This is a genomic window from Pseudarthrobacter sp. NKDBFgelt, from assembly GCF_046097905.1.
Taxonomy (GTDB): Bacteria; Actinomycetota; Actinomycetes; order Actinomycetales; family Micrococcaceae; genus Arthrobacter; species Arthrobacter polychromogenes.
Genome location: NZ_JBJURL010000014.1, coordinates 1 through 56,086, shown reverse-complemented (window position 1 = coordinate 56,086; position 56,086 = coordinate 1). Strand labels below are relative to the sequence as shown.

Below are 56,086 nucleotides of genomic sequence, written 5' to 3'. Positions count from 1 at the left end.
TGCTGCTTTGCGCTGTACCGGCCATGCTGCTGGACGGGGTGAACGGGGCGCTTTCCAGCACGTCCGGTGGCGTGTTGGTGATGCTCTTCTTCGGAATCAGCCTCCTTGTAGGGCATTTCGTGGGCCGCAGCAATCCTTCCGGTGCCATTGGCATGTTCGTGGCAACCTACTTCGTCAAGGTGGTCGGTTTCGCCGTCGTCCTGTTCGTGGTGGGAGCTCCGCAGTGGCTTAACGGGCGCTGGTTTGTTGCCGGCGCCGTCACCGCGGTGGTGCTGTGGCAGGCGGCTGAGATCTACGGTTTCAGCAAAGCGCGCCTCCAGATCTACAACGATCCAGAAACCAAGGAAAACCCCGATGCGTGATCCGAAGAAGCCCAACGAAGGCCGCAACGGCAACGGTGGATCGACCGGTTCCGCCCCCGGTGTATCAGGCGACGGAACCAGCGGCGGATACAACGCCGGCATGGCCGTATTCAGCTACATCATTGGCGGAATCATCGTCTGGAGTTTGATAGGGTGGGGACTGGATTACGTGTGGGGAACGCGCTGGATTGTGCTCGCAGGCGCTCTGCTTGGAGCCGTCGGAGGTTTTTACCTTTCCCACATGCATGGCCTTACCAGTTCTCGAAACAACGCTGGGGAGCGCCATGCTGCCAGCGGGCCGTCCCAGGACGGCGACACTAATGCCAAATAATTTCACAGGGGGAACAGCAGGCCATCAGGCTGCCGATCCCCGCCCAACGCCCAATGATGGACACTGCAGAGAGGAAACGCGTTGATCGCGCTTGCGCTCCCGGCCCAAGATTCAGGAGAGTTCACTCCTCCTGGTATTAACGAAATGCATTTGCCGGCAATCCTGCCGTGGGGTGCCGCAGAAGGATTCTCCAAGCAGATGCTGCTGGTCCTCCTCTCTGTCGTCTTTATCGCCGTCTTCTTCGTGCTCGCTGCACGCAAGCAGCAGCTGGTACCCGGCAAGCTCCAGTTCGCCGGCGAGGCCGCCTACGGCTTCGTCCGCAACGGAATCGCCAAGGACATCATCGGCGGCAAGGACTTCATCAAGTACGTCCCGCTGCTGTTCAGCCTCTTCTTCTTCATCCTGGTTAACAACATCTACGGCGCCATCCCGTTCTTCCAGCTCCCCACGTTCTCCCACGTGGGCGGAGCCTATGTGCTGGCCGGTATCGTCTACTTCACCTGGATCGCCATCGGCGTCAAGAAGAACGGGCTCCGTTACTTCAAGCTGGCCACCGTGCCCTCAGGTGTTCCCTGGTACATCCTTCCGATCGTGATCCCGATCGAGATCATCTCCAACTTCCTGGTCCGGCCGGTCACCCACAGCCTCCGTCTGTTCGCCACCATGCTGGCAGGCCACCTCATCGTGATGATCGCAGGCTACGGCATCGAGTTCCTCGTCATGCAGGAGAACATCCTGCTGAAGGGATCCTCCCTCCTGGTCCTCGCCGGCGCGATCGCCATGTACATGCTTGAAGCCCTGATCATGGTCCTGCAGGCGTACGTCTTTACCCTGCTGACCGCGATCTACATCGAAGGCGCGCTTCACGCCGACAGCCACTAGGCACCAGCCGCACGGCATTGCGCCGCAAGGCACACAAAACTTCCCCTCGCGGGGATAGAGCAACCCAAACAACCTGCCACACGGGTGGCATCTTGAAAGGAAGAAAAATGGAAGGCAATCTCAACCTCGTAGGTTACGGTCTGTCCGCAATCGGCGGTGGTATCGGTGTTGGCCTCGTATTCGCTGCCTACATCAACGGCGTTGCACGTCAGCCGGAAGCACAGCGCGTCCTGCAGCCGATCGCATTCCTCGGCCTTGCGCTCACCGAAGCCCTCGCCATCCTCGGCCTGGTCTTCGCCTTCGTTCTCTAGTCCTTAGAGCGAAGCGAACTTACAGAACCGAGTAGAAAAGGACGGGTGAAATATGAATCAGCTGATCATCTCAGCCGCCACTGAGGGCGAAGTCAACCCCCTGGTTCCCAACGTCTGGGAAATGGGCGTTGTCCTCGTGGGCTTTGCCATCCTCATGTTCATCGTGGTCAAGTTCGTTGTCCCGATGTTCGAAAAGACCTTCGCCGAGCGTGCCGAGGCCATTGAAGGCGGCATTGCAAAGGCTGAAAAGGCCCAGGCTGAGGCTTCTGCTGCACTCGAAGAGTACAAGCAGCAGCTGACCGACGCCCGCACCGAAGCCAACCGCATCCGTGAGGAAGCCCGCGCCGAAGGTGCCCAGATCCTCGCGGATCTCAAGGAGAAGGCAGCTGCAGAGTCTGCCCGCATCACGGCCCAGGCCCACGCACAGATCGAATCCGAGCGCCAGGCGGCCGTTGTGTCCCTGCGCTCCGAGGTCGGCACCCTGGCCACCACCCTGGCCGGCCGGATCGTCGGCGAATCGCTCAACGACGACGAGCGTGCAGCTCGGGTCGTGGACCGCTTCCTGGCAGATCTGGAGACCCAGAACGCAGGTGCAGCTAAGTAATGGCAGGCGTATCGAGCGAATCGCTGGCAACAGCGCTGACAGCGTTGGAAGCCAAGCTTCCGACGGCGTCGCTGCAGCTGGCAAAGGAACTCTTCGGAATTCTGGGAATGGTGGACAGCTCGGCTGGCTTGCGCCGCGCCCTGACTGACCCGTCCCGCAACGGTGACGAAAAGTCGGCGCTGGTCAGGCAGCTGGTTGGCGGAAAAGTCTCCGCTGATGCTGCAGATATCGCGAGCGGACTGGCCAGCCTGCGCTGGGCAACTGCCCGTGACATCGGCGATGCACTCGAGACTCTTGCCGCAACGGTGGTCATTTCCGTTGCTGAAAACAAGTCGGCCGTTTCTGCCTCCGGAATCACTGGCCTGGAAGAACTGGAGAACGATCTGTTCTCCTTCAACCAGGCTGTTGCCTCCAGCCACGAGGTACAACGTGCTCTGTCCGAAACACAGGCCAGCGCCGCAGCCAAGTCGGCATTTGCCGAAAAGCTGATGCCCGGCGCCAGTGAGGAAGCCAAAGTCCTCATCCGGCAGGCCGTTACCCAGCCCCGCGGCATCAAGCCGACCCGGCTGGTGGAACGTTTCGCGGAGCTGGCGGCCAAGCGGCAGCAGCGCTGGATTGCAACGGTCAATGTGACCCGTCCCCTGACGCAGACGCAGCTTGCACGCCTTCAGGCGGGCTTGAACGCCATGTACGGGCGGGAACTGAAGATCAACCTCAACGTTGATCCGGCACTCATTGGCGGCATCCGCGTCCAGGTTGGTGACGAAGTGCTCGACGCTTCGGTACTCACCAGGCTGGGCGAGCTGCAACGCCAGCTGGCCGGCTAGCCGGACAAGCACAAACAAACTGATAGAAACCCCGGTCATCGGCAACGGTGATCACAAAACAGGAGAGCAGGGACTGCAGATGGCCGAATTGACCATCAACGCCGACGACGTCCGTAATGCGCTGAACGAGTTCGCGGCGTCCTACGAACCCGGAAACGCAGAACGCGTAGAGGTCGGCCGCGTATCTACCGCTGGTGACGGCATCGCCCGTGTTGAGGGCCTTCCCTCGGTCATGGCGAACGAGCTGCTTCGCTTTGAGGACGGCACGCTGGGCCTGGCCCAGAACCTCGACGTCCGCGAAATCGGCGTCATCATCCTCGGTGACTTCACCGGCATCGAAGAAGGCCAGGAAGTCCACCGCACCGGACAGGTTCTGTCCGTTCCCGTGGGCGACGCCTTCCTTGGCCGTGTTGTCGACCCGCTGGGCATGCCCATCGACGACCTCGGCGAGATCAAGGCCGAAACCACCCGCGCACTGGAGCTCCAGGCTCCCGGCGTGACGCAGCGCAAGTCTGTGCACGAGCCGATGCAGACCGGACTCAAGGCTATCGACGCCATGATCCCGATCGGCCGCGGCCAGCGCCAGCTCATCATTGGCGACCGCCAGACCGGCAAGTCGGCCATTGCGATCGACACCATCATCAACCAGAAGGCCAACTGGGCTTCTGGCGATGTGACCAAGCAGGTCCGCTGCATCTACGTGGCCATCGGTCAGAAGGCGTCCACCATCGCCGCCATCCGCCAGACCCTCGAGGACAACGGCGCACTGGAGTACACCACCATCGTGGCGTCTCCGGCATCCGACCCCGCAGGCTTCAAGTACCTGGCACCGTACGCCGGTTCGGCCATCGGCCAGCACTGGATGTACGGCGGCAAGCACGTCCTCATCGTGTTCGATGACCTCTCCAAGCAGGCCGAGGCCTACCGTGCGGTGTCCCTGCTGCTCCGCCGCCCGCCGGGCCGCGAAGCCTACCCGGGCGACGTGTTCTACCTGCACTCCCGCCTGCTGGAGCGTTGTGCAAAGCTGTCCGACGAACTGGGCGCCGGTTCCATGACGGGCCTGCCGCTGATCGAGACCAAGGCGAACGACGTGTCCGCCTACATCCCGACCAACGTCATCTCCATCACCGACGGCCAGATCTTCCTGCAGTCGGACCTCTTCAACGCCAACCAGCGCCCCGCTGTTGACGTGGGTGTGTCCGTGTCCCGCGTGGGCGGCGCCGCACAGGTGAAGTCCATGAAGAAGGTCTCCGGTACGTTGAAACTGGACCTCGCCCAGTACCGCGACATGCAGGCATTCGCCATGTTCGCCTCGGACCTGGACGCCGCATCGCGCCAGCAGCTGACCCGTGGCGCCCGCCTGATGGAGCTGCTCAAGCAGGGCCAGTACTCGCCGTTCCCGGTCGAGAACCAGGTCGTCTCCATCTGGGCCGGCACCAACGGCTACCTGGACGACGTTCCGGTTGAGGACATCAGCCGCTTCGAGTCCGAGTTCCTGGAGCACCTGGCGCACAAGTCCTCGATCCTCACCACGCTGGCGCAGACCAACGTGCTGGACGATGACACCGCGGCAGCTCTCAAGTCGGCAATCGTCGACTTCAAGAAGGGCTTCTTTGGCGAGGGTGACAACCACCTGGTCGGTGCGGGGCATGAGGAATATGCCGCCATCGACGAGGGCCAGGTTGACCAGGAAAAGATCGTCAAGCAGAAGCGCTAGTTCCATTGGCCGGGTGTGCCGGGTCCACAGGACCCGGCACACCCGGCCTACGGAACGCTAGGAAAGGATAAGTATGGGAGCCCAGATCCGGGTCTACCGCCAGAAGATCAGCTCGACCACGTCGATGCGCAAGATCTTCAAGGCGATGGAACTGATCGCTACCTCGCGCATCGGCAAGGCCCGTGCGCGCGTAGCAGCTTCACTGCCTTACGCGAACGCGATCACGCGCGCCGTTTCTGCTGTCGCAAGCCAAAGCGAAATCGACCACCCGCTGACCACTGAGCCGGAGCAGATCCGCCGTGCCGCCGTCCTGGTAATTACCGCGGACCGCGGACTGGCAGGTTCCTACTCGGCCAGCGTGCTCAAGCAGGCGGAAGGTCTCATCGAGCTGCTCCACGAAGAAGGCAAGGAAGTCAAGACTTACGTCGTTGGACGTAAGGCCCAGGCCTACTTCGATTTCCGGAACCGTGAATACGCACGGGTCTGGACCGGAGGGACAGATGCGCCTGAGTTCACCACCGCGCGCGAAATTGGCGAGGCACTGCTGGCCGAGTTCGCGACCGACTACGAAGAGGGCGGCGTGGACGAGATCCACGTGGTTTACACCCGCTTCAAGTCCATGGTCACCCAGGAGCCCACGGTCATCCGCCTGCTTCCCCTGGAAGTAGTGGAAGAGCAGGCTGCTTCTGAATCGGACCTGTTGCCGCTGTACGAGTTCGAGCCGGAAACCGAGCGCGTTCTTGACGCTCTGCTCCCGCGCTACATCGAGTCACGCATCTTCGCGGCGATGCTGCAGGCAGCAGCTTCCGAGCTTGCTGCACGCCAGCGGGCCATGAAGTCCGCCGGCGACAACGCCACGGACCTCATCAAGAAATACACGCGTCTGCGCAACACGGCCCGCCAGGCTGAAATTACGCAGGAGCTTTCCGAGATTGTTGCCGGCGCCGACGCCCTCGCGTCCTAGCCTGCAGCAAGCCGGATTCCGCTGGACCTGCACCACCACAGATAAACTTAAACCCACGCCATCTACTGAGTGAAGTGAGAGAGATGACTGCCACTGCTACCGAACACGTAGCCGCAACGTCCGGTGCCACCGGCCGCATTGCGCGCGTAATCGGCCCGGTTGTCGACGTCGAATTCCCGGCCGACGCAATCCCGTCCATCTACAATGCCCTCACCACCGAGATTACTCTCAACGGTGTAACCAAGACCATCACGTTCGAGACCGCCCTGCACCTGGGCGACAACCTCATTCGCGCCATCTCCCTGCAGGCTACCGACGGACTGGTCCGCGGCACCAACGTAGTGGACACCGGCGCCCCCATCTCCGTACCCGTTGGCGACGGCGTCAAGGGCCACATCTTCAACGTGCTGGGCCAGCCCCTGGACGTTGCAGAGTCGGAACTGGACATCAGCGAACGCTGGCCGATCCACCGCAAGGCACCGAACTTCGCCTCGCTCGAAGGCTCCACCGAGATGCTGGAAACCGGCATCAAGGTCATCGACCTCCTCACCCCGTACATCAAGGGTGGAAAGATCGGCCTCTTCGGCGGCGCCGGCGTGGGCAAGACCGTTCTGATCCAGGAAATGATCACCCGTGTGGCCCGCAACTTCGGTGGTACCTCGGTATTCGCCGGCGTTGGCGAGCGTACCCGTGAAGGTAACGACCTCTGGGTTGAAATGGAAGAGGCGGGCGTCCTCAAGGACACCGCCCTTGTGTTCGGCCAGATGGATGAACCGCCGGGAACGCGCCTCCGCGTGGCCCTGTCCGCGCTGACCATGGCGGAGTACTTCCGCGATGTGCAGAACCAGGACGTGCTGCTCTTCATCGACAACATCTTCCGCTTCACCCAGGCAGGTTCCGAGGTCTCCACCCTCCTCGGCCGCATGCCGTCCGCCGTGGGCTACCAGCCCAACCTGGCAGACGAGATGGGCCTCCTGCAGGAGCGCATCACGTCCACCAAGGGCCACTCCATCACCTCGATGCAGGCCATCTACGTTCCCGCAGATGACTACACCGACCCGGCTCCGGCAACGACCTTCGCACACCTCGACGCGACCACGGAACTTTCCCGTGAAATCGCCTCCCGTGGTCTGTACCCGGCCGTTGACCCGCTGACGTCAACGTCCCGCATCCTGGATCCCCAGTACATCGGCAAGGACCACTACAACACGGCTGTCCGCGTGAAGCAGATCCTGCAGAAGAACAAGGAACTCCAGGACATCATCGCCATCCTCGGTGTGGATGAACTCTCCGAAGAGGACAAGATCGTCGTGTCGCGTGCACGCCGCATCCAGCAGTTCCTGTCCCAGAACACCTACACCGCCAAGCAGTTCACCGGCGTCGAGGGCTCCACGGTATCCATCAAGGACACCGTTGAAGGCTTCACCGCGATCTGCGACGGCGACCTCGACCACATCGCGGAGCAGGCGTTCTTCAACGTCGGCGGCCTCGACGACGTCGAGCGCCAGTGGGCCAAGATCCAGGAACAGACCAAGTAATATGGCTGAGCTTGAGGTTGAGATTGTCGCAGCGGACCACTTCGTGTGGTCCGGAGCGGCCAAGATGGTCAAGGCCCGCACCAGCGAAGGTGAAATCGGAATCCTGCCCGGCCACTCGCCCCTGCTGGCGATCCTGGCCGAAGGTGAACTGGCGATCCAGCCGGTATCGGGAGACCGGATCGCGGTAGACGTCGACGGCGGGTTCTTCTCCGTGGACAACAACCGCGTGGTCATCGTTGCTGACAACGCCCAGCTGGGCGGCTCGGCTACCGCTGGGATCCGCTAGCATCACCTTGATGGACGCATCGAGTCTTCCGTTCATCGCCATGGCAATCGCTTTTGGATTGCTGATCTTTGCACTGTGCCTTTCGGGGGTGCGCCGCTTCAACCTGCGGCGTGCCCTCGGCACGGTGGACGCCTCCATTTGCATGGCTGGAAACAGCTGGCAGATGGGGGTTTGTCGTTATCAGGACAACGACCTCGAGTGGTTCCGCCTGATCTCGCTCAGCGTCCGGCCCAAACACAAGTTCAAGCGCCACAGCCTTGAACTGCTGGGCCGCCGCAAACCCACGGAGGCCGAGGCCGTGAAGGTCCAGCCCGACGTCGTGATCGTTGAACTGCGGTATGAAGGCAAGGACCTGCGCCTCGCCATGAAATTCGACGCCTACACCGGCCTCTCGTCCTGGCTGGAGGCCGGTCCGGTCATCGGCGTGGGCACCTGGCGCTAGCCGGCGTGGACTGGCTCTTCGAGGTCCGGCTCGTGGACGGGCCGGTCTTCTGGGTTTCCCTCATCCTGGGCCTCGCCGGGGCGCTGTACCTCCTGGTGCCCCCTTCCGGCACCCGCCCCCGGCACTGGCTCCTCCGGGTCCTGGCAGGCGCAGCCGCGGCATTCGCACTGGTCGCCGCCGTGCACTGGGCCCTCATTAACGTCTTCTCGGTCTTCACCGCGAACATCCCGGACGCTGTGCTGCTCTGGATAGTGGCCGCCGTCGCCGCCCTTACCCTCCTGGTCCTGAGGGTACCCCGCGGCACCTGGCGGAGCCGCGGAACCGGATTCGCCGCGGTCCTCCTGGTCGCGGCTCTCTCGGCGGTACAGATCAATGCCTACTATGGCCTCAACCGCACAGTCAGCGACCTCTTTGGCACGGCACTGGCGAGGGTCCCCGCGCTGGAGCGGGAGCTGATGCGCCAGCCTGGGGAGCCCGACGGCGCCACGCTCCAAGGCTGGACAGCGCAGGAGGAGATGCCGGCCGGGGGAGTGCTGCGCCGGTCCGTGATCCCGGGCGATGTTTCCGGAATGGATACCCGGGAAGCCTACATCTACCTCCCTCCCGCCTACTTTGCGCAGAACCGCCCAGCCCTTCCGGTGCTGGTGCTGGTCGCGGGACAGCCGGGCGGCCCGGCAGACTGGCTGACCGGTGGTGCACTGCAGTCCCACATGGACGCCTTCGCCGCCGCCCACGGGGGAGTGGCCCCCGTGGTGGTGGTGCCCGACCCCAACGGATCACAGTCCGCCAACACCATGTGCATGGACAGCCGGATAGCACGCGCGGACACCTATCTCTCCCAGGACGTCCCGCACTGGATAAAGTCCACGCTCACCGTCGACACAGACCACCGCAGGTGGGCGGCCGGAGGGTTCTCCTTCGGCGGCACCTGCGCACTGCAGCTGGGAACCAGGCATCCGGACCTTTTCCCCTCGGTTTTGTCCTTCTCCGGCGAGGCGGAGCCGGCGATTGCCAAGGAGCGCCCCAAGACCATCGAGGCGTCCTTCCCGGGGGACCCTGAGGCCTTCGTCCGGCAGACTCCCCTGGCCATCATGAAGGAGCAGCGCTTCGACGGCAGCGGACTCTACCTGACCGCCGGGCAGGACGACCCGGAATTCGTCGGGTACCTCCGTACCCTGGCCGCAGCGGCGGAGGATGCCGGCTTTACGGTGCGCGCCTACGAGGTGGAGCATACCGGCCACTCGTGGGATACCTCGTCGAAGCGTATTGCCGATGCCCTCGACTTCCTGGCCGAACGGTGGGGGCTGGACAGGTGACCGCTGAAAAGCAGGTGCGGACTGCCCGCCTTGCCTGGTCCACGGTGGTGCTGCCCGCCCTCAAGGACGGGGCGTCGGCCGTGAAGGCGGCACCCTTTACGCTGGTGGTGCTCGGCCTCTTCCTGGGCGCGGGCGCAGTGACCGGCAGCTTCGCTGCAGGCCCGCCCGAACAGCTGATGGGGCTTGCGGGTGTCAGCGGGCCGGGCCTCCGGGACGGCAACTGGTGGTCCCTCTTCACCAGCCTCTTCTTCGCCACAAATCCGCTGGCCTACCTTGTTGCCGCGTTGATGATCGTGATGTTCCTGGCACCCGCCGAGCGCAGGCTGGGAACGCGGGCGGCCATCGCATTGCTGCTGGGCGGCCAGTTCGCCGCCGTCACGCTGTTCCTGCTGGTGACCCAGGTTGCGGGATACGTGGGGGACGGGTGGCTGGACCGGATGGCCAACGACGTCCTGGTTGGCCCGTATGCCCCGCTGCTGACGGCGGGCCTGGCGGGAAGCGCGCGGCTGCCGGTCCTGTGGCAGCGCCGCCTGCGGACAGCCGTGCTGTCCATCTCGCTCCTGCTGGTTCTGTATGTGGGGCACGCTGAGACCGTGATCGGACTGCTGGGCGCCGTGCTGGGGCTGCTGGCCGGCTGGTGGATCCAGGGGGACCAGGGGCAGCTCCACCGGCACCGGTCAACCGGACGCGAAACCAGGAACCTCCTGGCCCTCACGGTCGCCGTTTTCGCCGTGGGGCCCATCCTGACCGGGATCGTTCGGGCGCCCACTGGCCCGCTGGCCCTGCTGCGCGACGTGCTCCTGAATCCGTTGCCGACGCTTGGCCAGCTGGCGTTCAGTTGCGGTGCCACGGTGGAGGCTTCCTGCCTGGAAGAGGGCCGGGCCGGTTTTGCCGGTCCCGTCGGGCTTGCCCTGGCCGTGGTCCCGGTAGCCCTGCTGCTGATCTGTGCGGACGGCATGCGCCGCGGCCGTCGCCTTGCCCTGAACATCGCCATCGCCATCCAGTTGGCTGTTACGGCGCTGGCCGCCGTCTACCTTGCCCTCTTCGCCCTGTTGCCCTCGAGGAGCCAGGGGCCCAATGCCGGGCCGATGGGCTCCGCGTTTTACCACGTGCTTCCTCTTGTGGTGGTGCCGCTGCTGATGGCGATGGTCCTGTGGTTTAACCGGCGGCAGTTCCGGGTGCAGACAACGCCGTCCGCCCGCCGGGTGCTTGCGGCGGTGGCGGGAGGAACGTGGCTTGCCCTGGCCGGCTCCTACGCACTGGCCTGGTTCTGGTCAGGAGGGCTGGAGCGCGACGGCGGTTTGCTGGGACTGCTGGCTGAGCTGGCCAGGCAGTACGTCCCCATCCCCATCCCGCAGCACTACCGCGGCGTTTTCGCTGACCGCAACGCCCTGGAGTCCGTGCTGTTTGCCTATTCCGGACCGGTGTTCTGGGTCATCGCGCTGGCGGCAGTGTGGTGGGTGCTGCTGGGCAAGGCCCACGGCACCGATTCCGGCGTGGAGGACAGGGACAGGGCCAGGTCGCTGCTGCACCAGGGCGGCGGCCCGCTCTCGTGGATGGCGCTGTGGGAACCCAACACCTATTGGTTCAGCTCCGACGGCAAGGGCGCCGTCGCCTTCCAGCAGCACGGCAGTGTTGCCCTCACCCTCGGCGGAGCCTTCGGACCGAAGGAAGCCCAACAGCGCGTCACCGGGGAGTTCCTGGCCTATTGCCGGAGCCACGCGCTGATTCCGGCGCTGTATTCGTGCGATGACACACTGTGGCCGGCGCTGCAGGAACAGGGGTTTGCCCGGGTGGCCGTTGCCCAGGAAACGCGGTTGCCGATCCGCGAGCTCGAGTTCAAAGGAAAGGAATGGCAGAACGTCCGGACAGCGCTGAACCGGGCCGCCAAGCTGGGCGTGCGTGCCGTGTGGGGGCCGTACCACTCGCTGCCGGCGGCGCTCCGGTCACGCTTGAGCGAGGTGTCCGAAGAGTGGGCAGCAGGAAAGTCTGTCCCCGAGATGGGCTTCACCCTGGGCGGTGTGGACGAGCTTGAGGACGAGGAGGTGCTGTGCTGCCTCGCCGTGGACGGCAACGGAACCGTCCACGGCGTCACCAGCTGGCTTCCCGTCTACGACGGCGGGCGGCTGGTCAGCCGGACGCTGGACGTCATGCGCCGTGGCGCCGAAGGATTTCCCGGGGTGATGGAGTTCCTCATCGCCTCCGCGGTCCTGGAGCTGCGCGGCTCCGTGGAGGTCATCTCCCTGTCCGGTTCCCCGCTGGCGCGGGTTCCCGTGGGTCAGGCAGTAGCGCCGGGAAGCGGTCCTGCCGGGGAGAACCCCGGCGGCGGGGAAGATGGGCAGCCGGGCCCGGAGAACCTGGTGAAAATCCTGGACCTGGTGGGCCACGCCCTCGAACCTGTCTACGGCTTCCGGTCCCTGGCGGCGTTCAAATCAAGGTTCAAGCCGGAGTACCGCGCACTCTACCTCTATTACCAGGACCCGCTGCACCTGCCGGCCATTGGCCGGGCACTGACCCGCGCCTACCTCCCCGGGCTTTCGCTTGCGCAGGGCGCGCGTTTGGTGCGAAGTTTAGGAAAGTGAATGCCGCAGCATTTACTGATGAATTTCTTCCCGCACGGGCGTCCGGATTCTCCTAACCTTTTGTCCAGCAGCTCCCGCTTCTGGAACTGAACATAAAAGTGGTCCCCGGCACAAATGCCGGGGACCACTTTTCGCTGCCGGCCGCAGGTGCGGCGGCGGGCGGAGACTAGACCAGCGTTACACCGGTAGCCTGCGGACCCTTTGCGCCCTGGCCGATTTCGAACTGAACGCGCTGGTTCTCGTCGAGGGTCTTGAAGCCGCCGGTCTGGATTTCGGAGTAGTGGACGAAGACGTCCCCATCCGAATCATCCGGGGTAATGAAGCCGAAGCCCTTTTCAGCGTTGAACCACTTGACGGTTCCCTGTGCCATTTATTTCTCCTCATTGTGGAACTTATTAAGATCGGCACACCTCGTGCCGGCCTTGGTCACTCCGCGAGAAGAATCCTGGTTAGCTGTTCCCGAAAAGGGAACGGGCGGTGCAGGAGCTTCGCGCTCGCAACATGTCTTGCGAGCATGAAAAAACACCTACACAAAGACTGAGATAAGAATTTCATGCCCGTTCCCGCAGGTCAACGGTTTTGGCTTCAAAACGGATAAATTTTGGGCGAAGAGGAGGTGAATGCGCACGTCAGGGGCATCTGCAACGGGCCATGAAGTGCCGGGCCACACCGTCAGAAAAGCCGGGATTCGCTGTCGTCAACACCGCGCATGGCGTCGTAGTCCAACGTGACGCAATCTATGCCCCGGTCATTGGCAAGGACCTTGGCCTGCGGCTTGATCTGCTGGGCTGCGAATATCCCGCGGACCGGGGCCAGCAGGGGATCACGGTTGAGCAACTCAAGGTAACGCGTGAGTTGCTCGACGCCGTCGATGTCGCCGCGCCGCTTCAGCTCAATGGCAACCGTGGCGCCCTCGGCGTCGCGCGCCAGGATATCCACCGGCCCGATGGCCGTGAAGTATTCACGGCGGATGAGGGAGTATCCCGTACCCAGCGTTTCAATCTGTTCCGCCAGGAGCCGCTGCAGGTCTGCCTCCACGCCATCCTTGATGAGCCCGGGGTCCACGCCGAGATCGTGGGACGATTCATCGAGCTTTTCATGGATGTTGATGATGAGCCGGTCATCGGTCTTGGCTGACTGCACTGTCCACTGCTCCATCACCCCCAGCTCAAGATCCACGTCCTCCGGGGAGGAGACCCTGAGGGTGGCCGGCGGGCTCATCCAGTTGAGCGGTTTGTAGGAACCGCCGTCTGAATGGACCAGGACGGAGCCATCGGCCTTCACCAGCAGGAGCCTGGTGGCAAGCGGGAGGTGGGCTTTGAGCCGGCCAACATAATCAACGGAGCATCGGGCTATCACAAGTCGCACGCCGTACAGACTACCGTCTGACGCGCACGCAGTTGGCAGGCGGTACCCACCGCACCGGGGTCTGGCCGCAGGAAACCGCACGGCGGCTGGGGCAGAATGGATGCATGCCGCGCTCCAACCGACCCCGCCGTCCAGTGTCCGGAAAGGGTTCCGTCTCCGGGAGGGCGGGCGCTGGAAAGAAGGGCAGCCGGGAGGCGCCCGAGCTTGACCTGGAACGGGCGCGTGCCGGCATTGCCCGGCGGGAAAGCGCCCCAGACGGCGAGTGGATGGTGCGCACCATGACCGCCAGGAATGCCGAAAAGACCTATATCTGCCCCGAGTGCTCCACTGCCGTGCCGCCCGGTGTGGCCCACCTGGTGGTCTGGAAGGACGACCACCTGTTCGGCGCTGCCGCCGGACTGGCCGAGCGCCGGCACTGGCACACCAACTGCTGGATGTCACGCAGTTACCGCTACCGCTGACAGGCGGGCAAAGATGCGCCCGCTGTCGCTAAGCTGGCAGGCATGACTTTTGATCCGGCGTCGTACGAATTCCGCCAGGGCCCAGGCCCCACTCCCATCCGTGCCTCCACCGTGCTGCCCGCCAAGCGCGAGCTGGTGAAGCTGGATACGGAAGACGGGCACACCCTGGTGGCCGAGCTGGCGCTGCCGGAATCCGGCCCCGTGAATGCCACGTTGATCACCCTGCACCCCCTTCCAACGCACGGCGGGTTCATGGACTCGCATGTCTACCGCAAGGCTTCCTACCGGCTGCCGGCGCTCGCCGGCATCGCCGTGCTGCGGTTCAACACCCGCGGAACCGCATCCCCGCACGGAACCAGCAGCGGGGCCTTCGACGAGGGGGTAGGGGAGCGCCATGACATGGAGGCCGCGGTCCGCTTCGCCGTCGAACGCGGCCTGCCCAACCGCTGGCTGGTCGGGTGGTCCTTCGGCACGGAACTCGCCCTGATGTACGGGGCCGTGGAGCCGGTGGCGTCCCAAGTCGAGGGGGCAGTCCTGCTCTCGCCGCCGCTGCACCGGGCCAAGGACAAGGACTTGTTGCAGTGGGCGGCATCCGGAAAGCCGCTCGCGGTCCTGGTGCCGGAGCACGATGACTTCCTCAAGCCTGCCGAGGCGGCCGAACGCTTCAGCCTGGTGCCGCAGGCCCGCGTGGTGGGCGTGGACGGTGCCAAACACCTGTGGGTGGGGGAGAAGTACGCTGCCCGGGTCCTCAATGAAATTGTGGATGAGGTCAGCGAAGCAGGATCAGGCGTTGCGGGACTGCCGCAGGAATGGGACGGGCCCGTCGCCATAGCCTCCGCCTAGGATCCTTGGTTCCGCCGCGGGTTCGGCCTCACAGCGGCGGCCCGGTGCTGCTCCAGCCGGCTTAGTGCTGGTCCTGGCGGACGATGTAGATCTCCCTGACCAGCAGCAGGACAGCAGCCGCCGTGGGAATGGCGATGAGGGCGCCGAGCACCCCCAGCAGGCTGCCGCCGGCGATGACGGAGATAACAGCCACGGCGCCGGGAACGGCCACGGCCTTCTGCATGATGCGCGGGGAGATGAAGTAGGCCTCGAACTGCAGGTAGGAGAAGTAGCAGATTCCGTAGATGGCCGCGGTCTGCCAGCCCTCCGTCAGCGAGACCAGCAGCACCACGACCCCGGCAATCATTCCGCCCACCAGCGGAATGAAGGCGAGCAGCGCCACCACGAAGGCCAGCAGCAGGGCGAAGGGTATTCCCACGATTGACATCACGATGAAGGCAAAGGTGGCGTTCAGGAGGGCAACCACCGCCTGCCCGATCACGTAGTTGCCCACCGATCGGGTGATTTCCTCGGACAGGGCCTCCACACGGTGCCGCCGGGACCGCGGCGCAAGCCGGTAGCCCCACTTCTTCATCGCGGGCAGGGCAGCAAGGAAGTACAGGCTCAGCACCAGGACGATCAGGGTGCCGAAAAGTCCGTTGGCCACGGTGGAACCAAAGCCGACAACGCCGCCAAAGATACCGCCCAATGCCGCGGGGTCGTTCACGAACTTGTCCAGCTCTTCCGTGACGCGGTCACGAACACCGAACTGGTCGTCCAGGCTGCGGAAGAACTCGGAATCGATGAAGTCCCGGATCCACACCGGCGCCTGCTCGACGATCTGCGTGACCTGTTCCACGATGGTGGGGATAAGGGTGGCGAAGAAGCCGACGACGGCGCTCACCAGTACCGTGACGGACACCAGGATCCCGGCGGGACGGGGGATTTTCCGGCCTTCCAGCCAGCTGACGACAGGTTCCAGGCCCAGCGCGATGAACAGTGCCGCAACGATCCACAGGAGCAGTTGGGTGGTGTTGGAGCCGATCCAGTAGACCAGCAGTGCAAGCCCAACGCCCACGGTTCCCATAAAGCCCAGATACAGGGGATGCTGTGGCGAAATCCGGGGGCCCGGACTGCCGAACTGGGGCTGCACCCCGCTGTCGCCTCCGCCGTCCCCGTCCTGCCGCGTGTACTCCGGCGGCATCTCGAATCGAAGCCGTGGCTGGGCGCCCGGCAAAGGCTGCCGCAGCCGCTGGGCCAGCATCCCCAGTGCAGCCGCGGCGGGCATCTTCCGGCGGGCAGTTCCAGGACGTTTTCCAGGACCGTTGGCGGCGGCTGCCGGCGGCTGCGTGCCCCCCGGGTTCTCTGGTGCCGCGGAGGATTCGTCCGTCGTGTCAGTCACTGGTTCTTGGGGCCTGTTCCGTACATGGCGCCGCGTGGGCGGGCCGGTGTGATGATCATCGCAAACACTATCAGCAGCCTTGTCAACAACAGCTGAAGGGCCTGCTCAGGGGCCCGCCGGCGATCCTGCGCGAAGCCCCGATCCGGGCCCGCGATAACAAAACGGATACTATTGAAACTAAACCCCCGCTGATGATAGGTGTTCCCTTGCGTTTAAAGACTGCAGTCGCACTCGTGCTGCTCGGCCTCCTGACACTTTTGGCCGGCATCGGCCAGAGGACCATCTGGGCCCCCTCCGAGACCTTTACGGCTTCCGCGCCGGCCGATGCTGCCGCTGCGCCGATCACCGTGATCGACCAGAACCTGCGGACCCTTCACGGCGGGACAGTCAAGATCGATATCGAGGGCGACGGCAACTTCATGCTGGCCGCCGGCCGTCCGGACGATGTGGACGCATGGGTTGGGCAGGCCGCACACAACACCGTTACCGGTGTGACCGAGGACGGAGAGTCGCTCCAGGTTGAGCACGCCGACGGCGAGGCCACTGCCCCCAACCCTGCCGGCTCTGACCTCTGGGTTTCCACCGAGAATGCCAGCGGGGAGCTTGAGTACTCCTGGACCCCGCCGGCTGACGGGGACTGGACCCTGCTGCTGGCCTCGGACGGAACGCAGCCCGCACCTGCCTCCATCTCCATGACGTTCCCGAACGACACCTCCACACCCTGGGCCGTTCCCCTGATGGTCCTTGGTTCCCTGCTGGTTCTTGCCGGGATCGTACTGGCCCTGCTCTCTGCTCGCAGGCGCAACGGTGAGGGCGGCGGAGAGGGCAGCGGCTTTGCCCGGCGCGCCCGCGCCCGCAGCGAGGCAAAGTCGTCGTCACGGGTGACCATGGCTGCTGCCGGCGCGGTTGCCGCTGCCGTGGTGGCCGGGACCGGCGTCGCCGCAAGTGCCACTTCTCCCGCGCCCGCGCCTTCCGCTGACGCGGCAACGGCATCGCCCGCGGCGCAGGAGGCAGATTCCCCCGTCCTGCTGGATGCACAGTTCCGCCGGATCCTGGAACAGGTCTCCAGCGCCGTTGACGCTGGAGATGCAGCCAAGGATGCCGCAAAGCTGTCCGACCGTGTGGGCGGGACCGAACTGGAAGTCCGCACCCAGAACTACAAGATCCGTTCACAGGTAGGCTCCTACGAGCCGCGCATGCCGGTGCGCTCCACCAAGCTCCTCACCACCGTGGTGACCAGCGACCGCGACTGGCCGCGGTCCGTGATGGCCGTGACCCAGGGTGAGGGCAATGTGGTGCCGCAGCTGCTGACGCTGGTCCAGGCCTCGCCGCGTGAGAACTACAAGCTCGTGGAAACCAACCCGCTGCAGCCCGGCACCACGTTCCCCACCATCAGCCGGGACGGCACCGAGACGCTGGCGCCCGCAGACAAGACGGGCCTGCTCTACAGCGGGGAAGAAGCCTTGTCCGGCCTGGCGGACCGCCTCACCTCCGAAGATTCGGCCTTCAAGGACAAGCTGGTGGAAGGGGAGTCCTCGCCGTACATCGCGGACACCCTGTCCTACCAGGCTGAAGTGGTGAAGTCCGGCGAGAACGGCAACTTCTCCTTCACCCACAAGGTGGTCCCCGAAAGCACTGTTGTCTTCCGCACGGCTGACGGCGGCGCGCTGGTCCTGGGACGGATTAACTTCGGCTTCGAGGGGACCCCCAAGGCCGCAGGCGACAAGCTCACCATCGGAGACGACGCAGCGGCACTGGCCGGCGGCAAGGAAACCACCACCGGCATGGTCCTGAGCTTTGCCGAGTCGGTGGCCGTGTACGTGCCGCCGGCAGGATCAACGGACCCGATGAAGCTTGTGGCGGCAACCCGCGGCCTGACGGGGGCCAGCTTCAAGTAATCCCCTTCCTGCAGTAGCCCCGGCAGCGGCCGGAGTGGCTAGAGTGGAAAGCATGAGTTCGCCAGCTTCCCGCCCAGTCCCTCCTGCCGCTGCCAACCTGCTTAACCTGCGCGGCGCCGTCGACCTTTCCAGCCTGAAGCAGCGCCCGGCCTCGCCAGCTTCACCGGCCGGGACCGGCACGCCGCAGGAAGGCGCCCAGCCGGGTGCCGCTCCCGGCGCCCAGGAACTGAAGGTCAACGTCACCGAGGGCAACTTCCAGCAGCTCGTGGAGCTGTCGGCGCAGGTGCCTGTGGTATTCGCTCTGTGGGCCTCCTACTCGCCGGAGTCGGCAGCCGTGCTTGAGGTCCTGGAGCGGGTGGTTGGTGGCTACGGCGGCCGGCTGGTCCTTGGCGCCGCGGACATCGAAGCGTTCCCGCAGCTTGCCCAGGCCTTCCAGGTGCAGGCTGTCCCCACCGCCGTGGCCGTCCTCAAGGGCCAGCCGGTGCCGCTCTTCCAGGGCAGCGCGGACGAGCAGCAGGTGCGCAGCCTTTTTGACGAACTGCTGAAAGTGGCCGCCGCGAACGGCGTGACCGGGAGCCTGGGTGCCGGTGCGGAGGAAGAGGACGCTCCGGCGCCGTTGCCGCCACTGCACCAGGCTGCGTTTGACGCCATCGAAGCGGGGGACTACGCTGCCGCGGCCGATGCCTACCGCCAGGCGCTGACCGAGATGCCTGCGGACCATGAGGCCAAGGCCGGACTGGCCCAGGTGGAGCTGATGGGGAGGCTGCAGCCGCTTTCCGCCCAGGACAGCGAAGCCCTGCGCACGCTCGCGGCCAATGAGCCGGACAACCTTGATGCCCAGCTTGGGGTGGCAGACCTTGATGTGGCGGGCGGCCATGTGGAGGATGCGTTGAGCCGGCTGGTCTCCTTCATTGGCCGGAACTTCGGCCCGGAGCGTGAGACTGCCCGCGTCCGGCTTCTGGAGCTGTTCGATGTGGTGGGCACCGCGGACGAGCGGGTTGCCAAGGCGCGCCAGGCCCTCGCGAGGGTGCTGTTCTAGTGCCGGCGCTCTTCCAGCCCCTGCGGCTCCGCTCGCTGGAGCTGCAGCACCGGGGCTGGGTGTCGCCGATGTGCCAGTACAGCTGCGACCCCGACGACGCCCCGGGAGTCCCGAACGACTGGCACCTGATGCATCTGGGGTCCTTCGCCACGGGGGGCGCGGCGCTGATACTGACCGAAGCCGCCGCCGTGAATGCGGAAGGCCGGATCAGCCCCCGCGACGCCGGCCTCTACAACGGTGAGCAGGCGGAAGCCTGGCAGCGGATCACGTCCTTTGTCCACCGGCACGGCGCCGCCAACGCCAAGATCGGCGTGCAGCTCGCCCACGCGGGCAGGAAAGCGTCCACCTACTGGCCATTTTCCGGCAAGCACGGCAGCGTTCCGGAGTCCGACGGCGGCTGGACCACCGTGGGCCCGTCGCCATTGGCTTTCGAAGGGTACGCGGACCCCGCGGCGATGAGTGTGGAGCAGATCAGCGGCGTGGTGCGCGACTTTGCCGACGCCGCTGTGCGGGCGGTGGACGCGGGCTTCGACACGATTGAGATCCACGGTGCCCACGGGTACCTCCTGCACCAGTTCCAGAGCCCGCTGATCAACACGCGGACCGATGCCTGGGGTGGCAACGAAACGGGCCGGAACCGGCTGATGCTGGCTGTTGTTGACGCCGTCCGCGCGGTCATTCCGGAGTCCATGCCGCTGCTCCTGAGGATCTCCGCCAGCGACTGGGCAGAAGGCGGCGTGGATCTGGCCGCTTCCGTGCGACTGGCACGGCAGGCCGCCGAACACGGTGTGGACCTCATCGACGTGTCCAGCGGGGGCGCCGTTGCCCACCAGCAGATCAAGGCCGGGCCCGGCTACCAGACCGGATTTTCGGCAGCCATCCGGAGGGAAGCCGGAGTGGCCACCGGCACCGTTGGCCTGCTGACCTCGGCAGGCCAGGCTGAACACGCCGTCGCCACAGGACAGGCTGACGGCGTCCTCATCGCGAGGGCAGCACTGCGGGACCCGCACTGGTGGCTGAGGGCCGCCTTTGAACTGGGCCATGACCTCGCGTGGCCGCCGCAATACGAGCGTGCCGTTCCGCGGCGCACCTTCTGATGGCCGGCCGGGACCGGCGCACTGCGCCTCACCCTGCGCCGGCGCCGGAGAGGGCGCCAGGCCTTGAACCGACACCGGCGCCGCGCAGCGGGGTCGAGCAGCAGTTGGAAGCCGCCATCCTGGAACTCCTGGCCGCCAGGGCCGCCACGTCCACCATCTGCCCGTCGGAGGCTGCCCGCGCTGTCGGCGGCGGGAAGTGGCGCGACCTCATGGAGCCCGCCCGCAGGGCGGCGCGGCGGCTGGTTGACGCAGGCGAAGTCCAGATCACCCAAGGCGGCTCTGTGGTGGATCCCTCCACCGCCAAGGGGCCCATCCGCATCCGGAAGGTGCGTTAGGGAGCCCCGGAACGATGTCGCCGGACAGCGTCCTACCGGAAGTGGTTCCTACGCCTTTCCCGCTACTCCTCAGGGAGGACCCCGCAGCGGGTACCCGAGGGCTAGTCTGGCTTCATGACTGCCCCGCAACCCGACCCGGCACTGCAACCCGATCAGGCCCCGCAACGCGAGCCGGCCCCGCAACCAGACCATGCACTGCATTCCGTGCCGGCTCTGCACCCCGGTGCGGCACCGCAGGTGCCGGCCTTGTCCATCCGCGGGCTTGCCAAGCGGTTCGGTGGGAAGATCGCCGTGGACGGCATCAGCATGGACGTGCCGGCCGGCTCCTTCTACGGCATTGTGGGACCCAACGGCGCCGGTAAGACCACCACGCTGTCAATGGCAACCGGCCTCCTGCGTCCGGACTTTGGGACAGCGGCAGTCCACGGCGTGGACGTTTGGCAGCGGCCGCTGGACGCGAAGAGGCTGATGGGCATCCTGCCGGACGGGGTGCGGCTGTTCGACCGGCTCACCGGCGAGCAGCTCATTACCTATGCGGGGCTGCTGAGGGGTATGGACCGGGAGACAGTGGCCACGCGCGTTGCGGACCTCCTCGCCGCCATGGATCTCCAGGAGGACGCCGGCACCCTGGTGGTGGACTACTCGGCGGGCATGACCAAGAAGATTGCGCTGGCCTCCGCCCTCATCCACGCGCCCCGGCTGCTGGTCCTGGACGAACCTTTCGAAGCGGTGGACCCGGTCTCCGCGGCCAACATCCGCTCCATCCTTGACAGCTACGTCGCTTCGGGCGGCACGGTCATCGTGTCCAGCCATGTCATGGACCTGGTGCAGCGCATGTGCGACCACGTGGCAGTGGTGGCCAACGGACGGCTGCTCGCCGCCGGAACCGTTGACGAGGTGCGTGCCGGGGCCTCGCTGGAGGACCGGTTCGTGCAGCTGGTGGGCGGCCGCAGCCACACGGAAGGACTGGAATGGTTGCGCACCTTCTAAGGCTCAAGCTGACACTGCTGCGCAACGGCCTGCGTCGCAGCCCGTGGCAACTGGTGGGGATGGCCATCGCCGGGCTCTACGCACTGGGGATGGTGGCAACGCTTGTGATGGCACTGGTGATGCTGCGTAACGCGCCTCTTGACCTTGCCCAGACCGCTGTGGTGCTCGGCGGATCCGCCGCCATCCTGGGCTGGGGCGTCGTGCCGGTGGTGGCCTCTGCCACGGACATGACCCTGGATCCCGCACGGTTCACTACGTTCGCGATCCCCATGAAGCAGATGCTGGCCGGGCTGGCCCTGGGCGGACTGATCGGCATTCCGGGGCTGGCCACTTCGCTGGTGGCGCTGTCCACGGTGGCCACGTGGTCCCATGGTGTCCTTCCTGCGCTCGCCGCGTTCGTGGGGGCAGTGCTGGGCGTACTGACCTGCGTGGTGCTCGCCAAAGTGGTGACCACGGCAACGGCAAGCCTGGCCGCATCGCGGCGGTTCAAGGACATCAGCGCCATAGCCTTCATGGTGCCGCTGGTATTGATGGGGCCCATTGTGGCAGGAATAGGCCAAGGCCTCTCAGCCTCCACCGGTTTCCTGCCCGGCTTTGCCAGGACGCTTTCCTGGACCCCGCTAGGCGCACCGTGGTCGCTGGGCGGTGACGTGGCCGCCGGGCAGCCGGGACAGGCAGCCTTAAAGCTGCTGGTATCCGTTGCAGCACTGGCCGCGCTCGCGTGGGCATGGAAATCGCTGCTGGAACGGGCGCTGGTCACTCCTCCCTACGCGGGCAGCGGCAGGCGCAAAGGCGGCAGGCTGGGACTGCTGGGAGTGCTGCCCGCCACTCCGGCCGGCGCGGTGATGGCGAGGTCCCTCACGTACTGGTTCCGGGATCCACGGTATTCGGGATCTCTGGTGGTGATCCCCCTGCTTCCCGTGGTGCTCGCCTTCCAGGGCAGCCAGACCGGGGACTTCACCAGCCTGGGCATCCTTGCCCCGCTCTCCGCGTTCATCCTCGCCTGGTCCATCTCTGCGGACGTGTCCTACGACAACACCGCCTTCGCCCTGCACCTTGCCACCGGCGTCAGGGGACTGGCGGACCGGCTGGGCCGCGCCCTTGCCTGCCTGGCGTTCGCCTTGCCGGTGGTACTGGTGTTCGCTCTGGGGTATTCCGCCCTGACAGGGGACTGGGCGGGCTTGCCCGGGCAGCTGGGCCTGAGCCTGGGCATCCTGTTCACCGGGCTGGGACTGGCATCGGTGGTCTCGGCCCGGTACACCGTGGCCGTTCCGCTGCCGGGCGACAGCCCGTTCAAGAAACCGCCCGGCAACGTGGGGCAGACCCTCGCGGTACAGTTCGGAGGGTTGCTGGTCCTGATGGTCCTGGTCCTGCCGCAGGTGGGCCTCCTGGTTGCGCAGGTGGTCACGGGCAACGGCCTCTTCGGCTGGATCAACCTCACCGCGGGGACGGTCCTGGGCCTGGTCCTGTTTGTCCTAGGCGTCAGGCTGGGCGGAAAATGGCTGGACAACCGCGGGCCCGAGCTGCTGGCCCAGGTGTCCGTCAACCGCTGAACAGCGTTCGGAAGGAATCAGCATGGAAGTCGTCATCCTCAACGGCAGCAAACAGATTGCCAAGCTTGCCGCCGATGCCGTCGAGGACCTCCTCCGGCGCAGACCTGATGCCGTCCTTGGCCTGGCGACTGGTTCGTCCCCGCTTCCGGTCTACGATGAGCTGGCTGCCCGCCATGAGCGGGACGGCCTGGACTTCAGCCGGGCCTCCGGTTTTGCCCTGGACGAATACGTGGGACTTCCGCCCGGACACCCCGAGTCCTACCGGGAAGTGGTCCGCCGGGAGTTCACCAACCGGGTCAACATCCGGCCGGAGAACGTCCACGGGCCGGACGGTGCCGCCGCGGACATCCCGGCTGCCTGCCGCGCCTACGAGGAGGCGATCGCCGCTGCAGGCGGGGTGGACCTGCAGTTCCTCGGGGTGGGAACGGACGGCCACATCGCGTTCAACGAACCGGGATCCTCCTTCGCTTCGAGGACCCGCATCAAGAGCCTCATCGAACAGACCCGCAGGGACAACGCCCGGTTCTTCTCCAGCCTGGCGGACGTCCCGCACCATGTCCTGACGCAGGGACTCGGGACCATCATGGAGGCGCGGCACGTCATCCTGCTGGCAACCGGTGCGCAGAAGGCCCAGGCTGTCCGCGAATTCGTTGAAGGTCCCGTCGCCGCCATCTGCCCGGCGTCGATCCTGCAGTTCCACCCGCACGCCACCGTCCTGCTGGACGAGGCCGCGGCGTCGGCCCTGAAACTGGCGGATTTCTACCGGCACACTTATGACAACAAGCCCGCCTGGCAGGGGATCTAGCCCGCACCGCCCGCTGCCAGCGCACGCCGCCGCAAAGTCCGACGGCGGCCGGCAGGGGACGCGCCGACGTCGAACGTCCGGCCGGTGGAACAGCTAAGATGGTTGGCATGACTAGCACGACGGACCCTCTCGAAAACGACCCGATGCGCGAGCTTTCCGGGGCTGGAACGTCCACAGCCACCATTGAGCGCGAGGAACTGCGCCAGGAAGTGGAGCCCGGGGACCGGGAGCGCTTTTCGCACTATGTGCGCAAGGAAAAGATCATGGAGTCCGCGCTGACCGGGGACCCTGTCATCGCGTTGTGCGGCAAGGTCTGGACGCCGGGACGGGATCCGCAGAAGTTCCCGGTCTGCCCGATGTGCAAAGAGGTCTACGACGGCCTCCGCCCGGGCAACGACGGCGGCAAGGGTCCCGGAGGGGACTCGGGCAACAACAAATAGTGACGGAGACGCTCTTTGGCGGCCCCACCCTGCCTCCGGCCTATCCGGAACGTGCAGCCTGGGGAACCGCCCCGAAACTCCGTGCCTGGCAGCAGGAAGCCCTGGACCTGTACCTGCGCAACAGCCCACGCGACTTCCTCGCCGTGGCAACGCCGGGCGCCGGCAAGACCACCTTCGCGCTGAGGGTGGCGTCCACCCTCATCGACTCCGGCGCCGTTAACAGGGTGACCATCGTGGCGCCCACCGACCACCTGAAGCGGCAGTGGGCGGATGCGGCGGCAAAGGTGGGCATCGCCATCGACCCGAACTTCAAGAACTCCGACGGCCAGCACGGCCGCGGCTTCATCGGCGTTGCCGTCACCTATGCACAGGTGGCCAGCAAGCCGCTGCTCCACCGCGCCAAGACGGAAGCTGCGCGCACGCTGGTGATCCTTGACGAGATCCACCACGGCGGCGAGGCACTGTCCTGGGGTGACGGGCTGCGCGAGGCCTTCGACCCCGCGGTCAGGCGGCTCTCGCTGACGGGAACGCCGTTCCGTTCCGACACCTCTCCCATTCCCTTCGTCGAGTACGCCGAGGACCGGGACGGGATCCGCCGCTCCAAGGCGGACTACACCTACGGGTACGGCAATGCGCTGCGCGACCACGTGGTCCGTCCGGTGATGTTCATGGCCTATTCCGGGCAGATGCGGTGGCGGACCAGTGCCGGCGAGGAGATGGCGGCGTCGCTGGGTGAGGCTGCGGTGACCAAGGACATCACGTCCCACGCCTGGCGTACCGCCCTGAACCCCGCAGGCGAGTGGATTCCGGCGGTGCTTGCGGGTGCGGACAGGCGGCTCAGCGAGGTGCGCCGCACCGTTCCCGACGCCGGCGGCCTGGTGATTGCCACGGATCACGAGGATGCCCGCGCGTATGCCGGACAGCTCAAGAGGATCACGGGGGAGTCGCCCACGGTCATCCTTTCCGATGACGCGAAGGCGTCGAGCAAGATCGAGGAATTCACCGCCAGCGAGAAACGCTGGATGGTGGCGGTCCGGATGGTGTCCGAGGGTGTGGACGTGCCGCGGCTTTCCGTCGGCGTGTATGCCACGTCAACCTCGACCCCCCTGTTTTTCGCCCAGGCGGTGGGTCGCTTCGTGCGTGCCCGCAAGCGGGGCGAAACGGCGTCGGTCTTCCTGCCCTCAGTGCCGCAGCTGATGGCCCTTGCCAACTCCATGGAGGCCGAACGGGACCACGCCCTGGACCGCCCGGAGAAGGAAGACGCGGACGGCCTGTTCAATCCCGAGGACTCGCTGATGGCCGAGGCCAACCGCGAGGACAAGGCATCGGACAGCCTCACCAAGGGCAAGTTCGAGGCCCTGGATTCGCAGGCGTCCTTTGACCGCGTGCTGTTCGACGGCGGCGAGTTCGGCACGGGCGGCGAGGTGGGGTCCGACGACGAGATGGACTTCCTGGGCATCCCCGGGCTGCTGGACGCGGAGCAGGTGGGCACGCTGCTGCGGCAGCGCCAGCACGAGCAGCTGAACCGCAAGAACCGGAAGGCACCCGCGGCGGCGGAAAGCCCGGCGCCGGCCATACCGGACCACCGGATGCTGATGGACCTCCGCAACGAGCTGGCCAAGAACGTGGCCGCCTGGTCTGCCCGCACGGGCACACCCCACGGCGTGGTGCACACCAAGCTGCGGACAGTGTGCGGCGGACCGCCGGTTGCCCAGGCGAACGAGGAGCAGCTGCAGTCGCGCCTGCGGAAGCTCCAGGACTGGTTCATCGGCCGGAAATAGCAGGGTCAGGCCAGCCAGCGCCACCAGCGTGGCTGCTCCGGTTCCGGCGTCGGTTCGGGTTCCGGTTCCTCGCCCAAGGCCAGCGCGGCCTCGACGAGGTCGTCTGCGGTGAGCGTCATGACGGCCTCACGATCAAGCGCGTCGAGGCTGTGTTCCTCGTCGAGGGACAGCCGCAGCGCCTGGCGGTTAAGCGCCTGCTCGAACAGCGTGCGGGCGAACCGTGCGTTGCCGGAGTCCTCGCCCGCGTGGAGCCCGGTGAAGATGCGGCGCAGCATCTCGTCTGCGCCCGGCTCCAGCCTGTACCCGTGCTGGGTCAGCATCCGGTGGAAGATCGTCTGGAGTGCGTCCACGGAGTAGTCGGGGAACGTGATCTCGCGGGCGAACCGGGACCGCAGGCCGGGGTTCGAGAGCAGGAAGGACTCCATTAGCCGCGGATACCCGGCCACGATCACCACCAGGCGGTGGCGGTGGTCCTCCATCCGCTTGAGCAGGACCTCGATCGCCTCGGGGCCGAAGTCCATCCGGCCGTCCTCAGGGGACAGCGCGTAGGCCTCGTCGATGAACAGGACGCCGTCCAGCGCACGCCGGATTACCCGGTCCGTTTTGATGGCGGTCGTGCCGACGTACTGCCCCACCAGGCCCGAACGGTCGACCTCCACCAGGTGGCCCTTCTGGAGCAGTCCGACCGCGCGGTACATCTCGGCCAGGAGCCGAGCCACGGTGGTCTTGCCCGTGCCAGGGTTTCCGAGGAACACGAGATGCTGTGATGTGGCCACCTCCGGCAGTCCGTGCGCCTTACGACGGGCCTGGACCTGGAGCAGTGCGACGAGCGCCCGCACCTGTTCCTTCACTGTCTCCAGTCCAACCAGCGCGTCGAGCTCGGCCTGCACCTCGGACAACGGCCGGGCCGGCCCGGGCTTCGGACCCACGAGTTCGCCGACCAGGTCATCCACGCGCTCCGAACCGGGCAGCTTGAGCTGGTCGGCAAGGCGCCCGATGGTGTCACGCAGGTCGTCGAGCGGATTGCGGCTGGCAGCCATGCATCCACTGTAGTACCCGGTCCTTGTTCTTGCCCTGGGATCAAGGGGCGGGTTGAAACAACGAACGGCCGGCTGCGCAAGAGCGCCGGGCCACTCCTGTAGCTGCTCTAGGCTACGTCCACGCCACCCAGTTCCATTTCGGCCACCGCTTCCTCCAGGTCCTCGGCGATTCCGGCCGTCAGGGAGCGCAGGACGGTGACGGAGTAGCCGGCCTGGACGGCGTCCAGGGCCGTTGCCATCACGCAGTAATCCGTGGCGATTCCCACAACGACGACGTCTTCCACGTCATGGCTCTGCAGCCAGTCGTCCAGCCCGATCGCGTCTTCGTCCGGAGCAAACCTTTCGGCGTCCGCTGGGCCGGGCAGGGCCCCGGGCTGCCGTTCTCCGGTGGGCACCGCATCCTCGGGGGCCAGCAGGCCCTCGAAGCCTGAGTAGGCCGCGGAGAACTGCCCTTTCTGGAAGTAGGCCTGGATGTATTCGGTGTCCAGGTCGGGATGCAGTTCAGCACCGGGGGTGCCCGCCACGCAGTGCGGCGGCCAGCTGTCCTTGAAGTCGGGCGTGTCCGAGAAATGCTCTCCAGGATCGACGTGCCAGTCCTGGGTTGCAACGATGTGGTCGAACTCGCCGTGGTGGGCGTCCACATATTCGCTGATTGCGCCGGCCACGTCCGCGCCGCCGGAAACGGCCAGCGAACCGCCCTCGCAGAAATCGTTCTGGACGTCGACGATGATCAGTGCCCGGGACATCGGTTCTCCTCAGTTTTCTTCATAGAGAGTAGGGATGGCGGCTTCCCCGCGCTGCAGGCGGTTGACCACCGGCGGCAGCTCCGCCATGGAATCCGCATGGCGCCGGCGGGCCCGGAGCACGCCCTCGTGGCCGGTCCAGCCCGGCAGCAGCTCCCCGTTCTTCATGAACTGCTGCAGGAGGGGACGGTCATTGCCGTCATCCTCCGGCCGACGGCCGACGCCCACCACTTCCGCAGTGGCAATGCCGCGCTCGTTCAGCTTTCGCAGGGCGTACTTGCGGCCGCCCACGCTGGCCTTGTTCTTGGCCGCTTTGGCCACCGAGACGAACGTTCCGTCGTCGTCCGTGCGGCTGACCAGCTTGTACACCATGCTGGCCGTAGGAGCACCCGAGCCGGTGACCAGGGACGTGCCCACGCCGTAGGAATCCACGGGGGCGGACTGCAGGGCGGCGATGGCGTACTCATCGAGGTCGGAAGTGACCACGATCTTGGTGTTTTCGTTGCCAAGATCGTCAAGGAGCCTGCGCACCCACTGCGCCTGGGCCACAAGGTCGCCCGAGTCCAGCCGGACCGCTCCCAGGCGTGGACCCGCAAGGTCCACGGCCGTGCGGACGGCCGCTTCGACGTCGTACGTGTCCACCAGCAGGGACGTGTGGTCCCCGAGCGAGGCAATCTGGGCCTCGAACGCGTCCCGTTCGGTGTCGTGCAGGAGGGTGAAGGAGTGGGCGGCGGTGCCCACCGTCTTGATCCCGTAGCGGATTCCGGCCTCGAGGTTGGAGGTGCTGTCGAAGCCGGCGATGATCGCTGCCCGGGCAGAAGCGGTGGCCGCTTCCTCATGGGTGCGCCGGGATCCCATCTCAATGCAGGGCCGGCCGCCGGCCGCGGTGACCATCCGGGAAGCCGCCGAGGCAATGGCGCTGTCATGGTTCAACACGGACAGAAGGTAGGTCTCCAGCATGCAGGCCTCCGCGAACGTGGCCTCGACGATCAGGATGGGGGAGTTCGGGAAGTACGCCTCACCTTCGGGGTAGCCCCAGATGTCACCGGAAAACCGGTACGACGCGAGGTACTCCAGCGTCTGCGCATTGACCACGTTGGTGCGCTTCAGGAACTCGAGCTCGGCGTCCCCGAAGCGGAAGTTGGCGATGCCCTCCAGCAGCCGTCCCGTGCCGGCCACGATGCCGTAGCGCCGGCCATCCGGCAGCCGCCGGGCAAAAGCCTCGAACACCGACTTGCGGTGCGCCGCCCCGGAATGCAGCGATGCCTGCAGCATCGTCAGCTCGTAGTGGTCGGTGTAAAAGGACGTGCGGGGATGCTCCCAGCCAGCGGAGGTACTCACGAAAGTCACTCTAGTCCCCACCGGCTCCCACGTCTCGCTTCGCTTCGCCGCGGGCCCCTCGCCGGCGTGGGCCCACCCACCGGCTCCCACGTCTCGCTTCGCTTCGCCGCGGGCCCCTCGCCGGCGTGGGCCCGGCATCCCCATAGAATGGACAGATGACCTTAAGCGTTGCGCTCGGCCCTGATACACAGGAGGGCACCCGGACCGGAACAGCGGAATCCACAGATTCCCTGACCGCGCCGGACATCCCCTGGAACCTGGTGATCTGGAACGATCCCGTCAACCTCATGAGCTACGTCAGCTATGTTTTCCAAAGCTATTTCGGCTACTCCGAGAGCAAGGCGAACAAGCTCATGATGGAGGTCCACAAGAAGGGCCGCTCCATTGTTGCCTCGGGCAGCAAGGAGCAGGTGGAACGCCATGCCGTGGCCATGCACGGGTTTGGGCTGTGGGCCACCGTGGAAAAAGCCAGCGGCGGGAACAACGGCAACTCCGGCAACTCCGGCGGAGGCCAGGGCAAGGGGAAACGTGGCTAAAGCATTCAAGTACGGACTCAAAGGCATCACCGGCTACCTTGAGCCTGCGGAACGCGACCTGCTGCGCAGCCTGATCCATGACGTCATCTCCATGCTCCAGCCGGAGGATCGCGACGGCCAGGATCCCCTGGCTGCCCTGATCGGTCTGGACCTGGACGTGGCAGAGCCCAGCGACCGGGCCGTCAAGCGCCTCCTTCCCAATGTCATGAAGGACGACGCCGGCGCCTCCCTGGAGTTCCGCCAGCTCACCGAACGCTCGCTGCGGGAAACAAAGATCGGCGCCCTGCGGGCCGCGGCCCTGGACCTGGACAAGGACGAGATCGTCCTGACGCCCGATGGCGCACGGCACTGGTCCATGGCGCTCAACGATGTCCGGCTGGTCCTCGCCGAGCGGCTGGACATCCAGGACGAGGAGGACGCCGAGCACGTCCACCTGATGCAGGACTGGTCCCAGGCCGAGGACGTGGAGAGCTACCTGGCCCTGGTCTACAACTTCGCCACCTGGCTCCAGGAGTCGCTCGTCCAGGCCATGCTGCAGTCCATGGACTCCCGCCGGTGAGCGGCGCGGACTGCTCCCCGTCCCTGCGCTGTGACACACCAGACATGAGCTCCCGGCCACAGGTTCATGACTGGAGCTGCGGGGAAGACCTATCCTCGAATAATCATGAGTAGAGCCTCAAGCATGGATCCGTCAGCCGGCGCTGCAGCGGGGTCCGACGCCAGCGACCTGCCCGCCGCCGCCCTGGAGTCGCGGCCCATTGGCGTTTTCGACTCCGGTGTTGGCGGCCTCACGGTGGCCCGCTCCATCATCGACCAGCTTCCCAACGAGTCCATCCTCTATGTGGGGGACACGGCGCACGGACCGTACGGCCCCCTGCCCATCGCGGAGGTGCGGGCCAACGCCCTGGGCGTGATGGACGAACTGGTGGACTCCGGTGTCAAGCTGCTCACCATCGCGTGCAACTCGGCGTCGGCCGCTGTCCTGCGGGATGCCCGCGAGCGGTACACGGCCAAGTACGGCATCCCCGTTATCGAAGTCATCCAGCCGGCGGTGCGGCGGGCAGTGGCAGCAACCCGCAGCGGACGGGTCGGCGTGATCGGCACTTCCGCCACAATCGGCTCCCGCGCCTACGAGGACACGTTCGCCGCGGCGCCGGACCTGGCGATCACCTCCGTGGCGTGCCCGGAATTCGTCAGCTACGTCGAAGCAGGGATCACCACCGGACCGGCCCTGCTGGCCGTCGCCGAGGAATACCTCGCCCCGCTCAAGGCCGCGGGCGTGGACACGGTGGTCCTGGGCTGCACGCACTACCCGCTGCTCACCGGCGTCATCTCTTATGTTATGGGGGCGGACGTGACCCTGGTGTCGAGCGCCGAGGAAACCGCTAAGGACGTCTACCGTGCCCTGGCCACCCACAACCTGCAGCGCACGGACTCAAACCCGCCGGAGCACCACTTCGTGGCCACCGGCGATGCCGGCCAGTTCGAGGCGCTGGCCCGGCGGTTCCTGGGGCCGGAGGTCCTCTCCGTCCGGCACGTGGACCATGTGTCCGCCCAGTACCCCACCGGAAGCCTGGCCAGGATCACCCCGGAAATGATCGCCGCCGCCCAGAGCGCAGCGGCGCGGCCGCGGATCTCCAACTTCGTGGGCACGTCAGCGACCGGGGGCAGCGGCCAGTGAAGCTCACCATCGTAGGCTGTACGGGTTCCTTTCCCGGCCCCGGGTCACCGGCGTCGTGCTACCTCCTGACCGCGAACGACGGCGAGCGGACCTGGAAAGTGGTCATGGACCTGGGCAGTGGTGCGCTGGGTGCCATCCAGCGGTACACCGATCTGGAGGACATCGACGCGATCTTCCTCACCCACCTGCACCCCGACCACTGCATGGACCTGTGCGGCCTGCACGTGGCTGTCCGGTGGAAACCCGGCGGCTGGGGGCGCGGCCGGATCCCCGTCTGGGGACCTGCGGCCACGGCAGACCGGATGGCCACGGCGTACGGCCTGGAGCTGGACCCCGGGATGCACGAGGAATTCGACTTCACCAACTGGGCGGAACGCGAAGCCGTGACCGTGGGGCCCTTCACCGTGACGCCCTTCGCCGTGAACCACCCCGTGGAGGAGGCCTACGCCCTGCGGGTGGAAGTGGTGGAGCCGGACAAGGACGGCGCGCCGGTGTCCCGCGTCCTGACGTATTCCGGTGATACCGACTCCTGTGCCGGGCTTGAGGAAGCAGCCAAGGACGCCGACCTGTTCCTGTGCGAGGCAGCCTTCGAGGAAGGCCGCGACGACGGCATCAAGGACGTCCACCTGACCGGAAAGCGTGCCGGGGAGGCCGCTGCGGCGGCGGGGGCGCGCCGGCTCCTGCTTACGCACATTCCCGTGTGGACATCCCAGACCACGGTCATGGCCGAGGCCCGACCGGTGTTCGGCGGCGACGTTGCGGTGGCGGTCGCCGGAGTGCACTACACCATCTAGCCCTTCGGTCTGCCCGGCCTTCGCTCCGGGTCCCGGCATCGGCCGGGCGTGCAGTCGATAAGCTAAAGGCATGACTTCTGAAGCAACTGCAGTACCCATCGTGCGCGCCGACGGCCGCGCCCCCGACCAGCTCCGGCCCATCAGCATCACCCGCGGATGGTCCACCCAGGCCGAGGGATCCGCCCTGATCGAGTTCGGCAACACCCGGGTCCTGTGCACCGCATCCCTGACCGCAGGCGTACCGCGCTGGCTCAAGGGGGAAGGCCGCGGCTGGGTCACCGCCGAGTACGCCATGCTGCCCCGGGCCACCAACACCCGCTCCGACCGCGAATCCGTCAAAGGCAAGATCGGCGGCCGCACCCACGAAATCTCGCGGCTCATCGGGCGTTCGCTGCGCTCGATCATCGACACCAAAGCCCTGGGCGAAAACACCATCGTGCTGGACTGCGACGTCCTCCAGGCGGACGGCGGCACGCGCACGGCAGCCATCACCGGCGCCTACGTCGCGCTCGCAGACGCCATCCGCTTCGCCCGCGACAACAAGCTGATCGCAAAGAATGCCCAGCCCCTGATCGACACCATTGCCGCCGTGTCCGTGGGCATCATCGACGGCGTGCCCATGCTGGACCTGCCGTATGTCGAGGACGTCCGGGCCGAAACCGACATGAACGTTGTGGTCACCGGCTCGGGAAAGTTCGTGGAAGTGCAGGGAACGGCCGAGGGCGCACCCTTTGACCGGGCCGAGCTGGACCAGCTCCTGGACCTGGCGCTGCTGGGCACCACGCAGCTCGCCGCCATCCAGCGGGAGACCCTGGCGGACACGCTGTGAACCCGGCCGGCGGCCCAGCTCCCCGCCTGGTCCTGGCAACCCACAACAAGGGCAAGCTCCGGGAGCTCCGCGAGCTGTTGCGGGGACAGGTCCCGGGGCTCGACGTCGACACCCAGGTGGTGGACGCGGCAGCGGCAGGTGCCCCTGACGTCGTCGAAACCGGCGTGACCTTTGCCGAAAATTCGTTGCTGAAGGCGCGCGCCGTTGCGGAGGCCACCGGCCTGGCTGCCATTGCCGACGACTCCGGCCTTGCGGTGGACGTGATGGGCGGAGCGCCGGGGATCTTTTCGGCCCGGTGGGCGGGAACCCATGGCGACGACGCCGCCAACCTGCGGCTCCTGCTCAGCCAGCTCTCCGACGTGCCGGACATCCACCGGGGTGCGGCCTTCGTCTGCGCGGCGGCGCTGGCAGTGCCGGACACGGATGGCAGGCCCGGCCACGAGGTGGTGGAATACGGACAGCTGGAGGGCGTGCTGCTCCGCGAGCCGCGGGGCAGCGGGGGCTTCGGTTACGATCCCGTGCTGCAGCCCGCGGGGGAGGACCGCAGCTGCGCCGAGCTGTCCGCAGAGGAAAAGAACGCCATCAGCCACCGCGGCAAGGCCTTCCGGGCGCTGCTGCCGGCCATCGTCGAGGCGCTGCGCCGGGCAGAGGCCTGACGGACGCGGAGGCTTAACAACCGCCGGTTAACCAAAAAGGTGTGCTCCCCGCCGCGGCGGGGAGCACACCTTTGATGGTTTACGGGCACTTTACGGGAGGCGCGGGGTCTTCTGCTCGTCCTTGGGGGCGTGCTCCTCGATGAATTCCTCCACGGGGTCGGTGCCGTAGGCCTTCGCCTGGCGCTTGGCGGACAGGCCGCGGAGGACCTCCACGCCGATTGGCAGGACAGACACCAGGACGATCGCGATGAAGATGATGTCCAGGTTGTCACGGACCCAGGGGATACGGTCGCCCAGCAGGTACCCCAGGAGCGTCACGCCGCCGCCCCACAGCACTGCGCCGATGACGTTGAAGAGGAAGAACTTCTTTTTGTTCATCTGGGCGACGCCCACGATGACGGGGACGAAAGTCCTGATGATGGGGACGAAGCGCGCCAGGATCAGTGCCTTGCCGCCGTGCTTTTCGAAGAAGGCGTGCGCGTTCTCCACGTTTTCCCGCTTGAACAGGCGCGAGTTGGGTTTGTTGAAGATGGCGGGCCCGGCCTTCGACCCGATGAGGTAGCCGGTCTGGTTGCCCACGATGGCCGAAATCATGATCAGCAGCGCGAAGACCCACACGTTGAACTTGATGGTGTCCGTGGCCACCAGGAGGCCGGCTGTGAACAGCATGGAATCACCAGGCAGGAAGAAGCCCACCAGCAGGCCGGTCTCCGCGAAGACGATGCCGCAGACCAGCAGCACCACCCACGGCGCCAGGGCGGGATCGGCCAGGAAGACCTGGGGGTTCAGCCAGTCGGGCAGGAAGGAGGCCAGCTGGGGCTGCACCGGTCCTGCCCCGCCCAGCATGGACACGGCGAGGTCATTCATCACAGGAAAGTTCACCCCTCAAGGGTACTTGACAGACCTGTGCCTGCATGGAGGGGCAGCATTCCGGCGGTAAGGTTGGGCCGTGGGTTTGGACTTTACGGCGATCGACTTTGAAACTGCGAACGGCTTCCGGGGCTCTCCCTGTGCGGTTGGCCTGACCAAGGTACGGGGCGGGCAGATCGTGGACGAAGCTTCTTGGCTGATGCGGCCCCCGCCGAACCACGACCACTTCGACTACCACAACGTCCGGATCCACGGCATCCGGGCTGACGACGTGGCCGGGCACCCCCGCTTCGGGGAACTCTTCCCCGAAATCGGCGCCTTCATTGGCGATGACATCCTCGCGGCGCACAATGCCGCCTTCGACCTGGGCGTGATCCGGTCGGGCCTGGAAGTCTCCGGCCTGCCGGGGCCCGCCTACGACTATGTGTGCACCGTGATGCTTTCCCGGCGGTGCTATTCGCTGGTCTCCAACTCCCTGCCGTTCGCCGCCGAGGAAGCCGGCGTGCCGTTGGTGAAGCACCACGACGCCGCCGAGGATGCCCGGGCGTGTGCGGGAATCCTGATCGACATAGCCCGGCGGAACCAGGCCAACAGCATCGCCGAACTCTACCTGTCGCTGGGGCTGGTGATGCCGCGCCAGCACGCCTTCGACCCGGCAACGGACGGACTGTCCAAGTCCAGTATCGCGGCCCTTGCCGCTGCCGCCGGCGGCACCGCTGCGCCGCTCAGGCCCTTCCAGGCGGGCTGGCCGGAGGAGGGAGCCAACCCGCTCCCCAACCCCGACGCCGAGCCGGGCCACCCCCTGTACGGCCAGACCGTCGTCTTCACCGGGGAGCTGTCCATTGGGCGCCCGGAAGCCAAAAGGCGCTCTGCCGACGTCGGCGCCCGCCCGGAGAGCCGGGTGACCGGGCGCACCACCGTCCTGGTGGTGGGGGACGGCTTTGTTGCCTCCGACCTCCGCTCCGGCCGGCTGACCGGCAAAGCCCGGCGCGTGCTGGAGCTCCACGGGCGTGGGCAGTCCATCGAAGTGCTGTCCGAAGGCGAGTTCCTGCAGATGGTGGGCGACTTCGCGGCGGCAGCCATCGCCTGAGGCCTCCGGTCCGATCGCGTCTTCACAGGGCGCAACAAACCTTTGCCCCGGTGCCCTGCGCTTCTAGCCTTGGCACATGAGCTCTCTGTTCGCCTTCCCGAATCCGGTCAACGAGTACGCTGCCCGCGTCACCGCCGGACTGGTGGTGGCGCTCGCGGTTGTCACGCTTGCCCTTGGCTCCGGGTGGGGCCTGCTGGCCATCGCCGCCGGGTTCTGGCTGCGCGTGCTCTTCGGACCGAGGATTTCGCCGCTGGCACTGGTGTCCGTCAAGGTCATCACGCCGCGGCTGGGACGGGTGAAACTGGTGCCCGGACCGCCCAAGCGCTTCGCTCAGGGCATGGGGGCGGCCGTCTCCACAGCAGCCCTTGCCCTGTTCGTGGCCGGAGCGGCGCCCGCGGCGTGGGCGGTGCTGGGCGTCCTGATCGTGGCGGCGTCGCTTGAAGCCTTTGCCGGGTTCTGCCTGGGCTGCGTGGTTTTCGGGTTCCTGCAGCGCCGCGGACTGATCCCGGAGGACGTCTGCGAGGCGTGCAACAACATCAGCCTTCGGCGGTCGTGACGCCCACCAGCAAACCGGCCATGCCGCGGATTGCCTCAGGCGCCTCCAGCGACTCCAGCCAGTCTGCGGGCAGGCACTCCTCGCCGTAGTAGGCACCCAGGATGTTCCCGGCCAGTGAACCGGTGGCGTCGCTTTGCCCGCCGTGGTTCACCGCCAGGGACACCGCCTCCCGGAAGTGACGGACGGGCAGGGTGTCCGTGCCGTCGTCGTCCGTCCCTGCGTCGGCCGTCCCCGTGACGGGGACAGTGGCGAGCACGGCGTACAGCGCGACGGCGAGGGCGTCCTCGGCGGTCCGGCCGTCACCGAGTGCCTCGATGAGTTCCTCCGGCGTGGTTACGCCCCTGGCGGCGAGTGAGAGCGCGGCTTCCAGGCGTTCCGGCAGTTCGTGAGCCACACCGCCCAGGGTGTGGGCGTGGGCGGTCACGGCGGAGGCAGCCTCCGGCAGGGCTTCACCCGAAACCAGCCGGTGAACCAGCAGGCTGAAGATTCCGGAAGCCTGGCGCGCCGCGGGGTGGCCGTGCGTCAGGGAGGCGGCGTCGGCACTCAGCTTGTAGACGGCGTCGGGCGTAATGTGCGGGATCAGCCCGAACGGTGCTGACCGCACCACGGTGCCCCAGTCCTTCGATTCGGGGTTCACGGGGCGGACCGAGGTGCCCATTTCACCCGTTGCCAGCCCGGAAATGCAGGTTGTGCTGGGGTTCCGCCGCTGGCGGAGCGCAGCGTGCCCGTCTATCCACCGGGGCTGTGGTGTGGGGGCCGACGCCGGAGCGGCTTCCCCCTGGGTGGCCAGCCACCGGAGGTAGGCGAGCCACAGGCAGGCGTTCACATCCGCGCCGACACCCGAATTCGCCCATTCCAGGGCCTCAACCAGCCCGTCCACCGTGTAGAGGGTCAGCTGGGTTTCGTCGGAGAACGTGCCGGGCATGGGGCCGGATCCGGTGATGCCGCGCCCGCCGGAGCGGCTCCGGATCTCTTCAACCGACCCCGTGCCGACGGCGTAGCCCAGGGAATCGCCCAGCGCGCCGCCCAGCAGGCAGCCATGGATGCGGGATTTCAGTGCGGGCACGGACGGGCCGGGTTCAATGCTCATGCTGTAAATTTACCGCGGCCTCCGGCGGCGCCGGCACGCCCGCCCACTGCCGGCATTGCGCAAAGGCGCTGCACCAGCAAACGTCCAGCGTCGGCTGGAATAATGGAAGGGTTGCCCGGCGGCAGCACCGCCTTCTTCTACCTACCAAAGGGTCCCGCCATGAGTTCCCCCGCACCCGCCCCCCACGACGTCCTGATGCCCAGCGGCCCGGAGGTCGCCCGGCCGGGGTTCCTGCCCAGGCTGGGGGCCGAGGCGTTCGGCACCTTGTTCATCGTGGTGGCCGGCCTCGGCGTGCCCCTGTTCACCATCCCGGATTCCAGCCCCCTTCCTGCTGCACTTGCCGCGGGCCTGGCCGTGACCGCCGCGATGCTGGCCTTCGCGCACGTTTCGGGCGGCCACTTCAACCCCGCCATCACGTTGGGGCACCTTGTGGCAGGCCGGATCAGGGCCGGAGCTGCTGCCGCCTATGTGGGCGCCCAGTTGGCGGGGGGACTCGCAGGAGCCCTCGCGCTTTACGGGATCCTGCGCACCCTGCCGGGCATCGCGGACAGCCGCACCGCTTTTGACACCGTGACCGCCGGCTTCGGCGAACACTCCATCATCCAGGCGCCGCTGGCGGCAGTGCTGCTCCTTGAAATGCTCGGAGCCGCTATTGTCGTCGCGGTCTTTGTGGGCACGTCCGGCAGGGACACCCGGGACGGGGGCAGCCGGTCTGCAGCCCCCGTGGCCGTGGGCCTGACCTTTGCAGTGCTGCTGCAGCTGGGCCAGTCGGTAGGGAACCTGCCGTTCAACCCTGCCCGCGCTGTTGCGTCCGCGGTGTTCAGCTCGGGCTGGGCCGTGGGGCAGCTCTGGGTATTCCTGGCCGCCCCGCTGTTGGGGGCTGCAATTGCCGGGCTGGTCTTCCGGAGCATCGGTGCTGGTGCTGGTGCTGGTGCTGGTGCTGGTGTCGGTGCCGTCGTGCAGGCCGGGACCGGAGAAGAAGCCAATGAGGCAGGGGAGTCCGCCGAAACGGCCGAACCCGCATCCACCGAAGCCCAGGAATTCTTTGACGGCAAGCGGGGCTGACGGTGAACGCGGCGGTTGCGCCTGCTGTCAGTGGCAGCCGATAGCTTAGGAACATGCGGCTACTACATACATCGGACTGGCACCTGGGGCGGTCCTTCCACGGCGTTGGCATGCTCGATGCCCAACGGGATTTCGTTGACCAGTTGGTCCGCACGGTTACTGAGCACGGCGTCGACGTCGTCCTGGTGGCCGGGGACGTCTATGACCGTGCCCTTCCCGGCGTCGACGTAGTGCGCCTGCTGGATGATGCCCTGGTCCGCCTGACAGCCGCGGGCGCGCAGGTGGTGCTGACCAGCGGCAACCATGATTCCGCCATCCGCCTGGGTTTCGCCTCCCGCCTCCTGGAACGCGGGGGAGTCCACCTCCGGACCAGGATCGAGAGCCTGGACCAGCCGCTGTTGCTGCCCCTGGACGATGCCCCTGACGGCCACCCTGCTGAAGCTGTGCTGGCCATCTACGGCATACCGTGGCTCGAGCCCCGTCTTGTCGCCGAACAGCTCGGGGTGGACACTGCCAGCCACTTCGAGGTCACCCGGGCGGCAACAGCGCTGATCCGGGAGGATATCGAACGGCGTTCAGCGTCCGCCGCCGTCCACTCCGTGGTCCTGGCGCACACGTTCGCCAGCGGCGGGATCAGCTCGGACAGCGAACGCGACCTCAGCATCGGCGGCGTCGGAGCCGTACCGCTGGACCTCTTCGACGGCTTCAGCTACACCGCGCTGGGCCACCTGCACGGCCGCCAGGCCCTGTCGCCGCAGGTCCGGTACTCGGGCTCGCCGTTGGCGTATTCCTTTTCCGAAGCCACGCACCGGAAGGGCGGCTGGCTCGTGGACGTGGGCTCGGAGGGGGTCAGCTCCGTGCAGGAAGTCCTGTGGGAAGCGCCCCGGACGCTGGCCGTGCTGCGCGGTCCGCTGGAAGAGCTGCTTGAGCTGCCCGAGCACCAGTGGGCCGAAGCAGCCTACTGCCAAGTCACGCTGACAGACGCCCAGCGTCCAGCCCGGGCCATGGAGCGGCTCCGTTCCCGGTTCCCGGACACGCTGGTCCTCGGCTTCGATCCCGAGGGTGGAACCCCGGCGGCCGCTTCCAGCTACAGCAGCAGGCTCGCCGAGGCACCCGACGACCTCTCGGTATGCTGCGGCTTCCTGGAACACGTGCGGGGCAGGGTCCCCGATGACGCCGAAAAAGCGGCGCTCGCAGCCGCGCTGGAGAACGTCCGCCTCCTGGAGGCTTCACGATGAGGATCCACCGCCTGCAGATTTCGGGGTTCGGCCCTTTCGCCGGCACCGAGGAGATCGATTTCGACCGGCTCAGCGCACACGGCCTCTTCCTGCTCAACGGCCCCACGGGTGCCGGGAAAACCAGTGTCCTGGATGCCATCTGCTTTGCCCTCTACGGTTCCGTTCCGGGAGCCCGCCAGGACGGTAAACGGCTCCGCAGCGACCATGCGGAGCCGGCGCAGGAACCCGCCGTGACCTGCGAGTTCTCGGCCCAGGGACGCCGCTTTGAAGTGACACGGTCCCCGGCCTGGGACAAACCGAGCGCCCGGGGGAAGAACGGCTTCACCACCCAGCAGGCCAAGACCCTGCTGCGTGAACGGACAGGGGGGACCTGGACGGACAAGTCGGCCCGCAATGACGAGGCCGGCGCTGAGATTCTGGCGCTGCTGGGCATGGACCGGGAGCAGTTCACCCGGGTGGTGATGCTGCCACAGGGAGATTTTGCCGCGTTCCTGCGCTCCAAGGCCACGGACAGGCTGGAACTCCTGCAAAAGCTGTTCGGTACCGAGCGGTTCGAATCCGTGGAGCAGGAACTCTCGCGCCAGGCGCAGGCGGCAAAGGATGAGGTGTCCCACCTTGCGGGCCGGCTCGAACTCCTGGCAGCCCGCGCGGAGGCCGAGGCTGCGCGCCTCAGCCTAGACAGCTCCAGCGCTCCCTCCCCGGAGAACACCGAGGCGCGGCTCGGCTGGCTGGAGGAAGCGGTGGCCGCCCGCCTTGAGGAGCTGACGGCGCAGGCAGGGCGGGCCGAGGCCGCAAGCACCGAATGCAGGAACGCCGTTGGCGTCGAAACACTGCGCGCCGACCGGCGCCGGAAGCTCGACTCCGCCGCAGCCCGGAAACTGGCGGTGGAGCAGGGGGCGCAGCTGCTTGGCGATCACCTCCTTCGGCTGGCCCGGCACCGGAAGGCCGAGGTCCTGCAGGGGCAGCTGCTGAACGTTGATGCCAGTGCCGCCAAAGCCCGGAGCGCCGCTACCGCCGTGGAGTCAGCCTTCACCCTGCTCAGCCTGGCTGCGGGAGAGGACCCCGAACTGGCGGAGTTGGAACTCCATTTAGCGCCGCGCCCCGCAGCCGATGCCGCAAGACCTGTCGCCGGAGCTGCAACCGAGTTGGGCCGGCTGCGTTCCCTCCTGGCCGTAGTCGAGGCCAGGCTGCCGGACGAAGACCGGCTGCTGGCCCTTCGGAAGCGCCACAGCAGCCTGCTGAGAAAGCGGGAGGAGCTTGCCGCGGCCCTGGAACAGGCAGGCAAGCGCGCCAAGGAACTGGCGGACGAGCGGAGCCTTCTCCAGGACGGGCTGCAGGACCTGGAACAGCATGCGGCCACCGTGGCACTGCGCCGGAAGGAAGCTGCAGCAGCGGAGGAACTGCTGGACGTGGTCAGGCGCTACGGCTCCGCCGTTGCCACCCGGGACCTGGTGAAGGTCCGCCATGACGAATGCCGTGACCGGCAGCTGGAGGCGAAACGCCGCTGGCTGGACCTGAGGGAGCAGCGGCTGGCCAATGCCGCTGCCGAGTTGGCTGCCAAGCTGGTCCACGGGGAACAATGCCCCGTTTGCGGCAGCCCGGACCATCCCGCTCCGGCCGCGGGGAGCTCCGGTGGCCCGGAACTTGCACAGGAAGAGGAAGAAGCCCGGCTGGTCCACGAAGCAGCGGAAGCCGCCTTTGCCCTGGTGGCCCGCGAGCTGGGGGAGGCCAGCCAGCTGGTGGCGGTCCTCGCCGGGCAGGGCGGGGACACCGCGGAGGATGAGGCCCTCAGTGCGGCGGAGGGTGCGCGCCAGGCAGCGGCCGACGCCGATGGGGCAGTGAAGGAACTGGAAGCAGTCAGGCTGCGGCTCGGCAAACTCGAGACCGCTGCGGCGGCCGCCCTGGAATCCCGCACAGGTACCGAAGGCGAGCTGGCGCGGACCGCAGCGTCACTGGCCGACGTGTCCGAACAATCCTCGGCTCTGGACCAGGCGCTGGCAGGGCTAAGGGGCACCCACCGCAGCCTGGCCCAGCGGCTGCGTGCCCTGGAGACCGCCGTGACTGTCCTCAACAAGGCGGTCGAGGCGCAGGCGCACCTCGACAGGATGGAGGCCCAGGCAGCGGAGGCTCTGGACCAACTGGAACTGGCACTGCCTGCGGCCGGTTTTACATCCGCTGGCGAGGCACGGGAGCAGCTGCTCGACGTCGATGAGGCGGCTGCGCTCGAGGCCCGGGTGCGGGCAGCCCAGGACGAGGAAGCGAGAGTGGCGGAGCTGTTCGCGTCCGACGATGTCCTGCTGGCACTGGAGGAGAAGTCCGCGGGCTACGAGCTGGACCAGGTACGGCTCGACGCCCTGCGTGAAACTGCGGCAGAGGCTCTCCAGGATGCCCGGGATGCTGACCTGGCTGCCGGCATGGCCGCCCGGTGCCTTGCCACGCTGCGCGGCATCCGTGCTGAATACGAAGACCTGGCAGGCTCAGCACGACAGCCGGCAGAGCGGGCTCAGATGCTGGCCGGGCTGGCCGATGCGGCGGCCGGGCGGGGCGAGAACAACTACCGGATGAGCCTGAACAGCTACGTCCTGGCCGCCCGCCTGGAGCAGGTTGCCGTGGCAGCCTCCGAACGGCTGGTGGCCATGAGCGATGGCCGCTACCTGCTACAGCACACCGACGCCAAGGCCGCGCGCGGAGCAAAATCGGGGCTTGGACTTGAAGTGGTGGACCAGTGGACCGGGTTCCGCCGGGACACCTCCACCCTGTCCGGCGGGGAGTCGTTCATGGCTTCCCTGTCGCTGGCACTTGGCCTGGCGGACGTTGTCCAGCAGGAGGCAGGCGGAGTGGAAATTGAAACCCTGTTTGTCGATGAGGGATTCGGAAGCCTGGACGAGCAGTCCCTTGAACAGGTGATGGACGCCCTGGAAGGGCTGCGGGACGGCGGCCGCGTGGTGGGACTGGTCAGCCATGTCGCAGAGATGAAGCAGCGGATCGGCGCCCAGCTCCAAGTGCTCAAGGGCCGGAACGGCTCCACCCTCCGGATATCGGACGGCGCGGACGTGCCAGTGTGACCGTGCGGTCCTCTAGCCAATCTGCGCTGTGACCTGACGGCGAGGCGCCAGTGTGACCGTACGGCCACACCAACCGGCGGGCTGCGCTGCGGGCCAGATACGTAAGCGCCCGTATAATTGCCTTGTTACCGGGTTGCGCGCATCGGGAGGAGGGACGATGCGCACGACATGAACGAGCCCGGAATTGAACTCACCCGTTTCACCAGCCAACACGCACGTAACCGGCCCCGCCGCAGGAGAATTGCCCTCGCCTCCGACACCGGCCACAGCCGCCGCTGCTCCACCCGCCCCGGGAAAAACCCCTGCAGCCTCCCGCGGCCGCTTCGCCAGGCTTCCCCTTCTTGCCGGCCGCGCCTTTATACCCCTCGGCCTGTTTGCGCGGCTGCCGCTGGCCATGCTGACGGTGGGAACGCTGACCCTGGTCACGTCAGCCAGTGGCTCGTACGCGCTCGGAGGGATGGCGGCAGGCGCCGTGGGCATCGGTTCAGCCGTGGGCGCGCCGGTTCTGGGGTCCCTTGCCGACCGCCGGGGACAGCGCCCCGTGCTCCTGATCGCTGCGCTCCTGAACAGCATTGCCGTGGTGGCCCTGATCCTGGCTGTGTGGGCCACCGCGGAATCCCCGGGTGTCCCCGCAGCGGTCCTTGCCGCCTCCTTCGTCTCCGGTGCCAGCTGCCCCCAGGTGGGTCCGCTCGCCAGGGTCCGATGGATGGCCCTGGCCGCCCATGGCTCGGCCACGGACCAAACACGGGACCTGGACACCGCCCTTTCCTACGAAAGCACCGCAGATGAGGTGACCTTTGTCCTGGGCCCCGCCCTGGTGGGAATCCTGGCCAGCCTGCTGGCGCCCTGGCTGCCGCTCGCAGTGGCGGTTGCACTGACCATCACCCTCGTTCCCGCCTTCGCGGTACACCGGACGCACCGGGCAGTTCCGCCCAGCAGGCCCGCCAGGGGTGGGCAGGTGCCGGCCGGTCCACAGCCAGGGGCCGCAAGGCTCCCGGCGGCGGTAGCCCTGCCCGTGTTCGCCATGGTGTGCATGGGGACGTTCTTCGGTTCCACCCAGACCGCCCTGAGTTCTTTCTCGGCAGGGTTTGCAGGCTCTGAGGCAGCCGGCCTGCTGTATGCCGTCATGGGGCTGAGCTCGGCGGTGGCTGCACTGTCCGTTGCGTACTGGCCGCAGAGCTTCGGCCTGGCCCGGCGCTGGGTACTGTGCGCCGCGCTGATGGCTGCGCTGTCCCTGTTGCTGCTCCTGCCGTCTTCAATGCCCGCGATGGTGGCGGCGCTGCTGATCCTGGGCCTCCCGGTGGGCCCGGTCATGGTCACGGTTTTCGCTGTTGGCGGGACTGTGGCTCCTGCGGGCCGCCTGGGGACCGTGATGACGGCGCTGGCCAGCGGCATCGTGGCGGGCACGGCGCTGGGGTCTTCCCTGGGCGGCCACCTTGCCGAAACCCACGGCTACGCGGCGGCCTTCCTTGTCCCCGTCTGCGCAGCTTCGGGGCTGGCGCTGCTGGGAGCGGGAGCCGCCGTCGTTCTTCGTCGGAAGCCCTAGGCCAGCTGCCGTTCAATCCTTGCCGCGCTCTCAACCAGCGCGGCTCCCACCGCCGCGGGATCACGGGATGAGCGGATATAGACGACGGCCAGCGCAGCAGGGCGGCCGCCGGGAACCCTGACAGGCGCGGCCAGGGAGGAAACTCCCGCAATCACCTCATCGTGGCTGGCCGAATAGCCTGTGCGGCGGGCTTCGGCAGCCTCGGGGCGGTAGGGGATGCCCGTGGCCAGCCGGTCCCATTCCGCCTCGGTGAGCGCGGACTGGATGGCGATCCCGGGCGCGCCGGCGTTGATGGGGTGGCGGGTGCCGGGATGCTGCGCCACGGTGGCACCGGAATGCCGGGGCTCCACCGTGAGCAGGGTGATGCAGTCGTGGTGGTCCCAGACCGCGACGAACGCCGTCATATCCAGGGCATTGGCCAGCTGCGTCAGTTCCGGCAGTGCGGCAGCCTGCAGGTTGCGGGAAACGCCGCGCGCCAGGACCGCAAGCCCGGGCCCCGGCTGGACCCGGCCGGCGTCGTCTCGCACCAGGAGTGAATGATCCTCCAGGGTACGGAGGATCCGGTAGGCCACCGAGCGGTGCACGCCCATGGCGTCGGCCAGTTCCGCGATGGTGAGCGGCCCGGGCGCCGCCGCCATGATCTCCAGGGCACGGATTCCCCGCGACAGGGTCTGGGAGGGGGAAGCCTGCGCCGGCGCTGCTCCGGCCGGGGCTGCAGCGGTGGGATTCATGGTGTCCATCCTAGGTGGCGGGTATGGGCGACGCCCCGAGGCCGGGCCGGCTAACCCGGGTTGGCGTCCTGAATACGAAACGGCATTCCAAATATAGAACTCGGGCTTTGGGGAGTCCACGGGCGCCGGGTACCGGGCAGCGGGCGCCACGGAGAGGCAAGCCTCTTCTGCCAACCGCGCAAGAAAGTTCCGGGAGGCCGTGTTCCGCCTCACATTTTCGGTGTACCCTACTAACTAACTGACCGTTCTGTCGGTAATCCTGAAGGCGTCCCGGCAGCACTGCTGCCTTGAACAATGGAGTTTCAATGACCACACCTTCCAAGGTGGACACACTCGCCGGTCCCAGCTCCCGGCGGGAGGAACGCAAGGTCCTCGCCGGCACCCTCGTCGGTACCACCATCGAGTGGTACGACTTCTTCATCTTCGCGCAGCTGACGGCAACGCTGCTGTCACCGCTGTTCCTGGCACCGCTGAACGAGTCCGACCCCGGCCTGGCGCAGATCCTCTCGTTTGCCCTGATCGGCATCAGCTTCCTCTTCCGGCCCCTCGGTGCCGTGGTGGCCGGGCACCTGGGCGACCGCCTGGGACGCAAGGCAGTGCTTGTGATGACCCTGGTGATGATGGGTGCTGCCACCGCCTTGATCGGCATGCTGCCGACCTATGCCCAGATCGGCGCGTGGGCCCCAATCCTGCTGATCCTCCTCCGCATCCTCCAGGGGTTCTCTGCAGGAGGCGAATGGGGCGGCGCGGCCCTGATGGCGGTGGAACACGCACCCCTCAACAAGCGCGGTCTGTTCGGCGCCTACCCGCAGATTGGCGTGCCGATCGGCATGATCCTGGCCACCGGGCTGCTCTTCCTGCTCAACACCAGCATGTCGCGGGAAGATTTCACCTCGTGGGGCTGGCGGGTGCCTTTCCTTCTCTCCATTGTCCTCATCGTTGTTGGTTACCTGATTCGTCGCGCCGTGGCCGAAAGCCCGGTCTTCCAGGAAATGGCAGCACGGAAGAAGGAAAGCAAGGCCCCGTTGGGAGAACTGATCCGCAACCACAAGAAGCCGGTCCTGTACTCCACCATGATCTTCATTGGCAACAATGCCGCCGGTTACCTGCTGATCGCCTTCTTCATTGCCTACGCCACTCGGACGCTGCAGATGCCCACGCCCCAAGTTCTCCTGGCCACCACGCTTGCCTCCTTCGGCTGGCTGATCTTCACCCTGGCGGGCGGCTGGATCTCGGACCGGATCGGCAGGGTCAAGACGTTCCTGACCGGGTACGCCATCATCTTTGTTTGGATGATTCCCATGTTTGCCCTCATCGATACCAGGAACATCTGGCTGTACGGACTGGCGCTGTTTGTCCTCACCATTGGGCTCGGACTGTCCTACGGACCGATGTCCGCAATGTACGCCGAGATGTTCCCGGCCAACGTGCGCTACTCGGGAATCTCCATCGGCTACGCGTTCGGCGCCATCCTGGGCGGCGCGTTCGCAGCGACCATCGCTGAGACCCTGCTGCAGGCCACCAAGTGGACAGGCTCCATCGGCATCTACATCATGATCCTGTGCGTCATCTCCGCCGTTGGTGTGGTCCTGGCCAAGGAAACCAAGGGGCGGCCACTCGGCGTCAGCCACCACTGATCCCCAGCACCGCCCAGTGCAGGACGACGGCGGGCCGGACCATGGCGGTCCGGCCCGCTTCGCCGTATGGGCCTCCTGTGCGGTACCGGGCCCCTTGCCTCCCCCGAAACGTAGGGGCCCGCGGCGTTACTGCTCGAGGACGCTGATCGCTTCGTCGTCGGACAGCTGGTCAAAATGCCGGTAGAAGCTGCCTACCGCCCGGAACTTGCCGGGCAAGTGGAGGCACATCACGGCGTCGCAGACCCGCTCCACGGACGCCGCCGCCTCCACGGAGCCCACCGGGGCGGCGGCCACGACGGTGGCCGCGCCGCCCCCACGCACTGCTTCTACCGCTGCCCTCATGGTGGCTCCGGTGGCCAGGCCGTCGTCGACCAGGAGGACGGTCTTTCCCGCCACGTCCAGGTCCGCTCCGGGATAGATCTCCACGCGGCGGAGCATCTCGGTCCGCTCCCGCTGCTCCACCGCGTCCAGCCACTCCTGGTGCACGCCGTGTTCGAGGACCCGGTCCAGCAGGGGTTTGTTGATCAGCCGGACGGTGCGGCCCCGGACCCACGCCAGTGCCCCGTAGGCCGTTTCTTCGTGGCCGGGAATCCCCAGCTTCCGGACCAGGACTGTTCCGAGGGGCAGGTAGAGGGCTTTGGCGACGGCGGCCGCTACCGGGATACCGCCCCGGGCCAGGCCCAGGACTACTGTGTTTGGCCGCTCCCGGAACTGCGTTAGTACAGCGGCGAGCCGCTCACCGGCGTCCGTACGGTCTTCGAAAAACGTGCCCATCAGTCCCTCCAGGCTCTTCCAGCCTAAAGTTCAGCCTACCGTTTGCGGGGACGGCAGGCGCCCCCGGGTACCGGCAAATCCGCCTGACGAACCGTCTCTGGAACGGGCCGGAAGAAAGCGGCCCTCAGGCAGGTTCCTGGCCGGCCAGGAACCTGACGGCCGCCTGCTTGAACGCCCTGCTGGTGATAGCGTTCGTGTGGTTCCGGCCGGGAAGGACCAGCTGTTCGGCCGTCCCTCCGGCCTTCCGCGCCAGTTCAGCAAGCTGCGGCAGGCTGCCGGCGCGTTCGTCCTTGTCCCCGGCCACCAGGAGCATGGGGACGTGGGGCACGGCTTCTGCAGGGTCGTAGGGTTCGGCTTTGATGGCCTCCACAAGGGAGAGCAGCGCAAAGATGTTGTTGCTGGGCAGCAGCAGCGCCATCTTGAGCAGCTGGGCCGTGGATTCGTCCGCGATCGGCGTGCCGTCGGCCAGGTAGTCCTGTGCGGCCCGAAGGTCGAACTCCGCCAAGGGATCGGAGACGTTGGGACCGCCCAGGACGAGGCGGTGCGTGATTTCCGGCTGGGTTGCGCCGAACTCCCAGGCGAGCCGGGAACCCAGCGAGTAGCCCACCACGTCAAGGCCGCTGGAAGGTTCCCCCTCCTGCAAAGGCCGAACGCCGGCGTCGAACGCTGTTTGCAGCAGGTCCGCGCGGATCCTGCTGGGGGAGTAGGAGTCCAGGTCTTCCGGCGCGCCGCTGCGGCCATGCCCGGGCAGGTCCACCGTGATGACGCGCCGCCCGGCATCGAGGAGCGCTGCCACCCAGCCGGTGTCCTCCCAGTTGAGCTTGCTCGACGAGGAGAAGCCGTGTATCAGCAGGACGGGGCGGAGCCCGGCGTCAGCGGCGGGTTCGTGCACCGCCACGTAGAGCTGCGGGTCCGTGCCCTCCACGGTATGCGTCTGCTGTTGGCCGCTGTGCCTGCCGCTCATGGTGTCAGTCCTCATCAACTACGGCGCCCGGGCGGACCCGGCGCTTCGGTGCCTCTTGCTTTTGGACGTTACTCTACCTGCCGGCCCGCTGCGTGAGCCGGGCTCCCAATGCACAGGCCAGAGCGATGCCGGCGATGAGCCCAAATGTGCTGAACAACTGGATGCGGCTGCCTTCGGCGCTGAAACCCACGGCGAAAATGATGGACAGAAGCACAAGTCCCAGGATGGTCAGGCCGGGGAAGCCCTTCATCCGCAGGGGCAGGGGCGTGCCGGCGCGGTCAGCGCGGCGCCGAAGGATCAGCTGCGACACGAGGGCGCTTCCCCACACCACCAGGCAGGTGGACCCCACCAGCTGGAACAGGGCCGGCAGGATCCGTTCGGGGAAGAGGAGTTCCAGCACTGTGGCGATGAATCCGAACGCCACCGAGACACCGACGGCCAGCACGGGCACGTTCGCGCCGTAAAGCCGCGTCAGGAACCGGGGTGCGGCCGAGCGCTGGGCGAGGGAGTAGGCCATGCGTGAGGCCCCGTAGAGGTTGGCGTTCAGAGCGGACAGGAGTGCGACGACGGCCACCAGGGTGATGGCCGTGCCGGCACCGGGGATCCGGGCGGCGTCCAGGACGCCGGCGAAGGGTGAGGACAGGCTCTGGGAGGTTGCCGGCAGGACAGCGGCGATGACGAAGACGGAGCCGATGTAGAAGACCAGGATGCGCCACACCACAGTGCGGATGGCTTTGGCCACGCTCCGTTCTGGATTTTCGGTCTCCGCTGCAGCCACGGACACGATCTCCGTGCCGCCGAACGCAAAGATGACCACGAAGAGCGCCGAGGCGATGCCGCCGAGGCCCTGCGGGGCGAAATCAGCGGTGAGGTTGGACAGCCCCGGCGAGGCGACGTCCGGCAGCAGGCCCAGGAGCAGGGCAGCGCCTACCGCAAGGAACAGCACAATCGCAGCCACCTTGAGGATGGCGAACCAGAACTCGAACTCTCCGAAGTTCCGTACCCCGGCAAGGTTGATGCCGGTGAAGACCACCATAAACACCAGCGACAGGGCCCAGACCGGAACGGCGGGCCAGACGGAGAAGAGGAGGGCCGCAGCGCCGAGGGCTTCGGCGGCGATGACCACCACCAGCTGGAGCCACCACAGCCAGCCGATAGTGGCTCCGGCGGTCTTGCCCAGGGCGCGTTCGGCATAAACGGAGAAGGCTCCGCTGTTGGGGTTCGCGGCGGCCATCTCGCCCAGCGCCCACATGACCAGGATGATGAGGGTGCCGGCCACCAGGTAAGAAATGAGTACCGCCGGGCCGGCGGCCTGCACGCCGGCGCCTGAACCCAGGAAGAGCCCAGCGCCGATGGCACTGCCCAACCCCATCATGGTCAGCTGCCTGGGCTTCATGCTGTGGACGGGATGCAGGCGGCGCCCTTCGGGTCGTGCTGTGGTGGACTTCGTCGTCATAATGCCGTGAACCTTCTTGGGGTCTGGATGATGGCTCCTTGTGGGACCACTTGAATTTACCGTCTCCGTCCCGCCGGCGGTATTCGGCGCAGTGGAGTGCTTAGCGGAGTTCCCGGAGGAAAGCCCGGGCAGGCAGGCAGAAACATTTGGCTTTTTTCCAGCACGTGCCCGTACAATTAGTTTTGGTCAGACTGACTATAACTAGACTGGGCGCCCTGCCGAAGAGGGCCCCTGCTGCCAGGAAGGCGGTGGAACATGTACTCCAGCTCTGCAAACGTGTCGGAGCGCCAGGCGGCACCCCCCTCCCTGGCCATCTCCACCGTCATCTTTGCCCTCCGGCCCAGTGAAAGCTCCGGCCGGCCCACGCTCTGGCTGCCTTTGGTCCGCCGGATCAGGGAGCCCTTCAAGGGGCTCTGGGCGCTCCCGGGCGGACCGCTCAGCCACGCGGAATCCCTCCAGGATGCCGCGTCCCGGAACTTGAGGGAGACCACCGGGCTCGCCCCCAGCTACCTGGAACAGCTGTATGCATTCGGTGGGCTGCACCGCTCACCCACCCAGCGGGTGGTGTCGATCGTGTACTGGGCCCTGGTCCAGCCGACGGAAGCCGCGCTCGCCGATGAGTCCGAAAACGTCCGGTGGTTCCGGGCGGACCGGCTGGGGGAGCTGGCCTTCGACCACAACGCGATCGTGGACTACGCCCTCTGGAGGCTGCGCAACAAGCTCGCCTACGGGTCCGTGGCCTACCACCTCCTGGGGGAGTACTTCACGCTGGCCCAGGTCCGCGAGGTCTATGAGGCAGTGCTGGACCGTGAGCTCGATCCGGCGAACTTCCGAAGGCAGCTGAAATCCACCCCCGAAATAGAGGAAACCGGCGAGTACCTCCAGGGCGGCAAGCACCGCCCCCCGCGCCTCTACCGCTTTACCGGCCGGCCCGGCCTTGACCCATACAACAGGAGCACACCATGAGCAGCGTCAACACAGCAATCCAGCTGATCACGCGCGAACAGGCGGAACAAGGCGCGACGGCGAAGGGCAGCACCTGCAGTCCCGCCCTGGCCAAGGGCCCGTGGGACTACGACCTCGCCGAGGCGCTCGCCGGCATTCCCGCCTACGGCCCCGGCGCTTCCAGCGCAGACGTCGCGCCGGCTGCCACCCCGCGCCAGGGCCAGTTGCCGGAGGAGTACAAGCTCGCCAGCGACGCTGAATTGGGCGAACGCATCCTTGCAGCAAAGGCTGCGCTCGGTGACCGTGCCGTCATCCTGGGGCACTTCTACCAGCGGGACGAAGTGATCCAGTATGCCGACTTCGTGGGCGACTCCTTCCAGCTGGCCAACGCCGCACTCACCAGGCCGGACGCGGAAGCGATCGTCTTCTGCGGTGTCCATTTCATGGCGGAAACCGCTGACATCCTTTCCGCACCCGAACAGGCAGTCATCCTCCCCAACCTGGCGGCCGGCTGCTCCATGGCAGACATGGCCGACGCCGACTCCGTGGCCGAGTGCTGGGAGCAGCTTGAGGAGATCTTCGGCACCGAACCCGACGCCGAGGGCCGGGTACCGGTCCTCCCCGTCACCTACATGAACTCCTCCGCAGCCCTGAAGGCGTTCTGCGGTGAGCGCGGCGGCATCGTCTGCACGTCATCCAACGCCAGGACCGTCCTTGAGTGGGCGTTCCAGCGTGCCCAGCGCGTGCTGTTCTTCCCCGACCAGCACCTGGGCCGCAATACCGCCAAAGCCCTGGGCGTGCCGCTGGAGCAGATGCCCATGTGGAACCCGCGCAAGGAGCTGGGCGGTAACGACGCGCAGGCCCTGCTCGATTCCCGGGTGATCCTGTGGCACGGATTCTGCTCGGTGCACAAGCGCTTCAACGTGGGGCAGATCGAGAAGGCCAGGAAAGACTTCCCCGGCGTCCAGGTGATTGTCCACCCCGAGTGCCCCATGGAAGTCGTGGACGCCGCCGACTCTGCCGGCTCCACCGACTTCATCAAGAAGGCCATCGCGGCTGCCACGGAGCCAACCACCTTCGCGATCGGCACCGAAATCAACATGGTGAACCGGCTTGCAGCGGAATATCCGCAGCACACCATCTTCTGCCTGGATCCCGTGATCTGCCCCTGCTCCACCATGTACCGCATCCACCCGGGGTACCTGGCCTGGGTGCTGGAGGAGCTGGTGGCCGGCCGGGTGGTCAACCGCATCACCGTGGCAGAGTCCGTCCAAGACCATGCCCGGACCGCCCTCGAGCGTATGCTCGCCGCCAGGCCGTAATGTCCAGCCAGGCCAGAGTGTCCAGCCAAGCCATGGTGCCCGGCGGGCCCGGGATGCCCGCGCGCTGCCGGCTCGTCGTCGTCGGCAGCGGCATTGCCGGACTGTATGCGGCGCTGCTGGCTGCCGACGCCGGCGCGTCCGTGGTTCTCCTGACGAAAGGCGGACTGGACCTCAGCAACACCTGGTACGCCCAGGGCGGGATCTCGGCCGTGCTGGATGAACCATCCCCGGGTGACACTGTTGCGGCCCACGTCACCGACACGCTCCAGGCCGGTGCCGGGCACTGCAACGCCGACGCCGTCCGGCTGATGTGCACGGAGGCCCGGAGTGACATCGCCGGACTGCAGCGGTTCGGCGTGCGTTTCGATGTGGAGACGGCCGGGGGCCCGGCGCTGGGGCTGGAGGCCGCCCACTCCGCGCCGCGCATCCTCCACGCCGGCGGTGACGCCACGGGCGCGAAAGTGGCCGGCGCGCTCATCGAGGCTGTGCTTTCCCGGCAGGCGGCAGGTGTCCTGACGGTCATCACCGGTGCCCACGCCACCGCCCTCCTTCACGACGGCGGCACGGTCACCGGAGTGGAGTTCCTGCAGCACGGGAAGAGCACAGCACTGCACGGGGACGCCGTCCTGCTGGCAACGGGAGGCGCCGGCCGGCTGTTTGCCCAGACCACCAACCCCGCAGTGGCCACTGCCGACGGCCTGGCGCTCGCGGTCCGCGCCGGAGCCAGGACAGCCGACCTGGAATTCTTCCAGTTCCATCCCACATGCCTGGTCCGGCCAGCCGGTCCCGCCCCCGGCGAGCCGCTGCTGATCTCCGAAGCTGTCCGCGGCGAAGGGGCCCTCCTCGTTGACGGCAACGGGAAACGCTTCATGCGGGCGTACCATCCGGACGCAGAGCTTGCCCCGCGTGACGTGGTCTCCCGCAGCATAGCCCTGCACCTGGCCAAGCTCGGCGACCCCAACGGCCACGTGTACCTTGACGCCCGCGTCATCGAGGCAGCCAGGGGAGCCGGTTTCCTGGCACGGCGGTTCCCTACCCTCACCGAAAAGACCCTCGCGGCCGGTATCGACTGGACCCGGGACCTGGTCCCCGTGGCCCCGGCAGCCCACTACTGGATGGGCGGGGTACTCACCGACCTCCATGCCAGGACCAGCATGCCCGGACTCTACGCCGCCGGGGAAGTCGCATGCACGGGCGTCCAAGGGGCAAACCGGCTGGCCAGCAACTCCCTCCTCGAGGGACTCGTCTTCGGCCGCCGCGCTGTTGAAGATTTCCTCTCCGATGACGCCTCTGGTTGGGGGTCACCTGAGGGCGCCCCTCCGCATGCTAGGTCGGCCGCGGGCGGCCTCCCCTTTACGCATGCTTCCGGGGCACCCTCAGGCAACCGTACGAACGTCGCCTTCCCTGCAGGTTCAGCAGGTGCGGTGGCCGATTCGGTTGCGCCAGGTGGGAGCCTGCCGGCCAGCTTCGGTGGGGGCGGAGGTATGGAAACTCCGTTTTCCCGTGATGCTCTTCGCCGGTTGATGACTGCCAAGGCCGGGGTGCTTCGGAATGGGGTGCTGTTGCGGGAGGCGACGGAAACCCTTGACCGGTGGGCCGCCGTCGTTCTCCCCGGAACAGTAGCCGCCGGGGCCGGGCCGCGGGAGCATGAGGACCGCAACCTGCTGCTCGCCGCGCAACTGCTCGTGGCTGCCGCCCGGGAGCGGACTGCGTCCCTGGGCGCCCATTACCGGAGCGACAGCCCGGCAGATGCCGCCGGCATCGCTGATGAACTCCAAGAACACTCCCGCCTGCGCCCGAAAGCGAGCCTTGTCCGTGACTGAAAACTCCGTAATCGCACCCGTGGCGGCCAGGGCCGTTGGCCTGGACCTCGCCCTGCCGGCTGCTCCCGTCCGGGAGATCCTGGAGCGCGCCTTCGCCGAAGACGCGCCGGCCGGGGACATCACCTCCCAGCTGCTCATTCCCGCCGATGCCCGCGCCACGGCGGTCCTGAACGCCCGCGTGCCCGGCGTCTTCAGCGGTGCCACCGTCTTCCGGGACGCCATGCAGCTGGTGGACCCCGGCACCACGGTGGAGCTGCTGCTGGCGGACGGGGAAAGGTTTGACGCCGGCACCCACCTTGCGCGGGTCAGCGGACGGGCACGCCCGGTCCTGCTCGCCGAGCGTGTGGCCCTCAACCTGGTCCAGCGGATGTCAGCGATCGCCACGAGGACCGCGGAGTTCGTCCAGCTGGCCGAGGGGACACGGGCCAGGATCACCGACACCCGGAAAACCACCCCCGGCCTCCGGATCCTGGAACGGTTCGCCGTGCGGTGCGGGGGAGGCGCCAACCACCGCTACAGCCTCTCTGACGCAGTGCTGGCGAAGGACAACCACCTGGCCGTGATGACCGGAGGGGACCCGGCCAGGCTGACGGAGCTGCTCCTGGCGGCCAAGGCCCAGCTGGGACACACCACCCACTTCGAAGTCGAGGTGGACCGCATGGACCAGATCGAACCCGTCCTGGCAGCAGGCGTGGACACCATCATGCTGGACAACTTCACGCTGGAGGAGCTCCGCCAGGGCGTTACGCTGGTGGCCGGACGGGCCCGCGTGGAAGCAAGCGGCAACGTCAACCTCAGCACGGTCGCGGGAATCGCCGCCACCGGCGTGGATGTCATCTCCGTCGGGGCGCTCACCCACACGGTGGCAGCCCTGGACCTTGGCCTGGACGTGGAACTGACAGCCGGGTAAGCCATGATTTTCCTTGATGCAGCCGCCACCACCCCGGTCCGCCGCGAGGTGCTGGAAGCCATGTGGCCATACCTGACCAGCGACTTCGGGAACCCCTCCAGCCACCACACCCTGGGTGAATCAGCTGCCACGGCCCTCGCCGGTGCACGGGACTCAGTGGCGGCTGTCCTGGGCTGCCGTCCGGGAGAGGTGATCTTTACGTCCGGCGGGACTGAGGCGGACAATCTGGCCGTCAAGGGCATAGCCCTGGCGCGGCAGGCTTCCCGCCCGCAGTTTAACCGGGTGGTGATCAGCGCCGTCGAACATCCGGCCGTGGAGGAATCCGCCCGGTACCTGGAACGCTTCCACGGATTCGCGGTGGACGTGGTCCCCGTGGACGGCACGGGGCTGGTGACGCCGGAAGCCCTCCGTGCGGTCCTGCGTCCGGAAACCGCGCTGGCCAGCATCATGTACGCCAACAATGAGGTGGGGACCGTACAGCCGGTGGCAGAGCTGGCTGCGGAGGCGGGGCACGCTGGGGTTCCCTTCCACACGGACGCGGTCCAGGCGGCGGGATGGCTGCCCCTGGACACCGGCACGCTGGGCATCGACGCCATGAGCATTTCGGGCCACAAGTTGGGGGCGCCCAAGGGATGCGGTGTGCTCTTTGTCCGTGGCCGCACCAGGATCGAGCCGCTCATTCACGGCGGCGGCCAGGAACGGGGCCGCAGGTCGGGGACGGAAAACGTGGCAGGTGCCGTGGGCATGGCCACGGCGCTGACGCTTGCCCAGGCCCGCCAGGAGGAACAGCGACGACGTGTGGTGGCCCTGCGCGATGCCTTCATCAACGCAGTGCTCACCGGCGTTCCGGGCGCTGCCCTCACCGGGCATCCTTCCCGCCGGCTGCCGTCCGTGGCATCGTTCTGCTTCCCGGGAACCAGCGGCGAATCCGTGCTCCTGGAGCTGGAGCGGCAGGGCGTGGTGTGCTCCAGCGGATCAGCGTGCGCAGCCGGGTCCGATGCGCCGTCGCCTGTCCTCACGGCGCTGGGCTATGAGGCGGAGGTTGCCCAGACAGCGGTCCGGTTCAGCTTCGATGCCTCGGTCACGGAGGAGGACCTCAACACCGCAGCGGGGGCAGTCCGCCACGCAGTGGAGAGCGTGCGGGCGCTCGGCGGCTAGGGTGTGTCTCCTTATTGGCGTAGCCAGATGACGACGGCGTACAGGACGACGCCGGCTCGATAGGTCAGTGCGA

The 56,086-nt window shown here is 66.9% G+C and carries 54 protein-coding genes (1 of these 54 cut by a window edge); 42 read left to right on the top strand and 12 right to left on the bottom strand.

Annotation, left to right across the window (positions count from 1 at the left end):
- The 13 genes from ACKAE7_RS06070 to ACKAE7_RS06010 all read left to right on the top strand — a co-directional run.
- A protein-coding gene (locus ACKAE7_RS06070; RefSeq protein WP_408978702.1) for a hypothetical protein crosses the window boundary here: on the top strand, positions 1-362 show its 3' portion. Its footprint begins 121 nt before the window's first position; the window shows 362 of its 483 coding nt (coding positions 122-483); the start codon falls outside the window, past its left edge; its stop codon occupies positions 360-362.
- Positions 355-693, top strand: a complete 339-nt coding sequence (locus ACKAE7_RS06065) for a hypothetical protein (protein WP_066277096.1) — start codon at positions 355-357, stop codon at positions 691-693. The genes ACKAE7_RS06070 and ACKAE7_RS06065 overlap by 8 nt, the downstream gene beginning before the upstream one ends.
- An 81-nt stretch (positions 694-774) precedes the next feature.
- A complete protein-coding gene (gene atpB, locus ACKAE7_RS06060) occupies positions 775-1,575 on the top strand; it encodes a F0F1 ATP synthase subunit A (protein WP_174179147.1) in 801 nt (266 codons plus the stop codon).
- A 107-nt stretch (positions 1,576-1,682) separates the two neighbouring features.
- Positions 1,683-1,886 carry an ATP synthase F0 subunit C gene (atpE, locus tag ACKAE7_RS06055; protein WP_009356484.1) on the top strand — a complete coding sequence of 68 codons (204 nt, stop codon included), beginning with the start codon at positions 1,683-1,685 and terminating at the stop codon, positions 1,884-1,886.
- A gap of 52 nt (positions 1,887-1,938) precedes the next feature.
- The gene (locus tag ACKAE7_RS06050) at positions 1,939-2,490 is read left to right on the top strand and encodes a F0F1 ATP synthase subunit B (RefSeq protein WP_188811879.1); all 552 of its coding nucleotides are present in this window, start codon (positions 1,939-1,941) and stop codon (positions 2,488-2,490) included.
- A complete protein-coding gene (locus tag ACKAE7_RS06045; protein WP_188811880.1) occupies positions 2,490-3,317 on the top strand; it encodes a F0F1 ATP synthase subunit delta in 828 nt (275 codons plus the stop codon). The genes ACKAE7_RS06050 and ACKAE7_RS06045 overlap by 1 nt, the downstream gene beginning before the upstream one ends.
- A 79-nt stretch (positions 3,318-3,396) precedes the next feature.
- Positions 3,397-5,034, top strand: coding sequence for a F0F1 ATP synthase subunit alpha (gene atpA / locus ACKAE7_RS06040; RefSeq protein WP_188727890.1), 1,638 nt, complete (start codon positions 3,397-3,399; stop codon positions 5,032-5,034).
- 73 nt (positions 5,035-5,107) lie between these two features.
- Positions 5,108-5,998: a F0F1 ATP synthase subunit gamma gene (locus ACKAE7_RS06035; protein WP_104184909.1), complete on the top strand. Its 891-nt coding sequence runs from the start codon at positions 5,108-5,110 to the stop codon at positions 5,996-5,998.
- An 83-nt stretch (positions 5,999-6,081) separates the two neighbouring features.
- The gene (atpD, locus tag ACKAE7_RS06030; RefSeq protein ID WP_104184908.1) at positions 6,082-7,536 is read left to right on the top strand and encodes a F0F1 ATP synthase subunit beta; all 1,455 of its coding nucleotides are present in this window, start codon (positions 6,082-6,084) and stop codon (positions 7,534-7,536) included.
- A gap of 1 nt (position 7,537) precedes the next feature.
- Positions 7,538-7,822 (top strand): F0F1 ATP synthase subunit epsilon, encoded by a 285-nt coding sequence (locus tag ACKAE7_RS06025; RefSeq protein ID WP_408978701.1) that lies wholly within the window; start codon positions 7,538-7,540, stop codon positions 7,820-7,822.
- A 10-nt stretch (positions 7,823-7,832) separates the two neighbouring features.
- Positions 7,833-8,264, top strand: a complete 432-nt coding sequence (locus ACKAE7_RS06020; protein WP_188727892.1) for a DUF2550 domain-containing protein — start codon at positions 7,833-7,835, stop codon at positions 8,262-8,264.
- 5 nt (positions 8,265-8,269) lie between these two features.
- Positions 8,270-9,580, top strand: coding sequence for an alpha/beta hydrolase (locus ACKAE7_RS06015; protein WP_408978700.1), 1,311 nt, complete (start codon positions 8,270-8,272; stop codon positions 9,578-9,580).
- Positions 9,577-12,162: a bifunctional lysylphosphatidylglycerol flippase/synthetase MprF gene (locus ACKAE7_RS06010; protein WP_408978699.1), complete on the top strand. Its 2,586-nt coding sequence runs from the start codon at positions 9,577-9,579 to the stop codon at positions 12,160-12,162. Before ACKAE7_RS06015 ends, ACKAE7_RS06010 begins: the two co-directional genes overlap by 4 nt.
- 166 nt (positions 12,163-12,328) lie before the next feature.
- Here the strand turns inward: ACKAE7_RS06010 and ACKAE7_RS06005 are convergent, their stop codons facing one another.
- The gene (locus ACKAE7_RS06005) at positions 12,329-12,532 is read right to left on the bottom strand and encodes a cold-shock protein (RefSeq protein WP_011692441.1); all 204 of its coding nucleotides are present in this window, start codon (positions 12,530-12,532) and stop codon (positions 12,329-12,331) included.
- 302 nt (positions 12,533-12,834) lie between these two features.
- Positions 12,835-13,530, bottom strand: coding sequence for an endonuclease NucS (nucS, locus tag ACKAE7_RS06000; protein ID WP_174179159.1), 696 nt, complete (start codon positions 13,528-13,530; stop codon positions 12,835-12,837).
- Positions 13,531-13,634: 104 nt separating this feature from the next.
- Here nucS and ACKAE7_RS05995 point away from each other — a divergent pair, with 104 nt between their 5' ends.
- The gene (locus ACKAE7_RS05995) at positions 13,635-13,991 is read left to right on the top strand and encodes an ATP/GTP-binding protein (protein WP_408978698.1); all 357 of its coding nucleotides are present in this window, start codon (positions 13,635-13,637) and stop codon (positions 13,989-13,991) included.
- 42 nt (positions 13,992-14,033) lie between these two features.
- Positions 14,034-14,834 (top strand): alpha/beta hydrolase, encoded by an 801-nt coding sequence (locus ACKAE7_RS05990; protein ID WP_408978697.1) that lies wholly within the window; start codon positions 14,034-14,036, stop codon positions 14,832-14,834.
- Positions 14,835-14,895: 61 nt separating this feature from the next.
- On the opposite strand, the gene ACKAE7_RS05985 is transcribed toward ACKAE7_RS05990, so the two are convergent.
- A complete protein-coding gene (locus ACKAE7_RS05985; protein WP_408978696.1) occupies positions 14,896-16,215 on the bottom strand; it encodes an AI-2E family transporter in 1,320 nt (439 codons plus the stop codon).
- A 191-nt stretch (positions 16,216-16,406) separates the two neighbouring features.
- On the opposite strand from ACKAE7_RS05985, the gene ACKAE7_RS05980 reads away from it, so the two are divergent.
- The 9 genes from ACKAE7_RS05980 to ACKAE7_RS05940 all read left to right on the top strand — a co-directional run bounded on the left by ACKAE7_RS05980 (position 16,407) and on the right by ACKAE7_RS05940 (position 26,153).
- Positions 16,407-18,113 carry a hypothetical protein gene (locus ACKAE7_RS05980; RefSeq protein ID WP_408978695.1) on the top strand — a complete coding sequence of 569 codons (1,707 nt, stop codon included), beginning with the start codon at positions 16,407-16,409 and terminating at the stop codon, positions 18,111-18,113.
- 52 nt (positions 18,114-18,165) lie between these two features.
- Positions 18,166-19,152, top strand: a complete 987-nt coding sequence (locus ACKAE7_RS05975; protein WP_188811892.1) for a tetratricopeptide repeat protein — start codon at positions 18,166-18,168, stop codon at positions 19,150-19,152.
- Positions 19,152-20,249 (top strand): NADH:flavin oxidoreductase/NADH oxidase, encoded by a 1,098-nt coding sequence (locus tag ACKAE7_RS05970; RefSeq protein WP_408978694.1) that lies wholly within the window; start codon positions 19,152-19,154, stop codon positions 20,247-20,249. Before ACKAE7_RS05975 ends, ACKAE7_RS05970 begins: the two co-directional genes overlap by 1 nt.
- 104 nt (positions 20,250-20,353) lie before the next feature.
- Entirely contained in the window at positions 20,354-20,584 is a 231-nt protein-coding gene (locus ACKAE7_RS05965) for a DUF3253 domain-containing protein (RefSeq protein WP_408978693.1), read from the top strand.
- A 114-nt stretch (positions 20,585-20,698) separates the two neighbouring features.
- Positions 20,699-21,574 carry an ABC transporter ATP-binding protein gene (locus ACKAE7_RS05960; protein WP_408978692.1) on the top strand — a complete coding sequence of 292 codons (876 nt, stop codon included), beginning with the start codon at positions 20,699-20,701 and terminating at the stop codon, positions 21,572-21,574.
- Positions 21,556-23,127 carry a transporter gene (locus tag ACKAE7_RS05955; protein WP_190610138.1) on the top strand — a complete coding sequence of 524 codons (1,572 nt, stop codon included), beginning with the start codon at positions 21,556-21,558 and terminating at the stop codon, positions 23,125-23,127. Before ACKAE7_RS05960 ends, ACKAE7_RS05955 begins: the two co-directional genes overlap by 19 nt.
- 22 nt (positions 23,128-23,149) lie before the next feature.
- Positions 23,150-23,932, top strand: coding sequence for a glucosamine-6-phosphate deaminase (gene nagB / locus ACKAE7_RS05950; RefSeq protein ID WP_188811896.1), 783 nt, complete (start codon positions 23,150-23,152; stop codon positions 23,930-23,932).
- Between the two features lie 98 nt (positions 23,933-24,030).
- Entirely contained in the window at positions 24,031-24,372 is a 342-nt protein-coding gene (locus tag ACKAE7_RS05945) for a DUF3039 domain-containing protein (protein ID WP_066277043.1), read from the top strand.
- A complete protein-coding gene (locus ACKAE7_RS05940; protein ID WP_408978691.1) occupies positions 24,372-26,153 on the top strand; it encodes a DEAD/DEAH box helicase in 1,782 nt (593 codons plus the stop codon). Before ACKAE7_RS05945 ends, ACKAE7_RS05940 begins: the two co-directional genes overlap by 1 nt.
- Before the next feature lie 5 nt (positions 26,154-26,158).
- Here the strand turns inward: ACKAE7_RS05940 and ACKAE7_RS05935 are convergent, their stop codons facing one another.
- The 3 genes from ACKAE7_RS05935 to ACKAE7_RS05925 all read right to left on the bottom strand — a co-directional run bounded on the left by ACKAE7_RS05935 (position 26,159) and on the right by ACKAE7_RS05925 (position 29,277).
- Positions 26,159-27,193 carry an AAA family ATPase gene (locus ACKAE7_RS05935; RefSeq protein WP_408978690.1) on the bottom strand — a complete coding sequence of 345 codons (1,035 nt, stop codon included), beginning with the start codon at positions 27,191-27,193 and terminating at the stop codon, positions 26,159-26,161.
- 107 nt (positions 27,194-27,300) lie between these two features.
- Complete coding sequence (locus ACKAE7_RS05930; protein WP_190610148.1) at positions 27,301-27,939, bottom strand: isochorismatase family protein; 639 nt, start codon at positions 27,937-27,939, stop codon at positions 27,301-27,303.
- Positions 27,940-27,948: 9 nt separating this feature from the next.
- The gene (locus tag ACKAE7_RS05925) at positions 27,949-29,277 is read right to left on the bottom strand and encodes a nicotinate phosphoribosyltransferase (RefSeq protein WP_188811901.1); all 1,329 of its coding nucleotides are present in this window, start codon (positions 29,275-29,277) and stop codon (positions 27,949-27,951) included.
- Positions 29,278-29,432: 155 nt separating this feature from the next.
- Here ACKAE7_RS05925 and clpS point away from each other — a divergent pair, with 155 nt between their 5' ends.
- The 6 genes from clpS to rdgB all read left to right on the top strand — a co-directional run bounded on the left by clpS (position 29,433) and on the right by rdgB (position 33,773).
- Complete coding sequence (clpS, locus tag ACKAE7_RS05920) at positions 29,433-29,813, top strand: ATP-dependent Clp protease adapter ClpS (RefSeq protein ID WP_188811903.1); 381 nt, start codon at positions 29,433-29,435, stop codon at positions 29,811-29,813.
- Positions 29,806-30,372, top strand: coding sequence for a DUF2017 domain-containing protein (locus tag ACKAE7_RS05915; RefSeq protein WP_408978689.1), 567 nt, complete (start codon positions 29,806-29,808; stop codon positions 30,370-30,372). The genes clpS and ACKAE7_RS05915 overlap by 8 nt, the downstream gene beginning before the upstream one ends.
- A gap of 123 nt (positions 30,373-30,495) precedes the next feature.
- Positions 30,496-31,494 carry a glutamate racemase gene (gene murI / locus ACKAE7_RS05910; RefSeq protein ID WP_188811907.1) on the top strand — a complete coding sequence of 333 codons (999 nt, stop codon included), beginning with the start codon at positions 30,496-30,498 and terminating at the stop codon, positions 31,492-31,494.
- Positions 31,491-32,288: an MBL fold metallo-hydrolase gene (locus tag ACKAE7_RS05905; protein ID WP_188811909.1), complete on the top strand. Its 798-nt coding sequence runs from the start codon at positions 31,491-31,493 to the stop codon at positions 32,286-32,288. Before murI ends, ACKAE7_RS05905 begins: the two co-directional genes overlap by 4 nt.
- A gap of 70 nt (positions 32,289-32,358) precedes the next feature.
- Positions 32,359-33,117, top strand: coding sequence for a ribonuclease PH (gene rph / locus ACKAE7_RS05900; RefSeq protein ID WP_104184889.1), 759 nt, complete (start codon positions 32,359-32,361; stop codon positions 33,115-33,117).
- On the top strand, positions 33,114-33,773 hold the full coding sequence (gene rdgB / locus ACKAE7_RS05895; RefSeq protein ID WP_188811911.1) for an RdgB/HAM1 family non-canonical purine NTP pyrophosphatase: 660 nt from the start codon (positions 33,114-33,116) through the stop codon (positions 33,771-33,773). The genes rph and rdgB overlap by 4 nt, the downstream gene beginning before the upstream one ends.
- A gap of 90 nt (positions 33,774-33,863) precedes the next feature.
- Here rdgB and ACKAE7_RS05890 read toward each other — a convergent pair whose 3' ends face one another.
- On the bottom strand, positions 33,864-34,640 hold the full coding sequence (locus ACKAE7_RS05890) for a DedA family protein (protein ID WP_408978707.1): 777 nt from the start codon (positions 34,638-34,640) through the stop codon (positions 33,864-33,866).
- An 82-nt stretch (positions 34,641-34,722) separates the two neighbouring features.
- On the opposite strand from ACKAE7_RS05890, the gene ACKAE7_RS05885 reads away from it, so the two are divergent.
- Complete coding sequence (locus ACKAE7_RS05885) at positions 34,723-35,733, top strand: exonuclease domain-containing protein (protein ID WP_188811913.1); 1,011 nt, start codon at positions 34,723-34,725, stop codon at positions 35,731-35,733.
- A gap of 76 nt (positions 35,734-35,809) precedes the next feature.
- On the top strand, positions 35,810-36,289 hold the full coding sequence (locus ACKAE7_RS05880) for a DUF4395 domain-containing protein (protein WP_188811915.1): 480 nt from the start codon (positions 35,810-35,812) through the stop codon (positions 36,287-36,289).
- Here the strand turns inward: ACKAE7_RS05880 and ACKAE7_RS05875 are convergent.
- Complete coding sequence (locus ACKAE7_RS05875; RefSeq protein ID WP_190610155.1) at positions 36,270-37,379, bottom strand: ADP-ribosylglycohydrolase family protein; 1,110 nt, start codon at positions 37,377-37,379, stop codon at positions 36,270-36,272. The two genes, ACKAE7_RS05880 and ACKAE7_RS05875, sit on opposite strands and share 20 nt — an antisense overlap.
- A 159-nt stretch (positions 37,380-37,538) precedes the next feature.
- Between ACKAE7_RS05875 and ACKAE7_RS05870 the strand changes: the two genes are divergently transcribed.
- The 4 genes from ACKAE7_RS05870 (at position 37,539) to ACKAE7_RS05855 (ending at position 44,293) form a co-directional block, all read left to right on the top strand.
- Positions 37,539-38,444 (top strand): aquaporin, encoded by a 906-nt coding sequence (locus tag ACKAE7_RS05870; RefSeq protein WP_408978688.1) that lies wholly within the window; start codon positions 37,539-37,541, stop codon positions 38,442-38,444.
- Between the two features lie 53 nt (positions 38,445-38,497).
- A complete protein-coding gene (locus ACKAE7_RS05865) occupies positions 38,498-39,682 on the top strand; it encodes an exonuclease SbcCD subunit D (RefSeq protein ID WP_408978687.1) in 1,185 nt (394 codons plus the stop codon).
- A complete protein-coding gene (locus ACKAE7_RS05860; protein WP_408978686.1) occupies positions 39,679-42,747 on the top strand; it encodes an AAA family ATPase in 3,069 nt (1,022 codons plus the stop codon). Before ACKAE7_RS05865 ends, ACKAE7_RS05860 begins: the two co-directional genes overlap by 4 nt.
- Before the next feature lie 241 nt (positions 42,748-42,988).
- Positions 42,989-44,293 (top strand): MFS transporter, encoded by a 1,305-nt coding sequence (locus ACKAE7_RS05855; protein WP_408978685.1) that lies wholly within the window; start codon positions 42,989-42,991, stop codon positions 44,291-44,293.
- Here ACKAE7_RS05855 and ACKAE7_RS05850 read toward each other — a convergent pair.
- Positions 44,290-45,024: an IclR family transcriptional regulator gene (locus tag ACKAE7_RS05850; protein ID WP_188808536.1), complete on the bottom strand. Its 735-nt coding sequence runs from the start codon at positions 45,022-45,024 to the stop codon at positions 44,290-44,292. The two genes, ACKAE7_RS05855 and ACKAE7_RS05850, sit on opposite strands and share 4 nt — an antisense overlap.
- 305 nt (positions 45,025-45,329) lie before the next feature.
- On the opposite strand from ACKAE7_RS05850, the gene ACKAE7_RS05845 reads away from it, so the two are divergent.
- Entirely contained in the window at positions 45,330-46,661 is a 1,332-nt protein-coding gene (locus ACKAE7_RS05845) for an MFS transporter (RefSeq protein WP_188808537.1), read from the top strand.
- Between the two features lie 126 nt (positions 46,662-46,787).
- Here the strand turns inward: ACKAE7_RS05845 and ACKAE7_RS05840 are convergent, their stop codons facing one another.
- The 3 genes from ACKAE7_RS05840 to ACKAE7_RS05830 form a co-directional block, all read right to left on the bottom strand.
- Positions 46,788-47,435 carry a phosphoribosyltransferase gene (locus ACKAE7_RS05840; protein ID WP_188808538.1) on the bottom strand — a complete coding sequence of 216 codons (648 nt, stop codon included), beginning with the start codon at positions 47,433-47,435 and terminating at the stop codon, positions 46,788-46,790.
- Between the two features lie 124 nt (positions 47,436-47,559).
- Positions 47,560-48,399: an alpha/beta fold hydrolase gene (locus ACKAE7_RS05835; RefSeq protein ID WP_408978684.1), complete on the bottom strand. Its 840-nt coding sequence runs from the start codon at positions 48,397-48,399 to the stop codon at positions 47,560-47,562.
- A gap of 73 nt (positions 48,400-48,472) precedes the next feature.
- Positions 48,473-49,855 (bottom strand): amino acid permease, encoded by a 1,383-nt coding sequence (locus tag ACKAE7_RS05830; protein ID WP_190610171.1) that lies wholly within the window; start codon positions 49,853-49,855, stop codon positions 48,473-48,475.
- Positions 49,856-50,110: 255 nt separating this feature from the next.
- Here ACKAE7_RS05830 and ACKAE7_RS05825 point away from each other — a divergent pair, with 255 nt between their 5' ends.
- Genes ACKAE7_RS05825 through ACKAE7_RS05805 form a run of 5 tightly spaced genes read left to right on the top strand, consistent with a single transcriptional unit; the run spans position 50,111 to position 56,013 of the window.
- Positions 50,111-50,821 carry an NUDIX hydrolase gene (locus ACKAE7_RS05825; RefSeq protein ID WP_408978683.1) on the top strand — a complete coding sequence of 237 codons (711 nt, stop codon included), beginning with the start codon at positions 50,111-50,113 and terminating at the stop codon, positions 50,819-50,821.
- Positions 50,818-52,122: a quinolinate synthase NadA gene (nadA, locus tag ACKAE7_RS05820; protein ID WP_408978682.1), complete on the top strand. Its 1,305-nt coding sequence runs from the start codon at positions 50,818-50,820 to the stop codon at positions 52,120-52,122. Before ACKAE7_RS05825 ends, nadA begins: the two co-directional genes overlap by 4 nt.
- 32 nt (positions 52,123-52,154) lie before the next feature.
- On the top strand, positions 52,155-53,945 hold the full coding sequence (nadB, locus tag ACKAE7_RS05815; protein WP_408978706.1) for an L-aspartate oxidase: 1,791 nt from the start codon (positions 52,155-52,157) through the stop codon (positions 53,943-53,945).
- A complete protein-coding gene (nadC, locus tag ACKAE7_RS05810) occupies positions 53,938-54,855 on the top strand; it encodes a carboxylating nicotinate-nucleotide diphosphorylase (RefSeq protein WP_190610178.1) in 918 nt (305 codons plus the stop codon). Before nadB ends, nadC begins: the two co-directional genes overlap by 8 nt.
- A 3-nt stretch (positions 54,856-54,858) precedes the next feature.
- Positions 54,859-56,013, top strand: a complete 1,155-nt coding sequence (locus ACKAE7_RS05805) for a cysteine desulfurase family protein (protein ID WP_188808544.1) — start codon at positions 54,859-54,861, stop codon at positions 56,011-56,013.
- The last annotated feature ends 73 nt before the right edge of the window (positions 56,014-56,086 follow it).

Excerpts from the sequence above, each read along its gene's own strand:
- ACKAE7_RS06065 (WP_066277096.1), top strand. The coding sequence starts at position 355 with ATGCGTGATCCGAAGAAGCCCAACGAAGGCCGCAACGGCAACGGTGGA.
- atpE (WP_009356484.1), top strand. The coding sequence starts at position 1,683 with ATGGAAGGCAATCTCAACCTCGTAGGTTACGGTCTGTCCGCAATCGGC.
- ACKAE7_RS06050 (WP_188811879.1), top strand. The coding sequence starts at position 1,939 with ATGAATCAGCTGATCATCTCAGCCGCCACTGAGGGCGAAGTCAACCCC.
- ACKAE7_RS06045 (WP_188811880.1), top strand. The coding sequence starts at position 2,490 with ATGGCAGGCGTATCGAGCGAATCGCTGGCAACAGCGCTGACAGCGTTG.
- atpA (WP_188727890.1), top strand. The coding sequence starts at position 3,397 with ATGGCCGAATTGACCATCAACGCCGACGACGTCCGTAATGCGCTGAAC.
- ACKAE7_RS06035 (WP_104184909.1), top strand. The coding sequence starts at position 5,108 with ATGGGAGCCCAGATCCGGGTCTACCGCCAGAAGATCAGCTCGACCACG.
- atpD (WP_104184908.1), top strand. The coding sequence starts at position 6,082 with ATGACTGCCACTGCTACCGAACACGTAGCCGCAACGTCCGGTGCCACC.
- ACKAE7_RS06025 (WP_408978701.1), top strand. The coding sequence starts at position 7,538 with ATGGCTGAGCTTGAGGTTGAGATTGTCGCAGCGGACCACTTCGTGTGG.
- ACKAE7_RS06020 (WP_188727892.1), top strand. The coding sequence starts at position 7,833 with ATGGACGCATCGAGTCTTCCGTTCATCGCCATGGCAATCGCTTTTGGA.
- ACKAE7_RS06005 (WP_011692441.1), bottom strand. The coding sequence starts at position 12,532 with ATGGCACAGGGAACCGTCAAGTGGTTCAACGCTGAAAAGGGCTTCGGC.
- ACKAE7_RS05995 (WP_408978698.1), top strand. The coding sequence starts at position 13,635 with ATGCCGCGCTCCAACCGACCCCGCCGTCCAGTGTCCGGAAAGGGTTCC.
- ACKAE7_RS05990 (WP_408978697.1), top strand. The coding sequence starts at position 14,034 with ATGACTTTTGATCCGGCGTCGTACGAATTCCGCCAGGGCCCAGGCCCC.
- ACKAE7_RS05980 (WP_408978695.1), top strand. The coding sequence starts at position 16,407 with ATGATAGGTGTTCCCTTGCGTTTAAAGACTGCAGTCGCACTCGTGCTG.
- ACKAE7_RS05975 (WP_188811892.1), top strand. The coding sequence starts at position 18,166 with ATGAGTTCGCCAGCTTCCCGCCCAGTCCCTCCTGCCGCTGCCAACCTG.
- ACKAE7_RS05960 (WP_408978692.1), top strand. The coding sequence starts at position 20,699 with ATGACTGCCCCGCAACCCGACCCGGCACTGCAACCCGATCAGGCCCCG.
- ACKAE7_RS05955 (WP_190610138.1), top strand. The coding sequence starts at position 21,556 with ATGGTTGCGCACCTTCTAAGGCTCAAGCTGACACTGCTGCGCAACGGC.
- nagB (WP_188811896.1), top strand. The coding sequence starts at position 23,150 with ATGGAAGTCGTCATCCTCAACGGCAGCAAACAGATTGCCAAGCTTGCC.
- ACKAE7_RS05945 (WP_066277043.1), top strand. The coding sequence starts at position 24,031 with ATGGTTGGCATGACTAGCACGACGGACCCTCTCGAAAACGACCCGATG.
- ACKAE7_RS05935 (WP_408978690.1), bottom strand. The coding sequence starts at position 27,193 with ATGGCTGCCAGCCGCAATCCGCTCGACGACCTGCGTGACACCATCGGG.
- ACKAE7_RS05930 (WP_190610148.1), bottom strand. The coding sequence starts at position 27,939 with ATGTCCCGGGCACTGATCATCGTCGACGTCCAGAACGATTTCTGCGAG.
- clpS (WP_188811903.1), top strand. The coding sequence starts at position 29,433 with ATGACCTTAAGCGTTGCGCTCGGCCCTGATACACAGGAGGGCACCCGG.
- murI (WP_188811907.1), top strand. The coding sequence starts at position 30,496 with ATGGATCCGTCAGCCGGCGCTGCAGCGGGGTCCGACGCCAGCGACCTG.
- rph (WP_104184889.1), top strand. The coding sequence starts at position 32,359 with ATGACTTCTGAAGCAACTGCAGTACCCATCGTGCGCGCCGACGGCCGC.
- ACKAE7_RS05890 (WP_408978707.1), bottom strand. The coding sequence starts at position 34,640 with ATGAATGACCTCGCCGTGTCCATGCTGGGCGGGGCAGGACCGGTGCAG.
- ACKAE7_RS05880 (WP_188811915.1), top strand. The coding sequence starts at position 35,810 with ATGAGCTCTCTGTTCGCCTTCCCGAATCCGGTCAACGAGTACGCTGCC.
- ACKAE7_RS05875 (WP_190610155.1), bottom strand. The coding sequence starts at position 37,379 with ATGAGCATTGAACCCGGCCCGTCCGTGCCCGCACTGAAATCCCGCATC.
- ACKAE7_RS05870 (WP_408978688.1), top strand. The coding sequence starts at position 37,539 with ATGAGTTCCCCCGCACCCGCCCCCCACGACGTCCTGATGCCCAGCGGC.
- ACKAE7_RS05865 (WP_408978687.1), top strand. The coding sequence starts at position 38,498 with ATGCGGCTACTACATACATCGGACTGGCACCTGGGGCGGTCCTTCCAC.
- ACKAE7_RS05860 (WP_408978686.1), top strand. The coding sequence starts at position 39,679 with ATGAGGATCCACCGCCTGCAGATTTCGGGGTTCGGCCCTTTCGCCGGC.
- ACKAE7_RS05850 (WP_188808536.1), bottom strand. The coding sequence starts at position 45,024 with ATGAATCCCACCGCTGCAGCCCCGGCCGGAGCAGCGCCGGCGCAGGCT.
- ACKAE7_RS05845 (WP_188808537.1), top strand. The coding sequence starts at position 45,330 with ATGACCACACCTTCCAAGGTGGACACACTCGCCGGTCCCAGCTCCCGG.
- ACKAE7_RS05840 (WP_188808538.1), bottom strand. The coding sequence starts at position 47,435 with ATGGGCACGTTTTTCGAAGACCGTACGGACGCCGGTGAGCGGCTCGCC.
- ACKAE7_RS05835 (WP_408978684.1), bottom strand. The coding sequence starts at position 48,399 with ATGAGCGGCAGGCACAGCGGCCAACAGCAGACGCATACCGTGGAGGGC.
- ACKAE7_RS05830 (WP_190610171.1), bottom strand. The coding sequence starts at position 49,855 with ATGACGACGAAGTCCACCACAGCACGACCCGAAGGGCGCCGCCTGCAT.
- ACKAE7_RS05825 (WP_408978683.1), top strand. The coding sequence starts at position 50,111 with ATGTACTCCAGCTCTGCAAACGTGTCGGAGCGCCAGGCGGCACCCCCC.
- nadA (WP_408978682.1), top strand. The coding sequence starts at position 50,818 with ATGAGCAGCGTCAACACAGCAATCCAGCTGATCACGCGCGAACAGGCG.
- nadB (WP_408978706.1), top strand. The coding sequence starts at position 52,155 with ATGGTGCCCGGCGGGCCCGGGATGCCCGCGCGCTGCCGGCTCGTCGTC.
- ACKAE7_RS05805 (WP_188808544.1), top strand. The coding sequence starts at position 54,859 with ATGATTTTCCTTGATGCAGCCGCCACCACCCCGGTCCGCCGCGAGGTG.